This window comes from Pseudomonas orientalis, assembly GCF_001439815.1.
In the GTDB taxonomy this organism is placed as follows: domain Bacteria; phylum Pseudomonadota; class Gammaproteobacteria; order Pseudomonadales; family Pseudomonadaceae; genus Aquipseudomonas; species Aquipseudomonas orientalis.
The window spans coordinates 1-57,519 of the sequence record NZ_JYLM01000004.1; the positions used below are offsets into that span (position 1 = coordinate 1).

Annotated in this window: 47 protein-coding genes and 1 pseudogene; 18 read left to right on the top strand and 30 right to left on the bottom strand. The window is 62.8% G+C overall.

Annotation, left to right across the window (positions count from 1 at the left end; all coding sequences use genetic code 11):
- The 11 genes from TU82_RS11250 to tssA form a co-directional block, all read right to left on the bottom strand.
- The coding region (locus TU82_RS11250; protein WP_211269734.1) for a DUF6531 domain-containing protein at positions 1-2,727 on the bottom strand (2,727 nt) is incomplete at its 3' end.
- Between the two features lie 12 nt (positions 2,728-2,739).
- Entirely contained in the window at positions 2,740-3,174 is a 435-nt protein-coding gene (locus tag TU82_RS11255; RefSeq protein ID WP_057723285.1) for a DcrB-related protein, read from the bottom strand.
- 15 nt (positions 3,175-3,189) lie between these two features.
- Positions 3,190-5,130 (bottom strand): type VI secretion system Vgr family protein, encoded by a 1,941-nt coding sequence (locus TU82_RS11260; protein ID WP_057723286.1) that lies wholly within the window; start codon positions 5,128-5,130, stop codon positions 3,190-3,192.
- 147 nt (positions 5,131-5,277) lie between these two features.
- The gene (gene tssH, locus TU82_RS11265) at positions 5,278-7,935 is read right to left on the bottom strand and encodes a type VI secretion system ATPase TssH (RefSeq protein WP_057723287.1); all 2,658 of its coding nucleotides are present in this window, start codon (positions 7,933-7,935) and stop codon (positions 5,278-5,280) included.
- Positions 7,928-8,971: a type VI secretion system baseplate subunit TssG gene (gene tssG, locus TU82_RS11270; RefSeq protein WP_057723288.1), complete on the bottom strand. Its 1,044-nt coding sequence runs from the start codon at positions 8,969-8,971 to the stop codon at positions 7,928-7,930. Before tssG ends, tssH begins: the two co-directional genes overlap by 8 nt.
- Positions 8,935-10,794, bottom strand: a complete 1,860-nt coding sequence (tssF, locus tag TU82_RS11275; RefSeq protein WP_057723289.1) for a type VI secretion system baseplate subunit TssF — start codon at positions 10,792-10,794, stop codon at positions 8,935-8,937. The genes tssG and tssF overlap by 37 nt, the downstream gene beginning before the upstream one ends.
- Positions 10,791-11,306: a type VI secretion system baseplate subunit TssE gene (tssE, locus tag TU82_RS11280; RefSeq protein ID WP_057723694.1), complete on the bottom strand. Its 516-nt coding sequence runs from the start codon at positions 11,304-11,306 to the stop codon at positions 10,791-10,793. The genes tssF and tssE overlap by 4 nt, the downstream gene beginning before the upstream one ends.
- Before the next feature lie 78 nt (positions 11,307-11,384).
- Positions 11,385-11,873, bottom strand: a complete 489-nt coding sequence (locus TU82_RS11285; protein WP_005792512.1) for an Hcp family type VI secretion system effector — start codon at positions 11,871-11,873, stop codon at positions 11,385-11,387.
- 175 nt (positions 11,874-12,048) lie between these two features.
- Entirely contained in the window at positions 12,049-13,545 is a 1,497-nt protein-coding gene (tssC, locus tag TU82_RS11290; RefSeq protein WP_057723290.1) for a type VI secretion system contractile sheath large subunit, read from the bottom strand.
- Positions 13,546-13,547: 2 nt separating this feature from the next.
- Positions 13,548-14,054, bottom strand: a complete 507-nt coding sequence (gene tssB, locus TU82_RS11295) for a type VI secretion system contractile sheath small subunit (protein ID WP_010207547.1) — start codon at positions 14,052-14,054, stop codon at positions 13,548-13,550.
- A gap of 54 nt (positions 14,055-14,108) precedes the next feature.
- On the bottom strand, positions 14,109-15,128 hold the full coding sequence (tssA, locus tag TU82_RS11300) for a type VI secretion system protein TssA (protein ID WP_057723291.1): 1,020 nt from the start codon (positions 15,126-15,128) through the stop codon (positions 14,109-14,111).
- Positions 15,129-15,521: 393 nt separating this feature from the next.
- On the opposite strand from tssA, the gene tagH reads away from it, so the two are divergent.
- From tagH to TU82_RS11365, 13 genes are all read left to right on the top strand, one after another.
- Positions 15,522-16,862, top strand: coding sequence for a type VI secretion system-associated FHA domain protein TagH (gene tagH / locus TU82_RS11305; RefSeq protein WP_057723292.1), 1,341 nt, complete (start codon positions 15,522-15,524; stop codon positions 16,860-16,862).
- Between the two features lie 56 nt (positions 16,863-16,918).
- Positions 16,919-17,428 carry a type VI secretion system lipoprotein TssJ gene (gene tssJ / locus TU82_RS11310; protein WP_057723293.1) on the top strand — a complete coding sequence of 170 codons (510 nt, stop codon included), beginning with the start codon at positions 16,919-16,921 and terminating at the stop codon, positions 17,426-17,428.
- A gap of 18 nt (positions 17,429-17,446) precedes the next feature.
- Positions 17,447-18,781, top strand: a complete 1,335-nt coding sequence (tssK, locus tag TU82_RS11315) for a type VI secretion system baseplate subunit TssK (RefSeq protein WP_057723294.1) — start codon at positions 17,447-17,449, stop codon at positions 18,779-18,781.
- Between the two features lie 6 nt (positions 18,782-18,787).
- Positions 18,788-20,077 (top strand): DotU family type VI secretion system protein, encoded by a 1,290-nt coding sequence (locus tag TU82_RS11320; RefSeq protein WP_057723295.1) that lies wholly within the window; start codon positions 18,788-18,790, stop codon positions 20,075-20,077.
- Positions 20,074-23,574 (top strand): type VI secretion system membrane subunit TssM, encoded by a 3,501-nt coding sequence (gene tssM / locus TU82_RS11325; protein WP_057723296.1) that lies wholly within the window; start codon positions 20,074-20,076, stop codon positions 23,572-23,574. Before TU82_RS11320 ends, tssM begins: the two co-directional genes overlap by 4 nt.
- Positions 23,571-24,224 (top strand): type VI secretion system-associated protein TagF, encoded by a 654-nt coding sequence (gene tagF, locus TU82_RS11330; protein ID WP_057723297.1) that lies wholly within the window; start codon positions 23,571-23,573, stop codon positions 24,222-24,224. Before tssM ends, tagF begins: the two co-directional genes overlap by 4 nt.
- Complete coding sequence (locus TU82_RS11335; protein WP_057723298.1) at positions 24,225-24,944, top strand: PP2C family protein-serine/threonine phosphatase; 720 nt, start codon at positions 24,225-24,227, stop codon at positions 24,942-24,944.
- Positions 24,941-27,919 carry a serine/threonine-protein kinase gene (locus TU82_RS11340; RefSeq protein WP_057723299.1) on the top strand — a complete coding sequence of 993 codons (2,979 nt, stop codon included), beginning with the start codon at positions 24,941-24,943 and terminating at the stop codon, positions 27,917-27,919. Before TU82_RS11335 ends, TU82_RS11340 begins: the two co-directional genes overlap by 4 nt.
- Entirely contained in the window at positions 27,919-28,623 is a 705-nt protein-coding gene (locus TU82_RS11345) for an ABC transporter ATP-binding protein (RefSeq protein WP_057723300.1), read from the top strand. Before TU82_RS11340 ends, TU82_RS11345 begins: the two co-directional genes overlap by 1 nt.
- Entirely contained in the window at positions 28,623-29,807 is a 1,185-nt protein-coding gene (locus TU82_RS11350) for an ABC transporter permease (protein ID WP_057723301.1), read from the top strand. Before TU82_RS11345 ends, TU82_RS11350 begins: the two co-directional genes overlap by 1 nt.
- Positions 29,800-31,512, top strand: coding sequence for a formylglycine-generating enzyme family protein (locus TU82_RS11355; protein ID WP_057723302.1), 1,713 nt, complete (start codon positions 29,800-29,802; stop codon positions 31,510-31,512). Before TU82_RS11350 ends, TU82_RS11355 begins: the two co-directional genes overlap by 8 nt.
- 85 nt (positions 31,513-31,597) lie before the next feature.
- The gene (tagQ, locus tag TU82_RS11360) at positions 31,598-32,521 is read left to right on the top strand and encodes a type VI secretion system-associated lipoprotein TagQ (RefSeq protein ID WP_057723303.1); all 924 of its coding nucleotides are present in this window, start codon (positions 31,598-31,600) and stop codon (positions 32,519-32,521) included.
- A gap of 124 nt (positions 32,522-32,645) precedes the next feature.
- Complete coding sequence (locus tag TU82_RS11365; protein WP_057723695.1) at positions 32,646-33,020, top strand: hypothetical protein; 375 nt, start codon at positions 32,646-32,648, stop codon at positions 33,018-33,020.
- Positions 33,021-33,066: 46 nt separating this feature from the next.
- Here TU82_RS11365 and TU82_RS11370 read toward each other — a convergent pair whose 3' ends face one another.
- The 7 genes from TU82_RS11370 to exbB all read right to left on the bottom strand — a co-directional run bounded on the left by TU82_RS11370 (position 33,067) and on the right by exbB (position 40,718).
- Positions 33,067-33,312, bottom strand: a complete 246-nt coding sequence (locus TU82_RS11370; RefSeq protein ID WP_057723304.1) for a DUF6124 family protein — start codon at positions 33,310-33,312, stop codon at positions 33,067-33,069.
- A gap of 489 nt (positions 33,313-33,801) precedes the next feature.
- On the bottom strand, positions 33,802-35,202 hold the full coding sequence (locus TU82_RS11375) for an aminoacyl-tRNA deacylase and HDOD domain-containing protein (protein WP_057723696.1): 1,401 nt from the start codon (positions 35,200-35,202) through the stop codon (positions 33,802-33,804).
- A 206-nt stretch (positions 35,203-35,408) separates the two neighbouring features.
- Positions 35,409-37,484: an ATP-dependent DNA helicase RecG gene (gene recG / locus TU82_RS11380; RefSeq protein WP_057723305.1), complete on the bottom strand. Its 2,076-nt coding sequence runs from the start codon at positions 37,482-37,484 to the stop codon at positions 35,409-35,411.
- An 8-nt stretch (positions 37,485-37,492) separates the two neighbouring features.
- On the bottom strand, positions 37,493-38,413 hold the full coding sequence (locus TU82_RS11385; RefSeq protein ID WP_057723306.1) for a hydrogen peroxide-inducible genes activator: 921 nt from the start codon (positions 38,411-38,413) through the stop codon (positions 37,493-37,495).
- A 155-nt stretch (positions 38,414-38,568) separates the two neighbouring features.
- The gene (locus TU82_RS11390) at positions 38,569-39,315 is read right to left on the bottom strand and encodes an energy transducer TonB family protein (protein WP_057723307.1); all 747 of its coding nucleotides are present in this window, start codon (positions 39,313-39,315) and stop codon (positions 38,569-38,571) included.
- Positions 39,312-39,737: a TonB system transport protein ExbD gene (gene exbD / locus TU82_RS11395; protein WP_003195519.1), complete on the bottom strand. Its 426-nt coding sequence runs from the start codon at positions 39,735-39,737 to the stop codon at positions 39,312-39,314. Before exbD ends, TU82_RS11390 begins: the two co-directional genes overlap by 4 nt.
- Positions 39,738-39,743: 6 nt before the next feature.
- Positions 39,744-40,718 carry a tonB-system energizer ExbB gene (gene exbB / locus TU82_RS11400; protein ID WP_057723308.1) on the bottom strand — a complete coding sequence of 325 codons (975 nt, stop codon included), beginning with the start codon at positions 40,716-40,718 and terminating at the stop codon, positions 39,744-39,746.
- Between the two features lie 189 nt (positions 40,719-40,907).
- On the opposite strand from exbB, the gene TU82_RS11405 reads away from it, so the two are divergent.
- Positions 40,908-41,759 carry an SDR family oxidoreductase gene (locus tag TU82_RS11405; protein ID WP_057723309.1) on the top strand — a complete coding sequence of 284 codons (852 nt, stop codon included), beginning with the start codon at positions 40,908-40,910 and terminating at the stop codon, positions 41,757-41,759.
- Between the two features lie 218 nt (positions 41,760-41,977).
- Here TU82_RS11405 and TU82_RS11410 read toward each other — a convergent pair whose 3' ends face one another.
- The 6 genes from TU82_RS11410 to TU82_RS11435 form a co-directional block, all read right to left on the bottom strand.
- Positions 41,978-42,718 carry a hypothetical protein gene (locus tag TU82_RS11410; protein ID WP_057723310.1) on the bottom strand — a complete coding sequence of 247 codons (741 nt, stop codon included), beginning with the start codon at positions 42,716-42,718 and terminating at the stop codon, positions 41,978-41,980.
- A gap of 56 nt (positions 42,719-42,774) precedes the next feature.
- A complete protein-coding gene (locus tag TU82_RS11415; RefSeq protein WP_003176922.1) occupies positions 42,775-43,155 on the bottom strand; it encodes a RidA family protein in 381 nt (126 codons plus the stop codon).
- A gap of 24 nt (positions 43,156-43,179) precedes the next feature.
- Positions 43,180-45,285: a bifunctional GTP diphosphokinase/guanosine-3',5'-bis pyrophosphate 3'-pyrophosphohydrolase gene (gene spoT, locus TU82_RS11420; RefSeq protein WP_015886535.1), complete on the bottom strand. Its 2,106-nt coding sequence runs from the start codon at positions 45,283-45,285 to the stop codon at positions 43,180-43,182.
- 60 nt (positions 45,286-45,345) lie between these two features.
- Positions 45,346-45,609, bottom strand: coding sequence for a DNA-directed RNA polymerase subunit omega (gene rpoZ, locus TU82_RS11425; RefSeq protein ID WP_003176920.1), 264 nt, complete (start codon positions 45,607-45,609; stop codon positions 45,346-45,348).
- Positions 45,610-45,776: 167 nt separating this feature from the next.
- Positions 45,777-46,397, bottom strand: a complete 621-nt coding sequence (gmk, locus tag TU82_RS11430; RefSeq protein WP_003213284.1) for a guanylate kinase — start codon at positions 46,395-46,397, stop codon at positions 45,777-45,779.
- A gap of 10 nt (positions 46,398-46,407) precedes the next feature.
- Positions 46,408-47,271, bottom strand: a complete 864-nt coding sequence (locus TU82_RS11435) for a YicC/YloC family endoribonuclease (RefSeq protein ID WP_057723311.1) — start codon at positions 47,269-47,271, stop codon at positions 46,408-46,410.
- A gap of 286 nt (positions 47,272-47,557) precedes the next feature.
- Between TU82_RS11435 and rph the strand changes: the two genes are divergently transcribed.
- Positions 47,558-48,280, top strand: a complete 723-nt coding sequence (gene rph / locus TU82_RS11440) for a ribonuclease PH (protein ID WP_016975928.1) — start codon at positions 47,558-47,560, stop codon at positions 48,278-48,280.
- Between the two features lie 22 nt (positions 48,281-48,302).
- Positions 48,303-48,671, top strand: a complete 369-nt coding sequence (locus TU82_RS11445; RefSeq protein ID WP_057723312.1) for a DUF4870 domain-containing protein — start codon at positions 48,303-48,305, stop codon at positions 48,669-48,671.
- Positions 48,672-48,731: 60 nt separating this feature from the next.
- On the opposite strand, the gene TU82_RS11450 is transcribed toward TU82_RS11445, so the two are convergent.
- Positions 48,732-49,511: a catabolite repression control protein Crc gene (locus TU82_RS11450; RefSeq protein ID WP_003195493.1), complete on the bottom strand. Its 780-nt coding sequence runs from the start codon at positions 49,509-49,511 to the stop codon at positions 48,732-48,734.
- Between the two features lie 82 nt (positions 49,512-49,593).
- Between TU82_RS11450 and pyrE the strand changes: the two genes are divergently transcribed.
- Positions 49,594-50,238, top strand: a complete 645-nt coding sequence (gene pyrE / locus TU82_RS11455) for an orotate phosphoribosyltransferase (protein WP_057723313.1) — start codon at positions 49,594-49,596, stop codon at positions 50,236-50,238.
- A gap of 117 nt (positions 50,239-50,355) precedes the next feature.
- Here pyrE and argB read toward each other — a convergent pair whose 3' ends face one another.
- The 4 genes and pseudogenes from argB to coaBC form a co-directional block, all read right to left on the bottom strand.
- On the bottom strand, positions 50,356-51,261 hold the full coding sequence (gene argB, locus TU82_RS11460) for an acetylglutamate kinase (protein ID WP_015886532.1): 906 nt from the start codon (positions 51,259-51,261) through the stop codon (positions 50,356-50,358).
- Between the two features lie 19 nt (positions 51,262-51,280).
- A pseudogene (locus TU82_RS11465) lies at positions 51,281-52,696 on the bottom strand (phosphomannomutase/phosphoglucomutase); the annotation flags it as partial.
- Positions 52,697-52,942: 246 nt separating this feature from the next.
- Positions 52,943-53,398: a dUTP diphosphatase gene (dut, locus tag TU82_RS11470; protein ID WP_057723697.1), complete on the bottom strand. Its 456-nt coding sequence runs from the start codon at positions 53,396-53,398 to the stop codon at positions 52,943-52,945.
- A gap of 5 nt (positions 53,399-53,403) precedes the next feature.
- A complete protein-coding gene (coaBC, locus tag TU82_RS11475) occupies positions 53,404-54,612 on the bottom strand; it encodes a bifunctional phosphopantothenoylcysteine decarboxylase/phosphopantothenate--cysteine ligase CoaBC (protein WP_048723622.1) in 1,209 nt (402 codons plus the stop codon).
- Positions 54,613-54,766: 154 nt separating this feature from the next.
- Here coaBC and radC point away from each other — a divergent pair, with 154 nt between their 5' ends.
- On the top strand, positions 54,767-55,441 hold the full coding sequence (radC, locus tag TU82_RS11480) for a RadC family protein (RefSeq protein WP_057723315.1): 675 nt from the start codon (positions 54,767-54,769) through the stop codon (positions 55,439-55,441).
- Between the two features lie 53 nt (positions 55,442-55,494).
- On the opposite strand, the gene TU82_RS11485 is transcribed toward radC, so the two are convergent.
- The gene (locus TU82_RS11485; protein WP_057723316.1) at positions 55,495-57,087 is read right to left on the bottom strand and encodes an ABC transporter substrate-binding protein; all 1,593 of its coding nucleotides are present in this window, start codon (positions 57,085-57,087) and stop codon (positions 55,495-55,497) included.
- Positions 57,088-57,519: the final 432 nt, after the last annotated feature.

Consider the following 57,519-nt stretch of genomic DNA (forward strand, 5'->3'; position numbering starts at 1 on the left):
GTCGTAGCTGTACTCGGTGCGGCCATCGTCGGTGGTTTTGGCAACCAGCCGACCGACCGCATCGCGCTCCAGCCGATGAATGATGGGCGCGGGTGGTGCCTCGGGGACCACCGCCAGGCCGTTGCCATAAGGCGCCGCAATGGCGGTTACCGTAGTGATGTTGTCCAGCAGGTCGTACTCGTAACGCTTGGCGCTGCCGTCCAGGTCCTGCTGCTCGGCCAGGCGGTCGGCAGCGTCCCAGGTAAAGCGATAGCGTTCACCGTTCTCGTTGATCAGCGCTTGCAGGCGCCCGTAGCTGTCGTAGCCGAACTTCACCTGCCGGCCATGGGCGTCGGTGCGCTGGCTGACTTGGCCGCGGCGGTTGTGCTGGTAGAGCGTGGTGTGCCCGGCCGGGTCGGTATACCCCAGCAGTTGACCGCTGATGTCGCGCTGGTACTGCTCGATACGGCCATCCGGCAATTGAGTGCTTAGCAAGCGCCCCTGAGCGTTGTAGCTGAATTGCGTGCGCTCACCCAGTGCATCGGTGATGACTTGCAGATAACCGCGCTCGTCGTAGCTCAAGCGCGTCGGGTAACCCGAACAATCGATGTGCTCGACCAATTGTCCGAACGGGTTCCAGCGCAGTTTCTTGCTTTTGCCGGTGGCGTCGATGATTTCCACGACCTGGCCATGGGCGTCATAGCGGTACCGGGTGACGTAGCCCAGCGGATCGGTTTCGGCGATGCAGTTACCGCGCGGATCGTAGCGATACTGCCAGCTGTTGTCGGCGGCGTCGGTCTCTACCAGCGGCAGTGCCCAATGCTCCAGCCACAAGGTCGAATCGCTGCGGCCCAGTGGGTCGGTTTCGCCGATCAGGTTGCCGGACTCGTCGTAGCTGTATTCGTAGCGCCCGCCCTGCGGGTCGGTGGCGCTGAGCAATTGGCGCTCATCGTTCCATTCGAACAGCCAGGTCTGGCGGAGGTTGTCGCTGTAGCGAATGATCTGGTGCTGCGTGTTCCAGTGCCGGGTGCTGACGCGCTGCAATCCGTCGGTGATACGGGTAAGGCCGGCGTTCAAGTCATAGTCGAATTGATACGCGTCGCCTTCATCCGTCCAGTGCCGCACCACGCGCCACTCCAGGCCTTCAACCAAAGCCCACTCATAGAAACAACGCAACCCGGTCGGCAACTGATGCTCCACCATGCGCCGGTCGCTGTCGTAGGCGAAGCGCCGCCGCACCTGCCCGGTGGCATCACGCACCTCGGCCAGATTGCCGGCGGTGTCGTAGCCATACCCAACAAGCGCCTCACGGCGTTGATCGGGATACACCCGTTCGATGCGACTGACCTGTTCGCCGTCGCGAATCAGCTCAACCTGCACCAGGTCGAAGGTATCGCGCAGCCGTACCAGGCGTCCGGCCTCGTCATAATCAATATGGATGCGGTTGTCGTTGCGGTCCCCCAACTGAGCCAGGCGCAGTCGTGACGGGTTGGTCGTAAGTTCAAAAAGACGGTACAGGCCATCATCGCTCTCAATCAGCAACTGCCCATTGAGGTGCCGCCGCACAGCGAGCCCTTCACCGGCGCTGAACACCGCGCCGCCCAAGGGAATCGAACCCATGTCGATAGGGCGCCCTTGCTCGTCGGTGTAGACCAGCGTCTCGCCGCCGTCGGGATGAGGCCGGACTTCGACGCAGACCTCATACGGCACGCTCCAGCCCGCGCCAAACAGACTGCCGGTGCGTTCGTCGCGGCTGTTATAGAAACGTTGCCAGTCAATCGGCAAGATGCCGGGCAGCACGAAGTCCAGCTCATCGACATCGCCCAATACCTTCGCGCCCGTCGCCGCATGCACCGGATTCGACGAGCCCATGGCAGCATTCGCCATCGCGCCCATCGCACTGCTGACGGCCATCGAAGTGGCGCCGCCGATCAGCATGCAGGGCAGCTTGCTGAAGAACTTGCCCTTGCCACCCTTGAGCATCAACAACGCGGTGACCGCCAGCCCCACGCCTGGCGTCTTGCCGCTGCGAATCTCGCGCACCACCACGGAGCCACCGCCGATGGTCACGTTGGAGGAAATCAACCCGGACGACACCACCGTCGCATCACAGGTGCTGCGATCACCGCTGCGTACCGCCGGCTGGCCGTTGATCGTGACCTTGTCCGAGCCTTCGGCCAGAAACTGCGGTGGCATCGGCGGGTGCTTCATGCACACCACCAGGTCCAGCGGCTTGGGCACGGCGCCTGGCGCAGGCGTGGCGACGGTCGGACGCCACATTTGCGAGAAAAAGCTCTCGGCCATGTCCAGGTAGCTGGCCTCAGGCGTAGGCGCCGGCTCTTCCAGTTCGGTGCCCGCTGGCGCAACGTGAGAGCTGATTGCCCCGGCAGCGCGGGCGGCGGGGATGTTATTGGTGAGCGTGTTGGTGGAACCGGTGAGAATATTGGCCTGCACCGTGGGCGGAAACAGCGCATTGCTGAAGCTGTCGCATAAATTGGTCAGGCCTTTGTCTGCGCCCGTCTTGCTCATGGCCAGGCCGACAATCGTGCCCACCACCGCGCCCAACAGGAAGCAGCCCAGCCCTCCGGTGGCGACGGTAATACCGGTAGCCGCAACCACGGCAGCTGTTGCCACGGCAGTGATCGCGATATTGGCAGCCACCTCCAGCACACCGCCGAGGATGTCGGCCATCATCGAAGTGTGGGAAAGCGCATCGCCCATCCGGGCCGCCCATAACGCGTCAGACATGCAGGCAGCTCATCAAGAAATAGCGTCGAACGACAGTGAGTTTTTTATCAAGGCCCAATGCGCCGCCTCGGCGTCACCCAGCGCATCCGCCTTCACGTAGCTGAGGGCAAGCATCTTGCGCGTGCCTGGAATCACCAGTGCCAGTTGATACTGGAACACCTTGTCATTGCCCTTGTTGAACTGGCTGCGCAACTCGATGCCTTCGACTTCCTGCGCTGCGCCCAAACGCACATCGACGCCCGGTTGATAACGTAAGTCCTGCACCTGTTTTTCCAGGCGCTGGAGTTGGTCATTGAAGTTGCTGTGCAGGGTTTCACCCTCAGCGAGCAAGCTGCGGCTGACGATCAGGGAGGTGCCCAGTTCGGGGAACTTGAGAATGTTGATCGTCGCATCCTGCAATTGGCCGGCAGGCAGTTGAAACTGGAATTCATTGATTCGATACGTCATGGCAAACAGGTCTCGTCAGGAGCTTTTAGGCGTGGGGAACGCGGCTTTGATATTGGCGTCGATGCTGGCTTTCACGCCCTGGCCATCCGGTGTGGCGCCCGCGCCGCCACCATTGTTCAAGTGCAGCAGGCCGCCGGTATTGAACTCGGCATCGCCGCTGGCGTAGAAGCTGATCTGCACACCCGTGAGGTTGATCTGCCCGCTGGCATTCAACTCCAGAATGCTTTCGCCACAGACCAGGCGCAGGTTTTCGCCCACTTCAATGACGTAGCTCTGGCTGATGCTGTCGGTCTTGCGCTGGCCCACCGAGAGGATGTCTTCCTGCTTGACGATGCGCAGACGGTTATTGCCGATGGTCACTGTCTCATTGTGGCCGATGCTTTTGTTACGGTCATGCCCGACAGAGTGGCTCTCATCGACCTCCACCACGATGTCCTGATTACGTTCGGCATGGATATACAGCTGCTCCAGCCCCTTCTTGTCCTCCATGCGGATTTCATTGAAGTTGGCCGGTGTGCCGCCTTTGCTGGATCGGCTCTTCATGCCGCTTTGAGTCGCGTTTTCCGGCAGATCGTAAGGCACGGTCTGCTCGGCGTTGTACACCCGCCCGGTGATGATCGGTCGGTCGGGGTCGCCTTCGAGGAAGCTCACGATCACTTCCTGACCGATCCTTGGAATCTGCATCGAGCCCCAGTTCTTGCCGGCCCAGGACTGCGACACACGAATCCAGCAAGAGCTGTTTTCGTTGGACTGGTCGTGACGGTCCCAGTAGAAATGCACCTTCACGCGGCCGTATTGGTCGGTCCAGATTTCCTCGCCCTTGGGTCCCACCACCAGCGCGGTTTGCGGGCCTTTGACCACGGGCCGATGGGTGGTGGGCAGGGTGCGGTAGCTCTGTTGCGCGGGGATGCAGGTCAGGCTGCTTTCGAACTGCGCCGAGCCCGAACCGCCGCCGCTTTCCAGGCTTTCCTGGACGATGTAGTAGCGACAGCCGACGATCAGGTATTCGCGGTTCTGGTCCTGGCGGCTGAAGCCGGTGAGGCTGAACAAGTGGCCCGAACCCAGGCCGCGGGCATTGCCGGCGAACTCGATCTGTTCATGCAGGGTTTGCAGGGCCTCGATGCGGGTGCGCGCATAGTGTTCGCCGTCGGCGCTCTGCACGTAGGTGCCGGGATAGTCGTACAGCGGATAGTCGCCGGCGGTGTGCGGACGCGGCATGGCCGAGCGCACGTCGATGCTCGCGCTGGGGCGCTGGAAATCGTAGTCGTTGAGCTCCAGCGAGCCGGGCTGCACCTCCTGCGCCAGGTGCCAGTTATGCATATGGTCGCGTTCGCGCTGCTGCTCGTCCTTGGGGTAATACGGAATCGAGGCGTAGCCGGGCACCGTCGAGTGGGCGCCATAGGCGTCGGCCAGCACCAATACATGCCGGTCCTGCTCGTGACGGAAGAAGTAGTAGATGCCTTCCTGTTCCATCAGGCGGCTGACGAAATCGAAGCTGGTCTCGCGGTACTGCACGCAGTATTCCCACTCGCGGTACGGCCGGCTCAGGGCGTCTTCGAAGTCGGAAAAGCCCAGGTCGCGAAACACCTGCTTGATGATCTGCGGGATGCTCAGGTTCTGGAAAATCCGGCAATCGGAGGTGCGGCTGAGCAGCCACAGCCATGGGCGCAGCGTCACCTGGTAGCTGGCGAACTGGCCCTGGTCGATGTTCTGGCTGCAACGCGCGACGAGGCCGTGAAAATGCCGTTCGCCACCGTCCGCCAGTTGCAGGCCCACGCTCATCGGCTTGCCCAGCAACTGGTTGAGGTCGATGTTGGCGTCCAGGGACGTCAGTTGCAGCTCGTAGTTGAACAACCGGCCCAGCTCTTCACCGCCGCCCATTTCATTGAGCAGCAGCACATCCGGCCCTAGGGGGCTGGTGATCCGGGCCAGGCGTGAGGCTTGGTTGAATAGCATCGAATTACCCTAATAACTGAAGGAACTCAATCCAAATGTGGGAGGGGGTTTGCCCCCGATAGCGGTGTATCAGGTTAGAAATTCCTGGCTGACCCACCGCCATCGGGGGCAAGCCCCCTCCCACATTTTGAGCTGTATTCCGTCAGGTCAATCGTTGAACTGGTAGTGCAGCTCATTATCCCGGCTGCTGATCCGCACCCCCGCCAGCGCCTTGCCTTCCAGCATGCGCGTGAGGAATTCACGGCTCATGTCCGGCAGCAGGCTGTTGGTGAGGAGGGTGTCGATCATGCGCCCGCCGCTTTCGGTTTCGGTGCAGCGCGAGACGATCAGGTCGACCACCGCGTCGTCGTAGTCGAAGGCGACCTTGTGGGTGTTTTCCACGCGCTTTTTGATGCGGTTCAGTTGCAGGCGAGTGATCGCCTTGAGCATCTCGTCGCTCAGCGGGTAATACGGAATCGTCACCAGACGACCGAGCAACGCCGGCGGGAAAATTTCCAGCAGCGGCTGGCGCAGGGCCTTGGCGATCTCCTCGGGCGCGGGGATGTTCGCCGGGTCCTTGCACACGTGGGAGATCAGCTCGGTGCCGGCGTTGGTGGTCAGCAGGATCAACGTGTTCTTGAAGTCGATCACCCGGCCTTCGCCGTCTTCCATCACGCCCTTGTCGAACACCTGGAAGAAGATCTCATGCACGTCCGGGTGGGCTTTTTCCACCTCGTCCAGCAGCACCACGCTGTAAGGCTTGCGCCGCACCGCTTCGGTCAGCACGCCGCCTTCGCCGTAACCGATATAGCCCGGTGGCGCACCCTTGAGGGTCGACACCGTGTGGGCTTCCTGGAACTCGCTCATGTTGATGGTGATCACGTTCTGCTCGCCGCCATACATGGCTTCGGCCAGCGCCAGGGCGGTTTCGGTCTTGCCCACGCCCGAGGTGCCGGCGAGCATGAACACGCCAATCGGCTTGCTTGGGTTATCGAGGCCGGCGCGGGAGGTCTGGATGCGCTTGGCGATCATCTGCAGGGCGTGGTCCTGGCCGATGATGCGTTTCTTCAAATGCTGGTCGAGGTTGAGCACCGTCTCCAGTTCATTGCGCGCCATGCGGCCGACCGGGATGCCGGTCCAGTCGGCGACCACCGAGGCCACGGCCTGGTAATCCACGGTCGGCAGGATCAACGGGGTTTCGCCTTGCAGTGCAGTGAGGCGTTGTTGCAGGTCGATCAGTTGCGTGCGCAATTCGTCGCTGCCGCTGTCCACCACGCCGGCTTTTTCGCGCAAGGTCGCACGGGTGGCGAGCAGCTCATCCACCAAGGCTTTTTCCTCAGCCCAACGGCTTTCCAAGGTGGCCAGACGCTCACGTTCGGCCGTAAGCAATGCTTCGGTGTTGGTTTGGCGCGCGCCAATCGCAATGCCGATCGCATGCTCGCGGGCGATAATTTGCAGCTCGGTCTCCAGCGCTTCGATACGACGGCGGCTGTCATCCACTTCTGCCGGTACCGCATGCAGGCTGATGGCAACGCGGGCGCAGGCGGTGTCCAGCAGGCTCACGGATTTGTCCGGCAGCTGGCGCGCCGGAATATAGCGGTGCGACAGCTTGACCGAGGCTTCCAGGGCTTCATCGAGGATCTGCACCTGGTGGTGCTTTTCCATGGTCGAGGCCACACCGCGCATCATCAGCAGCGCCTTGTCCTCCGACGGCTCGGCAACCTGTACTACCTGGAAGCGGCGGGTCAGGGCCGGGTCTTTTTCGATGTGCTTCTTGTACTCGGCCCAGGTGGTGGCGGCCACGGTACGCAAGGTGCCACGGGCCAGCGCAGGCTTGAGCAGGTTGGCCGCGTCACCCGTGCCGGCAGCGCCACCGGCACCGACCAGGGTGTGGGCTTCGTCGATAAACAGGATGATCGGCTTGGGCGAGGCCTGCACGTCTTCGATGACCTGGCGCAGACGCTGTTCGAACTCGCCCTTCATGCTGGCGCCGGCTTGCAGCAGGCCCACGTCGAGGCTGCGCAGTTCCACGTCTTTGAGCGCAGGTGGTACGTCGCCGGCGACGATGCGCAGGGCGAAACCTTCGACCACGGCGGTCTTGCCCACCCCGGCTTCACCGGTGAGGATCGGGTTGTTCTGGCGGCGCCGCATGAGGATGTCCACCAGCTGGCGAATCTCTTCGTCACGACCGACGATAGGGTCGAGCTTGCCGCTGCGGGCTTGCTCGGTCAGGTCGACGGTAAAACGCTTGAGCGCCTCCTGCTTGCCCATCGCGCTGGGGGCCATGGCACCGCTGGCTTCACCCGGCACCGCAGCGGCATTGAAACCATCGCTGGCGCTCAGGGCATTTTCCGGCGAGTCGCCGACGTACTCGTCAAAGCGCTCGCTCAAGGCTTCGGGTTTGATCTTGTCGAACTCGGCAGACAGGCCCAGCAGCGCATGGCGCAGGCTCGGCGTTTTCAGAATGCCCAGCACCAGGTAACCGGTGCGCACCTGGCTCTCACCGAACATCAGGCTGCCGTACACCCAACCGCGCTCCACCGCTTCTTCCACATGGGACGACAGGTCGGTGATCGAGGTCGAGCCGCGCGGCAGGCGGTCCAGGGCTTCGGTCAAGTCGCGGGCCAGGCGTGCCGGCTCCAGGTTGAACTGGCGGATGATGCGGTGCAGGTCCGAGTCCTGCAGTTGCAGCAACTGATGAAACCAGTGGGCCAGTTCCACGTACGGGTTGCCCCGCAGTTTGCAGAACACGGTGGCGGCTTCGATGGCCTTGTAGGCCACGCTGTTGAGTTTGCCGAACAGTGCGGCGCGACTGATTTCACCCATGCTCTGGATTCCTTGAGGTGGTGGCGTGATCGGCGTAATGCCGCGCCAGGATTAGGTCGTTGGCGTCATGCGCAGGTTGGCCGAGCCAGGTATTGAAACCCAGGCGAAACTGGCCGTTGAGCTGCAGCGCCGGGACTTCAGGTTGTTGCAGGACCAGATTCAAGTCCCAGTCCAGTTCATGGCCCAGGTACTCGGCCACCCAGGCCACCAGCTCGTCGAACGGCTGATGGCCGGGCAGCATGCCCATGTAATCGGCGAGCTTGAGCGGCCCGAGGCGAATACGGAATTTGTGCTGGCGGTCCCACACATGGCTGCCCAGGCAGAAATCCACGCCCAGCCGGTTGGCGCTCACGCCGACGCGGCTGCGTTCGGGCAGTTCCAGCCATTGGCCGACATATTCCTCGATCGCCACCGGCACGCCGAAGTACTCGCTGAGAATGGCCTTCAAACCGTCCGGATAGCGGGTTTGTGCCGACAAGTGCCCGCTGTAATGCAGCTTCGCCGTGTCGGGGATCAAGCCCTGGTTGAGCAGACTCGGCATGCCGCGGCCACTCAGGGCGGCAAGACGCGCGGACCAATAGTCATCGTCCGGTCGGTCATGGCTGACCGTCGGCCGTGCTTCGGCCCAGGCCCGGTAGAACAAGGTCAGCAAGCGATGGTGGAACACATCCAGGAACTGCTTGCTGGTGCTGTCGGCGTTGTTGCGCTGGCGCTCGCGCACGTACTCGGTGATATGCAGCGGCAGCGGACCGTTGGGGCCGCCGAGGCCGAAGAAGAATTGCTCCAGCCGCGCCGGCTTGCCGTCGCCGCCGGGGTCGACCGACGCCAGGGTGGCCGGGGCGAAGGTGCAATCGGCCTGTTGTCCCAGGCGCAGCGGGTCGTCGGCCAGGCGCAGGGAATGGCCCAGGCGCGGCAGGTCCGGCGATTCGCACTCGATACGCCGCAGCGCCTGGAAAAAGTCATATTCCCAGGGCTCCTGGTGCATCGCGTCCAGGGTACTCACAGGGTCGGACGCCGTCCGGGCGTGGCTTTCCATCGCATGATCTCGCCGCGTTCGGTGGTACGGATCACCGTTTCGGTAAAACTATTGATCGACACGTAGCGTGCCAGGAAGCGTTCCAGTACGGCACCGAGCAGGAACACCCCGGTGCCGCGAAACGCGTTTTCATCGAATTCCAGGGTGATTTCCAGGCCACGGCCAAACACGATCGGGCCGGGCATTGGCAGGCGGCGGGTCACGGCTTCGCTGCTGACTTCGCGCAGGCCTTCAATCTGCAGTTGCAGGGCGGCGTCGTTGCTGTCGCCGTACAGGCGCAGCAGTTCGCGCAAGGCGCCGGCACCCTGGCCCTGTTCGCTCAAGGACAGGTAATTGAGCGACAACTGGCTGATCAGGCGCCAGGCCTTGGCATCGTGGGCATGGCTGGCGCGTGGACGGCTGGGGCCTGCGACGCAACGCACCGAGAGCACCGGCGCGCTGTCGGCCAGGGTGAAGTCGGTCTTGCCGTTGCCCACGCTCATGAACAAGGGCAAGTCGCGGTTGGTGCACAGCGCGGTCACGCCGAGCTGGCGCAAGTCATGCCGATACGGCGCCTGGCGGCTGTCCACCAGGCTGACGAAGGTTTCGCTGCCCACATACGTGGAACGCGGGCCGTTGCGGCGCTGGTCACTGGACAGCACGCGGGGTTCGCGGCGCACGGTGTAATAGGCGCGATCGCGGCCATAGCGCGACGGATCGCGCACCGCATAGAACGGCAAAAACGCCTGTTCCGGCCCGGTGCCGTGACCGGTGAGGCTGGTCAGGGAGTGGATCTCGAAATCCATCGGCCGTGTGCGGTCGGCGATCACATGGTGTTCGTTGACCCGGTCGGACAAATGGATACGGTCCACGCGCTTGGGGAACAGGTTGATCGCCGGCGTGCAGAACGGCAGGAACTGCGCCGCGCCGACGCTGCCTTCCAGGCTGGGTTCGTGACGGTCGAACAGCACGATCAGCTCCAGCTCCTGGCCGTCGCAGCGTTTGACCGCTCGGCTCAGCTCGGCGAATTCGACAAACAGGAAGCGGTGGGGCAGGGCGAAATATTCCTGCAGCAACCGATAGCCCTGGAACGCCCGCGCCACCACCGGCATGGCCGCGTCGGCATCGTCGAAACCGCGCGAACGTAGCGCATCCGGAGGCAGGCGCTCAACCCAGTCGCCCCCGGGCTTGCGCGCGAACACCGCGCAGGCGTTGCCCAGCAGTTGTTCGTAGAGGCGAAACGGCTGCTCATCGGCGCCGCTGAGGTACAACGGCAGGTTATCCAGATCGAGGCTGTTGAACGGCAATTCGGCGCCGGTGCGCAGGGTCAGGCGCAGACCGGCCTTGGCTTTCGGTTCGCTGGCGGCCAGGCGGCCGAGCACGGCGGCCGGGTTGCCGAAGTATTCGGCGTTGCTCACCTGCAGCGGCCACAGCGTCACCGGGTGCGCGGTGCGGTACTCGCAGCAGGTCTGGGTTTCACGGCCCAGGGCGGCGCGCAATACCGTGTCGCGGGGCAGCGGGAAACCGCTGGCCAGCGAGCCTTCATCCGGGTCGGTCTGCAATTGCACCACGGTCATCGACGGCGTCGGCGCCAGGTAGTGCGGGTAAGCGATTTCCAGCAGGTTGTGGGTGAAGGTCGGGTACTCGGCGTCGAGCTTGAGTTGCACGCGGGCCGTGAGGTAGGCAAAGCCTTCGAGCAAGCGTTCGACGTACGGGTCGGCGCAGTCCATACCGGACAGGGTCAGCCGACTGGCGATCTTCGGGTATTCCTTGGCGAACTCGGCGGCGCTTTCGCGCACATGGTGCAGTTCCTGGTTGTACAGCTCCAGCAGGCGCGGGTTCATGGGCGCCTCCGCTGGTCGGCATTGACCACGCGTACGTGGCCGGACTCCAGGTCCAGGTCGGTTTGCAGCAACAGGCGCAACGGCACCGGCTGGGCCCACAGGTCGCCTTCGATCTCGAAACTCAGGGCGTTGTGGTTCATCTCGCCCTGGCCGACACGGGCTTTGACCCGCAGGGTATGGCGCAGGATGCGCGGTTCGAACGTGGCGATAGCCTGGTAGATCAGGGCTTCAAGCGCCTTGATATCCACGCTGGAAACGCTTTTGCCCGCCAGCGCCGGCAGGCCGTAATTGACCACCGACGTACCGGCCGGGGTGTGCAGCGTGGCATCGGCATCGAGCAACGACGTGGTGTTGAGCAGCCACGCCAGGTCGCGCAGGACCGAGGCTTTCAATTGGGTCAGGGACAGCACGCGTTTGTCGGCGCTTTCCTTGGGATTGGTTGGGTCGTCGTCGGTCAGCCGGTCCAGCAGGGACGGTTGCAGACGGTCGCGGGAAGCGATTTCAGTTACCACCAAAGCAGCTCCACGGACGGGTTGCAAGAGGGACAAAATGTCTGCAGCCGTGGCGCAAGGCCACGGCTGCAGGGGCTATCAGCGCTTGGTGTTGGACCGGATGTTCCAGCCAAACTTGATCGCGCCGCCGTCTTTGGTGCCGTCGGCTTTCTGCGGCTGGTAGTCGACCATCACCTGGGCAAAGTTCAGGGTGACGTTTTCGGTCAGGCGGTCATCGGTGCCCGAACCGCCGGTGCTCAGCGAGGTGACCAGCACTTCTTCCAGGTTGATCACCATGTACTCGACCTGGCTTTCGCCACCGGCCTTGCGCACGGTCAGCTTGACCTTGTCGATGTGCTTGCCGCTGGCGCAGTGCATCATCAGGTTCGGCGAAGCCTTGTCGACGTATTTGGTCAGCGACAGGTCCTGGATATTCACTTTGCCCGCACCGCCGCCACCGCCCACATGCATGTTGCCGGACTGGGCCATGCCCCAGCTCCAGTTCAGCACGTCGATTTCGTCCTTGTGGGCCTTGTCCATGGACTCGCCCTTGATGTCGCCGATCTTGATGAAAATATCAACAGCCATGTTTTCTCCCTGTGTGGCACGGGCCACGAAATTTATTGACGCCGCCGACCTCTGTAGGAGCGAGCTTGCTCGCGAAGGTCGTCAACGATGACGCGGGCGTCCTGAATGAACGCGGCGCCTTTAAGTTTTTCGCGAGCAAGCTCGCTCCTACAGGGAGCGAGCCGGTCCCGATTTCTTAAGCGCTTTTGGCCGAAGGCAGCTTGGATACCAGGCGCAACGACACCGTCAGCCCTTCAAGCTGGTAGTGCGGGCGCAGGTAGAACTTGGAGTTGTAATACCCCGGGTTGCCTTCGACTTCTTCCACGATCACTTCGGCCGCCGCCAACGGATGCTGGGCCTTGGTGGTCTCGGTGGAGTGCGCAGGGTCGCCATCGACGTAGTTGAGGATCCAGTCCTGCAACCAGCGCTGCATTTCGTCCTTCTCTTTGAACGAGCCGACCTTGTCGCGCACGATGCACTTCAAGTAATGCGCGAAACGGCAGGTGGCGAACAGGTACGGCAGGCGCGCGGCCAGGTTGGCGTTGGCGGTGGCGTCCGGGTCGTCGTATTCGGCCGGTTTCTGCAACGACTGGGCGCCAATGAACGCGGCGAAGTCGGTGTTTTTCTTGTGCAGCAGCGGCATGAAACCGTTCTTCGCCAGCTCCGCTTCACGGCGGTCGCTGATGGCGATTTCGGTCGGGCACTTCATGTCCACGCCACCGTCATCGGTAGGGAACGTGTGCGCCGGCAGGTTTTCCACTTCGCCGCCGGACTCGATGCCACGGATGCGTGAGCACCAGCCGTAGTGCTTGAACGAACGGTTGATGTTCACCGCCATCGCGTACGCGGCGTTGGCCCAGGTGTACTTGGAGCTGTCGGCGCCGTCGGTGTTTTCTTCGAAGGCGAAGGCTTCCACCGGGTCGGTCTTGGCGCCATACGGCAGGCGCGCCAGGAAGCGCGGCATGGTCAGGCCGATGTAGCGTGAGTCTTCCGATTCACGCAGCGAACGCCAGCCGGCGTATTCCGGGGTGGTGAAGATCTTGGTCAGGTCGCGCGGGTTCGACAGTTCCTGCCACGAGCCCATGCCCATCACGGTCGGCGACGCCGCGGCGATGAACGGCGAGTGCATGGCGGCGCAGACTTTCGACAGCTCGCCCAGCAGTTCCACGTCGGGCGGCGACTGGTCGAAGTAGTAGTCGCCTACCAGGCAGCCGTAGGGTTCGCCGCCGAACTGGCCGTATTCTTCTTCGTACATCTTCTTGAAGATCGGGCTCTGGTCCCACGCGGTGCCCTTGAATTTCTTCAGGGTCTTGTGCAGTTCCGGCTTGGCGATGTTGAGCACGCGAATCTTCAGCTGCTCATCGCTCTCGGTGTTGTTGACCAGGTAATGCAGGCCACGCCAGGCGCTTTCCAGCTGCTGGAAGTCCGGGTGGTGAATGATCTGGTTGACCTGGGCGGTCAGCTTGGCGTCGATGGCGGCGATGATCGATTCAATCGACTTGATCGCGTCGTTGGACACCAGGTCGGTCTGTGCCAGGGCCTGTTCGGCGAGGGTGCGCACGGCGGTTTCCACGGCTTCGCGGGCGCGCTCGGTCTTGGGCTTGAATTCCTGCATCAACAGCGAGGCGAACTCGCTGGTTTCTTCGGTGGCGCCCAGGTTCAGCGCGCCTTCGCGAACGGTATTGTCGGTCATGATTACTGGTCCCCTGCAGGCTTGGGCGCGCTGGCAAGTGCCTGAAGCAGTGCCGGGTCCTTGATCGCCTTCATGATGATTTCTTCAGCGCCAGTCTTGCCGTCCATGTAGGTCAGCAGGTTGGCCAGCTGGGTGCGGGCTTCGAGCAGCTGGTTCAACGAGTCGACCTTGCGCGCCACGGCGGCAGGGCTGAAGTCGTCCATGCTTTCGAAGGTGATGTCCAGGCTCAGGTTGCCTTCGCCGGTCAGCTCGTTGGGGACGTGGAACGCCACGCGCGGCTGCATGGCCTTGAGGCGGGAGTCGAAGTTGTCGACGTCCACTTCAAGGAACTTGCGGTCGGCCACGGGTGCCAGCGGCTCGGCTGGTTTGCCGGCGAGGTCGGCCATCACGCCCATGACGAAGGGCAGCTGGACCTTTTTCTCGGCGCCGTAAAGCTCGACGTCGTACTCGATCTGCACTCGAGGCGCACGGTTGCGCGCGATGAATTTCTGAGAACTTTGCTTCGCCACGTTGCTGCTCCTGGTCGCTTGAGCGACGGTGTTGTTACTGCACGGTCCGGCGGCTTATTCGCTGTCCGGGCCGCGCAGGTTTTCAAATTGGGACATGCCGTCGGGAATCAGATTGCGCACGATGGCCGCGAAATCGGCATGCACCAGATTCTTGGCACGGTTCAACAGCACCGGCAGCGGGCTTGAAGGCTCGTGCCGGGTGTAATACGCAAGGATTTTGTCGAGGCTGCGCAGCACGTCGTCACGGCTGGCGATATCGCCGACCGGACGCGGCGCTGCGGGCGCAGCGGCGTAGTCCGCCGAGGGGGCATGGTCTTCATTGACGGCCTCGGGTTCGCTGCTGCTGTCGGCGCCGGGCACCGCTTGATTGAGCAATTGCAGGGCCTGCTTGAGCGGTTGCTTCAAGGCGCTGAGGTCCACGCCCTGGGCGGAACCGACCTGCTCGTTGACCTGTTGTTCGATGGCTTCGCAGGCGGCGCGCGCGGCAATGAGCGCATCGCGGGTGGCCTGCAGTTGCTGCGGATCGCTGTCGAGGAAGGCGGCGTTGAGTTGCTGGGCACCGAGCTGTTCATCGGGGAAGCTCAACAGGCCGCTGGCGTTGAGCGCCGCGCGCAGGGTCACGGGGCCGAAGGTGCGCGAGCGCGTGAGGATGCTTTCGCGCAGCAGGCGAATATTGGTGTCGCAGGTCAGGCCGGTGAGGGCGTTGACGCGCACGGTAGGATCGTTATCGTCGTCGGCATCCAGGCGCGGGTGCAGGTCGGCCCAGTAGTCGCGCAGCAGCGCGTCGATCAGCGTCAGCGCTTCGGCCAGGCCGGCCACGCCCTGGAGGGCGAGGGTGCTTTGCAGCAGGAAATGAGTGATGCGCAGGTCTTTGCTGCGCTGCAACAGGTCGAGGCTCTGCTGCTGGATGCTGCGCCATTCGGGCGGCTCGGCGGGCAGGATCGAATCGCCCATGCTGCGCTCGGGCTGGCCCCTGGCATCACGTTCCAATTGCAGAAATTGCGCGTCATATTCCATGTCTTCGCCACAGGGCGAAGTCGCAGATACGGCGGTGAGCAGCAACGGCACATCCACTGAATTCGATCTCCCTATCAGCCCGTTAGATGCCGGGCATTGCATGCATTAGTTGCGCGGTGAACGTTGCATGTTTTTCTTGGCCATAGTTTCAAGATGCCACTATCGTGCCATCACTGATGTTCAAGAAGTTGTGCATTTTTGGTGTAGTACTTATGCCTTGTCAAGGTAAGCTATTCGCCCTCTGTGACAGATGTGCGGTGTTTAACAACCTGCGCGACTGACGGGTCGAACGGTGCGCCCCCAGAGGATTTTTGTCATGCAAGCCGGATAAGATCAGCGATCATGCTGGCAAATGCGAATTTGGACGGTCGGTCCCACGACTTGGCCGCGATATTCAGGCACGCGTAGGCCTGGTCTCGACCGCGCGCGATGTATCAGCAAGGAGGCAAGATGTCGCTGTGTTTGACTATCACTAGTTATCACAAGATTACCCCAGGGCAGTGCGCCGAAAAGTCCATGAATCAGGGCTCGATGGCGATCGGCCGCAGTTCGGAAAATGACTGGGTATTGCCCGACCCCGAACGCCTGGTCTCCTCGCAGCATTGCGTTATCCAGTACAAGGATGGTCGTTACTACTTAACTGATAACAGCACCAATGGTGTGGAGTTGGTCAACGCCGGCATCCGCTTGCGCCGTGGAAACAGCGAGCCGCTGCAAAATGGCGAGTTGATCCGCATCGGCGATTACGAAATCCAGGCGCGCATCGACTTCAACGTGCAGGCCGTCGACAGCCAGCCGTTCGCCGGTGATTCGCCGAACAGTTTTGAGGCGTTGATGGGCGCGGTGGCGAGCCCGCCCGCGCCGACACCGATGATCGCGCCGCAGTTTCATGGCGCCTCGTCGATGGAGACCCTGCCGGATCTGTTCGATTTCCTCAGCCCCACTGCCGTGCCACCGGCTACCGTGGCGGACCACGTGCCGTCCGAACAGCACGACTTCCGTCCGCCGGCGCCGGTTGCCGTGCCGGTGGCCGCCCCCCCGGCGGTGCCAGGGTCGGTCATTCCCGAAGACTGGGACCTGCTTGGCGACGCGCCCGCGCCGCTCGCCCCTGTTGCGCCACCCCCCGCGCCACCTCCCGCACCGGTCAGTGCGCCGCCTCCCGTGGTCGAGCCGGTTGCGCTCCCCGTCGGCGACGCCCAGCCACAAGCCGACCTCTTGCAAGCTTTCCTGCGCGGTGCCGGCCTCGATCAGTTGCGTCTGGACCAGGCCGATGCAAGCGCCCAGATGGAAAGCATCGGCCGCAGCTACCGGCTGATGGTCGAAGGCCTGATCGACGTGTTGCGGGCCCGCGCCAGCCTCAAGGGCGAATTTCGCATGCAGCAGACCATGATCCGCCCCGCCGAAAACAATCCATTGAAATTCGCCCCGAATGCCGACGAAGCGTTACTGCTGCTGCTTCGTCACGGCAACCAGGCGTTCATGGCGCCGGACGCCGCCGTGCGTGACAGCTTCGACGACCTGCGCGCTCACCAATTGGCGGTGATGGCGGGTGTGGAAGCGGCGCTCAAGCACCTGCTGCTGCGCTTTGAGCCGGCGCAGTTGGAAGAACGCATGGGCAAGCCCGGTGGCCTCTCAAGTATTTTCAACGGATCGCGCCAGGCCCAGTACTGGCAGCAATTCACCGAGCTCTACAGCAATATTTCCCGCGAGGCCCAGGAAGATTTCCAGGACCTGTTCGGCCGCGAATTCAGCCGGGCCTACGAAGCGCACAGTGCACGACAGCGACGCTGAACCGCGTCGCACTGATGGATAGAACGGATAGCTAAACACGTCATTGAGGACGCAGGATGATTCCCAGGTTTTTACTTGCAGCCGCCACCGCGCTGCTGCTGACGGCGTGTGCCAAGGACGCGGTCAAGCCCGAAGCCGCCGCCGAAGCTGAAGCGGACACGGCCGCCGTCGAGCTGCATTTTCACGCAATCGCCGGGCTCAACCCCGGCGCCAACGGCCAGGCCGCCCCGGTGCGGGTGCGTATTTTCGAGCTGAAAAACGCCGCGACGTTCGCGCGCTCCGATTACTTTGCCCTGGCTGACCGTGCGCAATCCACCCTTGGCCTGGACCTGCTGGACCAGGACGAAGTGGTGATTCAGCCCGGCCAACAACTGAGCATTCAGCGCGATCTGGATCCGGCCACCCGGCAGATCGGCCTGCTGGTGGGCTATCGCGAGCTGGACCGCGCGCAGTGGCGCACCGTTATCAACGTGCCGCCACGCCAATACACCGAATATCAGATCAGCCTCGATGTGCGTGCCGTGCGCGCCGACGTCGTGGCTACCCCCTCCAGCCCAGCCCAATAACAAGCAATCGGAGCCCCCATGTCCTGGAACAATCGCGTGGTCTGGTCGGAAGGCATGTTCATCGGAACGCAGCACTTCCAGCAGCATGACCGTTACCTGGAAAACCTGATCGACGCCCGCAGCCGCCCGCTGTCCGCGGGCGCCTGGGGCTTTTCCGAGGTGCTGATCGACCAGGGCCTGCTCGCCCAGGGCAAGCTGGCAATCGTGTCGGCCCGTGGCCTGCTGCCGGACGGCACGCCGTTCAACATCCCCCAGGACGACCTGGCGCCGAGTCCGCTGAATATCGACGACAACCTGCGCGATGGCCTGGTGTACCTGGCCCTGCCGCTCAAGCGTGCCGGTGCACGTGACACGGTGGATGAAGGCGAGGCGCTGGAAGCCGCGCGTTATGTGAGCCAGGTGCGCGAAGTGCGCGACGACAACGCGCCCTTCGAAAACCGCGCGCCGGTGGCCGTGGGCTCCAGGGCATTGCGTTTGCTGACCGCCCAGGATGGCATCAGCGATTACGCCGCCATCGGGCTGGTGCGCATCAAGGAAAAGCGCGCCGACCGCGCACTGGTGCTCGACGACAGCTACATCCCGCCGATATTGGACGTGGCCGCGAGCAAGCCGCTGACGGCGTTTCGCAGCGAACTGCTCGGCTTGCTGCACCAGCGTGGCGAAGCCCTGGCTGGCCGCGTGGTGGCGTCGGGCGCTGGGGGCGCTTCGGAGATCGCCGACTTCATGCTGCTGCAACTGGTCAACCGTGCCCAGCCGCTGATCCAGCATCTGAGCCAGTTGAGCCCGTTGCACCCGGAGCGTTTCTTCAGCGAGCTGGTGAGCCTGGCCGGTGAGTTTTCGACATTCTCCACCTCTGGCCGACGCCCCCAGGAATACCCGCAGTACCAGCATGACGATTTGGTGTTGAGCTTTACTCCGGTGATGGCGGCCCTGCGTGAAGCGCTGTCGATGCTGATCGACAGCAAGGCCACGCCAATCCCGATTGTGGAGAAAGCCTACGGTATCCACGTGGCGATGCTGGCCGACAAGACCCTGCTCGACAATGCCAGTTTCATCCTCGTGGTACGCGCCGATGTGCCCGGCGAAACCCTGCGCGCACGCTTTGGCCAGCAGAGCAAAGTCGGCTCGGTGGAGCACATCCGCGACATGGTCAACCTGCAATTGCCGGGCATTGGCCTGCTGCCATTGCCGGTGGCGCCACGCCAATTGCCCTATCACGCGGGCAGCACCTATTACGAGCTGGACCGGGGCAGCGAACATTGGCAGCAGTTGAGCAATTCCGGCGGTTTCGCCTTCCACATCGCCGGGCAGTTCCCGGGCTTGAACCTGGCCTTCTGGGCGATCCGAGGATAATCCGCGATGCATCCCAATGATGATGACCGCACTCAGTTCATGCCGCGCCCGGGCGGCCGAGCGCCGGAACCTGCGCGCGCGGAGCCTGCGCCTTTGTCGATGCCGGCCGCGCCGATGCTCACCGGCAAAAGCCAGGGCCTCAACCCGCTGGAAAGCGCCGCCGGCCCGTTGCTGGCCTTGCTGACGCGCCTGCGTAACACCATCGCGCACCCGGCGCCGGCCAGCCTGCGTGCGCAATTGTTGGCCTATCTGCGCCAATTCGAAGAGCGCGCCGAAGCCGCCGGCGTGGCGCGCAACGAAGTGCTGCTGGCCCGTTACGCGCTGTGCACAGCGCTTGACGAAGCCGTGCTGAGTACGCCCTGGGGCAGTACCAGCGACTGGGGCAAACAGAGCTTGCTGATCACCGTGCACAACGAAGCCTGGGGCGGTGAAAAGGTCTTTCAGCTGCTCGACCATTGCCTGCAAAGCCCACGGGAACGCCTGTACCTGCTGGAGCTGCTGTACCTGTGCATGTGCCTGGGTTTTGAGGGCCGCTACCGCGTGATGACTGACGGGCGCAGCCAGTTGGAAGCCTTGCGCGAGCGCACCGCTGCGGCGATTCGCAGTGCCCGTGGCGAACACGAGCGTGAGCTGTCGCCGCACTGGCGCGGCGTGAGCGTGGCGCGGGATCGCCTGGCGCAATTCATGCCGCCGTGGATCGCCGTGGCGATCGGCCTGGCGTTGCTGCTGGCGTTGCTGTTTGGCCTGCGCATGAAGCTGGCGTCGGATGCGGAGCCGGTGTTCAAGAATATCCATGCCCTGGGCGAGATCCCGGTGCAGGCCATCGACCGTCCGGTGGCGCAACCGAAAGTGATCGAGCGCCCGCGCCTGGCCGGCTTTCTGGCCGAAGACATCAAGGCCGGGCGCGTGGCCGTGGAAGACAAGGTGGACCGCTCTGTGGTGACGATTCGTGGCGATGAACTGTTTGCGTCCGCCAGTTCCAGCATCGTCGATGACTACCAGCCGCTGATGCTGCGCATTGCCGACGCCATCCGCAAGGTCAAGGGCCAGGTGCGGGTCACCGGCCACAGCGACAACCGCCCGATTGCGACGTTGCGCTTCCCGTCCAACTGGGCGCTGTCCGAAGCGCGGGCCAAGTCGGTGCTGGAGATCCTCGCGGCCAAGACCGGCCAGGCCGAGCGCTTCAGCGCCGAAGGCCGCAGCGACACCGAGCCGTTGGCGACCAACAGTACTGCCGAAGGCCGTGCCCGCAATCGTCGGGTTGAAATCACCGTATTGGCGGAGGGCGTCGAGTGAAGGCGTTTTTCAGTTTCATGATTCGCTGGGTGATTCCCGTACTGGGGTTGATCGCCCTGGGCCTGATCATCTGGTTTGTCGGGCCGTTGCTCGACGTGCTGGTGCCCGAGGGACGCCGCTGGGCGCTGATCATCCTGGTGTTTGCGCTGTGGATTGCCTACCGCGTATTGCGCATCATCCAGGCTCGCCGCCAGGCCGCTGAAGTGATGCGCAGCCTGGCCGCCGAAACCCCGGCCGACCCCAATAGCGTCGCCACCGCCGAAGAGCTGTCGACCCTGCGCCAGCGCATGGACGAAGCCCTCACGCTGCTCAAGAAAGCCAAGCTCGGCGGCGATGAGCGCCGCAATCTGTATGAGCTGCCGTGGTACGTGATCATCGGCCCGCCGGGTTCGGGCAAGACCACCGCACTGGTCAATTCCGGGCTGCACTTTCCCCTGGCTGCGCAGCTGGGCGCGGGGGCGGTGCGCGGCGTCGGCGGCACGCGCAACTGCGACTGGTGGTTTACCGACCAGGCCGTCCTGCTCGACACCGCCGGCCGCTACACCACCCAGGACAGCAACTCCACGGTGGATAAGGCCGCGTGGCTGGGCTTTCTCGACCTGCTGAAAAAGCAGCGCTCGCGTCGGCCCATCGACGGCGCCTTCATCGCCATCAGCCTGTCGGACCTGCTACTGGGCACCGACGCCGAGCGCGCCGCCCATGCCGCCGCGATTCGCCTGCGCATCCAGGAGCTGTACACCCAATTGGGCGTGCGTTTCCCCATCTACCTGATGCTGACCAAACTCGACCTGGTGCCGGGCTTCATGGAGTTCTTCGACAACCTGAGCAAGGAAGAGCGCGCCCAGGTGTGGGGCATGACCTTTGCCCTCGATGACGGCAAGCACGGCGACAGCCCGCTGGCGCACTTGCAAAGCGAGTTCGCCGGCCTGGAGCAGCGCCTCAACGAACGTCTGGTGGAACGTCTGCAACAGGAACGCGACCCGGCGCGCCGCGATCTGATCTACGGTTTTCCGCAACAGTTCGGCGCTTTGAAAGACTGCCTGCAGAGCTTCCTTGAAGGTGTATTCAAACCCAATGCCTTTGAAGAGCGCGTGCTGCTGCGCGGCGTTTACTTCACCAGCGGCACCCAGGAAGGCAGCCCGATTGACCGCCTGATCGGCACCATGGCCCAGAGCATGAACCTGGATCGCCAGCACCTGGCGCGCCAGAGCGGCACCGGGCGCAGTTACTTCATCGAAAAACTCTTCACCGCCGTGGCGTTTGCCGAACGTGGCCTGGTGGGGGTGAATCCGAAAGTCGAGCGCCGCCGCAAGTGGATCGCCCGGGGTGTGCTCGCGGCGACGGTGGCCTTGGTGGTGGTGGTCAGCAGCCTGTGGTGGGTGAGTTATCGCGCCAATCAGGCGTATATCGCCCAGGTCGATCAGAAGGTCGCCCCCCTGGGCCAGACCGTGCAGAACCTGAGTCCGGCGCAACGTGACGTATTGGCCGTGCTGCCCTTGCTCAACGCGGTCAAGCACCTGGCCGGGGATTCGCCAAACTGGTCCGAAGGGCTGGGACTCTATCAGGGCGACATGCTCGAAGCCGAGTCCGCGAGCGTCTATCGCAAGCTGCTGATCGCGGTCTTCGCCCCGCGCCTGGTCACGCGCATCGAAGAACAACTGCACGGCGGCGGCAACTCGGACTTCCTTTATGAAGGCCTCAAGGCCTACCTGATGCTGGCCGACAACGAGCATTACGACCCGGACTTCATCAAGGCCTGGATCGCCCTCGACTGGGACCGCAACCTGCCGCGCGATCTGCCGGCCGATCAGCGCCAGGCCTTGACCGGGCATTTGCAGGCACTGTTTGACCGCCATCCACCGAATGCGCGTCTTGACCCACGGCTGATCGACGACCTGCGCCGCCAGCTGCAGCAACTGCCGGTGGCCCAGCGAGTCTACGACAGGGTCAAGCGCCAGAAGCTGCCCGAAGGTATTGCGGACTTTCGCCTCAACGAAGCGGCCGGCCGTGATGCCGCGCTGGTGTTCAGCCGCAAGAGCGGCAAGCCGTTGGGCGAGCCGTTGAGCGGGTTTTTCACCGCCAAGGGCTACCGCCAGGCGTTTTTGTTGAGCAGCCTGAACCAGACCGGCACCCTGGCTGAAGAGCAGTGGGTACTGGGCCAGGAACAGGCCGATCAGCAAAATGTGGTGAGCCTGGCCGCCGATGTGCGCCGCCTGTATTTCCAGGACTATCAGCGCCAGTGGGACGCGTTGCTCGCCGATATCGACTTTGTGCCGATCACCAGCGTGGCCCAGGCGGCCGATGTACTGCGGGTGATTTCCGGGCCCACCTCGCCGCTGAAAAAGCTGCTGGTGGCGGTGGCCAGGGAAACCGACCTGCAAGCCGAAGAGCGTCAATTGGCCGCCAAGGGCGTGCCGGTGGAGGGCGGCGTCGACAAGCTCAAGGAGCGCCTGGGCAGCCTGCTGGGCCAGGAGCAACCGAGCGCCAGCGCGCCCGCAGCGGCGGATGATCCGGTCACCGCACACTTTGCCGAACTCAACAGCATCGTCAGCAAAAACGAAGGCGAACCGGCGGCCATCGACGGCCTGCTGTCGGACATGAATGCGCTGTATGTGCAGGTCAGCGCCATGGTTGGGGCCAGCGGCGATGCGCTGCTCGGCGAGGCGAAGAACCAGGCGGCGGCTGCGGCCACGCGGGTCAGCCTGAATGCCGAGCGCCAGCCGCCGCTGGTGCAGGGCATGGTCAAGTCAGTGGTCAATTCCACCACCAACAGCATGATGGGCGGGGTGCGTAACCAGCTGAACGCGGCCTGGGTCAGCGAAGTGGTCAACGTGTACCGCCAGTCCCTGGCCGGGCGCTACCCGATGTCGCCCGGCAGTGCGCGGGACGCGACCCTGGATGACTTCGGCCAGTTCTTCGGCGTCGGCGGGGTGATGGACAACTATTTCCGCAAGTACCTGCAGCCCTACGTGGATACCTCGGCGCAGACCTGGCGCTGGCAACCGGGCGCGGCGCAGAAGCTGGGGATTGCACCCGGTGTGCTGCAAACCTTCCAGCGTGCCGCGACGATTCGTGACGCGTTCTTCCGGTCGGGGGGCACCCAACCCATCGTGCGTTTCGAACTCAAGCCCGTGTCGATGGACCCGACCATCACCCAGTTCCTGCTGGACCTCGACGGCCAGCAACTGAGCTACGACCACGGCCCGAGCCGCCCGGTGGCGATGCAATGGCCGAACCCCGGCAGCATTGGCGTGGTGCGTATTTCCATCATGCCGCCGGCGGCCAGCGGGCGTTCCGGTGTGACGCTGGACGGGCCGTGGGCCTGGTTCCGCCTGCTGGAGCAATCGGACCTCACCCCCGGCAACTCGCCGGACCGCTTCAACCTGCGCCTGCGGGTCGACGGTGCGAGCATTGCCTACGAGCTGCGCGCCAACAGTGCCTTCAACCCGTTCAAGAGCCGCGTGCTCAGCGGCTTCAGCCTGCCGGAGCGTCTATGACGACACTGGGTTTCTACGGCAAGTTGGCCAGTCGCGGGGATTTTGTCAGTCGCGCCTTGCCCCAGAGTTTTGTTGGCCCGTGGGACAGCTGGCTGGCGGCGGGGTTGCTCGCCAGCCAGAACAGCTTGGGCGGTGACTGGCTCAACGCCTACCTGGTCAGCCCGCTGTGGCGCTTTGTGTTGGCGCCCGGGGTGTGCGGGCCGGACGCGGCGGCGGGTGTGGTGATGCCGAGTATCGACCGGGTCGGGCGGTATTTTCCCCTGGCCGTGGTGGCGTTGCTTGATTACGACACCAACCCCGCCTCCCTGGTGGGCGGGCCGGATGGGTGGTTCGAGCAGGCCGAGGAGCTGCTGCTCGGCACCCTGGACAGCGGTGCGACCTTTGAAGGTTTCAGCGCCGGCCTCGACCGCCTTGGCGTGCCGGCGACCGAGCCGCGCGCACTCGACAGCCGCTTCGCCGGCCTGCAACGCGTGGCCGCCACCGTGCCCCATGGGCGCATGGCGGCGCTGGCCGAACAGGCCTGCGAAGGTGCCAGCCTGTGGTGGGGCCGGGGTTCGCAGCGAATTTCTCCCGGTTTATTACGGTGTCAGGGCTTGCCTGCCGCCAACGATTTTGCGCAGTTTCTGCTCGGACAAGAAGGTGTGGTGTAGATGGGGGCGACGTACAAATCCGCGAGCAAAAGCCATGTGGGCATGGTGCGCCAGGTCAACGAAGACGCGTGCCTGGACCTGCCGGAGAACCGCCTGTGGGTGGTGGCCGATGGCATGGGCGGGCACGCGGCGGGTGATTATGTCAGCAGCCTGATCGTCGACAGTCTGCGTGCGGTGCCGGTGGGGCGTTCCCTTGAGGAGTACGCGGCGGCCCTGCGCAACGACCTGATCCGCATCAACGCGGCGGTACGCGAAGAAACCGCCAACCGTGGCGTGACCATGATGGGCAGCACCGTGGTGGTGCTGGCTGCGCGCGGCTTGCGCGGGGTGTGCCTGTGGGCCGGCGACAGTCGCCTGTATCGCCTGCGCGACGGTGAGCTGGAAAGCCTCTCGCGCGACCACAGCTATGTGCAGGACCTGCAGGACAGCGGCCTGCTCAGCGAAGCCGATGCCCGCGTGCACCCACGGGCCAATATCGTCACCCGCGCGGTGGGCGTGGAAGCGCAACTGAACGTGGCGTCGGTGGAGCTGTTGATCGCCCCCGGCGACAGCTACCTGCTGTGCAGCGACGGCCTGACCAAGACCGTCGAGGACCATGAGATTGGCGAAGTGCTCGGCCATGACGCGCCGGATGAAATCGTGCGCAGCCTGGTGCACCTGGGGCTCAATCGCGGCGCGCCGGACAACATCACCACGATCGTCGTGAAGGTCTCGCCATGAAGATCGAGATCCCGGGCTATGCCATCGAGGGCGAAATCGGCGAAGGCGCCATGGCCAACGTCTACCTGGCGACCCAGCGCTCGCTGGAACGCAAGGTGGCGTTGAAGGTGATGGCGGCGGCCCTGGCGGCCGACCCGACGTTCTGCGAACGCTTCCTGCGCGAGGGCAAGACCCTGGCGCGCCTGTCGCACCCGCACACGGTGACCATCCATGACATCGGCAATGTCGGTGAGCTGTATTACATGGCCATGGAATACTTGCCCAACGGTACGCTCAAAGAACGCATCGCCGCCGGGTTGACTCCGGAGCAGGGCGTGACGCTGATCCGCCAGATCGCCTCGGCGCTCGGTTATGCCCATGCCCAGGGGCTGGTGCACCGCGACGTGAAGCCGGCGAACATCCTGTTCCGCGCCGATGGCACGGCGGTGTTGTCGGACTTCGGTATCGCCAAGTCCCTGGACGACCGCACCCAATTCACCCAGGCCGGCTTCGCCGTGGGCACGCCGAGCTACATGAGCCCGGAACAGGCACGCGGCCAGGAGATCGACGGGCGCGCCGACCTGTATGCGCTGGGGGTGGTGCTGTACGAGATTCTGGTCGGCGAGTTGCCCTACCGTGGAACCGATGCGCTTTCCACGGCACTCGCGCACCTGACTGAGCCGTTGCCGGAATTGCCGGTGCACCACGGCCGTTACCAGCAAGTGCTGCGCAAGTTGCTGGCCAAGGACCCGGCGGAGCGTTTCGCCGATGCCGACGCATTAGTGCGGGCCCTGGACAACCTGCCGGCGGACTCGCCGGAGGCCACCTTGGTGCGGCCGCTGCCGATTCCACTGAGTTTTGACCTGGCCGGCATCACGCCTGTCACCGTCGACATACCCACCGACAAACCGCAGCCGCAGCCGATAGTGCGCCAACCGGTCGTGACGCCAACGCAGCACAACGCCCCGTCCGAACAGCGCCGTGGGCCGGTGTTGGCACTGGCCGCCGTGGCTGTTGCGGTGGCATTGGCCATTGGTGGTGCCAGCTATTGGTGGTTGAGCGGCAGCGATGAGCCTGCCCAACCACCGGCTGCCGTAGTTCCCAAGGTGACGCCGCCCGTGGCCGTCGCTGAAGTGGACGGTGGTCAACGACCGTTGCTGATGGCAGGCAAGAAAACCCTGTTCCAGCGCGTGCTCAGCAAGCCCGGCGCCAAGCTTTCCAACGAGGCGGGCAGCGCGCCGGGCAAAGCCTTGCCAGCGTTTTCGGTGCTTTATGTGTACCAGCGCAAGGATATCGACGGCAGCCCTTGGGTGCGTGTCGGCGCCGCCACCGATGGGCGCAGCGACGGTTGGTTGCCGGCCTCCCAAGTCAGCGACTGGAAACAAAGCCTGGTGCTCAAGTTCACCGAACGCTCGGGGCGTGCGCCAGTGATGTTCCTGCGTCAGTCCGGCGAGGTGGAAAAACTGCTGGCCGATCCGGCTGCGGCGAAAAGCGCGTTGGCCAAGGCGCAGAACAACCGTGAGGACAACCAGCAAGTCCTGGCCCTGGAACCCACCGCCAGCGCGGTGCCGCAAAACCAGTTCTACCTGTTGCCGATCTTTGATTCCAAAGAGAGCTTCGACGAAAACGGCCAGCCGGTGCAGTTGCTCAATGTCGCCTCCATCGACCCTGGCAGCAGCGCAGTCGCCAAGCCTTCGACGCCCGCAATCAGTGCCCATGCCGACGCTTTCCGTACCGCCGTGGTGCTGGTGGTCGACACCACCGTGTCGATGCAGCCCTATATCGACCAGGTGCGTGACGTGGTGCACGAACTGCAAACGCGCATTGCCGAGCGCGGTGAGTTGGACAGCGTCAGTTTCGGCCTGGTGGGCTTTCGCAACAGCATCAAGAAAACCCCCGGCCTGGAATACGTGGCCAAGACCCTGATCACCCTCGACCAGGGCCGCGACCCGCAGCGCTTCCTCGACCTGGCGCGGCAGGTCAAGGCCTCGACCGTGTCCAGCCACTCGTTCAACGAAGACGCGTTCGCCGGAGTGATGCAGGCGGTGGACGGCATGGACTGGTCCGGCTACGGCGGGCGCATCATCCTGCTGGTCTCCGATGCCGGTGCATTGCGTAAGAACGACCCGTTCGCGGCCACCCAGATGAACGAAGCCGAAGTGCGCCAGGCGGCGCTGGGCAAGCAGATCAAGATCTACGCGCTGCACCTGCGCACCGATGCCGGCAAGAAAACCCACGCTGGCGCCGAAAGCCAGTATCGCGTCCTGACCGCCGACGCCAACCCGCAGATCGGCGACCTGTACACGCCGGTGCCGGGTGGCGATGTGCGCAAGCTGGGCGAGCGCGTCGATGAGATCGGCACGGTGTTCGCCAACCTCGTGCACCAAGTGCGCAGCAACACGCCGCAGCCGGTGCCGTTGCTCAGTGCCGCGCCGAGCCTGGCGGACAAGTCCGCAGCGGTCGGCTATGCGATGCACATGGACTTCCTCGGTCGCAAGACCGCGAGCCAGGCCCCGCAACTGGTCAGCGCCTGGACCGCCGACCGCGACCTGACCAACCCGGCGCTGCCGGCGTTCCAGGTGTGCGTGATGCTGACCAAACTGCAGCTGAACGATTTGCAGCAGTCGCTGAAATTGATTGTCGATGCGGCGCGCAAGACCCAAAGCTCGCCCAAGGACTTCTTCCAGGAAATCGCCAGCGCCTCGGCCTATATGAGCCGTGACCCGCAAGCGCTGCGCAAGGGCGGCAACCTGGCCGACGGCGGCCTGTTGGGCGAGTACCTGGAGGGGCTGCCGTATCGCAGCAAATCGCTGAACATGACCCAGGACCTGTGGTTGTCGTTGAGCGTGGCCGAGCAGGAAGATTTTATCGACGAGCTGGATTCGAAAATCCGCCTCTACGAAACCTTCCACAATGACCTGGCCAACTGGGTGCGGTTCGGTGATGCGGAACCTGGCGATGCGTTGTACCGCGTACCGTTGTCGACGCTGCCGTGATGCTGAGCCTGAACGCGGTGCACAAGAGCCGGGGCGTCGGCAGCCAGCGCTATAGCCTGGTGATTCCGGCGCTGCACTTGCGCTCGGGTGAGCAACTGGCGATTGTCGGGCCCAGCGGCTGCGGCAAGAGCACCTTGCTGGACATGCTGGCGCTGGTGCTGGCGCCGGACCGGATCGGGCAGTTCGAATTCAACCAAGTCGACATTGATGGGCTGTGGCGCGCCGACCGGCAAACCGATCTCGCCCGGTTGCGCAGCCGGCATCTGGGCTATGTGCTGCAAACCGGCGGGCTGCTGGCGTTTCTCGATGTGCGCGGCAATATCGCCTTGTCCCGGCAGTTGCTGGGTTTGAAGGACGACGGCAGCGTGACGCGCCTGGCCGAGCAGCTGCAAATCGGCGATCAACTGGACAAGCGCCCGGCGGCGCTGTCGGTGGGCCAGCGCCAACGCGTGAGCTGCGCCCGCGCCCTGGCCCATGCGCCGCAGCTGGTGCTGGCCGATGAGCCGACGGCGTCCCTCGACCCGCTCAATGCCGAGCGCGTGATGCAGGCGCTGCTGGCCCAGGCCCGTGAACACCGCGCCGCCTGTGTGATCGCCACCCATGACGAACCCTTGGCCCGCGCCAGTGGCTTGCAGGTGCGCCGCATCGGTTGCCGTCGCGATGCCGACGGCGGTGTCACGGCGACGCTCGGGGAGGCCTGCTGATGCGCATCGGCCTGGTTGCGTCGCTCGCCTGGCAGGACTACCGCAACGATGCGTGGCTGTCGGCCTGTTCGGTGCTGGCGCTGGTGGCGGTCATCGCGCCGTTGCTGGTGTTATTTGGCCTGAAATTTGGACTGGTTGGCAGTTTGACCCAACGCCTGGAGACCGACCCCGCAACCCGTGAAATTATTCCGTTGGGCGGCGGTCGATTCAGCAGCGCTTTCGTCGAGCAGCTAGGGCAGCGCAGCGAAGTGGCATTTGCCATACCGCGTACGCGGCAGATTGCGGCGACCGCGCAGGTGGGCGCCCTGGTCCTGGAAATGCTGCCGACCGCGTCGGGCGACCCGCTGCTGGCCGGCTTGCCGATACCTGAGGGCCTGGACCAGATTGTGCTCAGCCATACCGCCGCCGAGAAGCTCGCGGCGCGGCCCGGCGATTGGCTGGAGGTGCGCTTTACGCGGCAACTGGCGGGGCGCGTCGAGGCCCAGCGAGTGCGGGTGCTGGTACGGGCGGTATTGCCGTTGGAAGCCTTCGCCCGTGACGGGCTGTTTGCGGACCTGGCGTTGCTGGAGGCGGTGGAAGATTATCGCGATGGTCGCGCAGTGCCGGCGTTGGGATGGGAGGGTGACGCCGTGGCGGTGGGTGAGCAGCGGGTGTACCCGGCGTTTCGCTTGTATGCGCGCGCGCTCACTGACGTTGAACCGCTGCGCCTCTACTTCGCCGGGCAGAATCTGCTGGTGTCGACCCAGGCGCAGACCATCGCCCAGGTGCAGTCGTTGAGTCGCAACCTGTCGATCGTCTTTTGGATCATTTGCGGGTTGGCCCTGGCCGGTGCGTTTGCGGCGATCTTCGCCGGCGCGTTGGCGGCGGTGGCGCGCAAGCGTCGGGAATTGTCAGTGTTGCGCCTGTTGGGATTTTCCACCGCCGCGCTGTTGTTGTTCGTGATGCTGCAGGCGCTCTACAGCGCGAGTGTTGCCGCCGTGCTCAGTGCCGGGCTGTATGGCCTGGCCGAAGCGGGTTTGAACCGATTATTCGTGCAGGTGCCGGGCGAGTACGCCAGTCATCTGTTGGCGCGTCACTACGGCCTGGCCCTGCTTGCCGTGCTCGGCGTCAGCGCCTTGGCGGCGGCCTGTGGGGGTTGGCGAGTGGCGCGTATCCAGGCTTCTGAAGGAATCAGAGATGTTTAAGTTACTGGGCGCCTGTGTGGCGCTGAGCCTGGCCTCGCTGGCCTGGGCCGATGAGGCAAGCGACAAGCTCGACAACCCCAAGCCGTTGCCGGACGACGTGAGCCTGCCGTTGCCGTGCGAAGGCCAGATGGTGTTTCGCTACGCCTATGTATTGGCCCAGGGCACCCTGGACGACCGCGAGGTCAGCCTCGGCTATCCCTTTGCCGAAGGCGAGGCGGGCTACCAGCAGTCGTTTATTTCCGGTTACCGGCGCGACTTCATCAACGGCCAGTTCACCCTCAAGGATCTGCCCAAGGACTGGAGCAAGGTCATCGCGCCGCTGATGCCGAAGACCGACGCCAAGACCCCGCTCAAGCCCATGCTGTACTTCATCGGCAAGTACGAGGTGACGGCCCGCCAGTACGCCCAGGTGATGTCCCAGGCGCAGTCCCTGGCCAGCGGCGAGCCGGTCCCGGCCTGTGATGCGCCTGAGGGCATGGCCGGGCGTTTGCCCAAAGTGAAATTGTCGCGTTTCGAGGCCGAGCGGTTCTCGGCGGTGTACAGCGCCTGGCTGATGAAATACCACCGCGAGCTGCTGCCGGTGAGCGGTCGCGGTGACTCGGCCGAAGACGGCGGCCTGGGCTTTGTGCGCCTGCCCACCGAAGTGGAATGGGAGTTCGCCGCGCGCGGTGGCCAGGCAGTGAGTCGCCAGGATTTGGAAGGGCGTCTGTTCCCACGCCGCGTCGAGGGCAGTGAAAGCGACGGGCCACTGGGCGATTACGCCGTGTTCAACCAGGTCGCCGGTGGCACCGGGCAGGCAGCGCGGTTGATGCCCATCGGCACCAAACTGCCCAACCCGATCGGTATGTTCGACGTGATCGGCAATGCGGCGGAAATGGTCCAAGAGTCCTTCCAGTTGGTGCACGCCGGGCGCCGCCAGGGCACCTATGGCGGCTTCGTGGTCAAGGGCGGCAATTACCTGGAGGGTGAAGGCACGTTATTCACCGGCATGCGCCGCGAGTACCCGCTGTTTGCCGCCGACGGCACCGAGCAGAGCAACGAGACCACCGGGTTTCGCGTGGCGATTGGCGCGCTGTCGGCGCCGCGTTCGCGCTACAAGGAGCTGTTCGCGCAGTGGCAGAAAGAAGGCCGCCTCGCCTCGCTGACCGACGCTATCGACGACGCCCAGGACCCGACCAAGCGCCTGGACAGCATCATTGCCGCCAGCGTCGACCCCAAGCTGCAGGCTGAACTGGGGCTGGTCAACGAAGAACTCAAGCGCAACGTTTCGCTGATCGCCCAGCAGCGCGAAGAAGCGGCGGGCAACCTGATCCAGTCTGCGGCATTGGTGGCCGAGACCATCAGCAACTACAACATCCGCCTGGCCAACCTGCAGAAAAGTCGCCAGCAGGCTGTGGATAACAAGGACACGGCCAGCGCGCAATTATTCGACATGGCCATTGCCAACGGGCGCAGCGCGCTGGAGGGCGCGGTGGCGATTTATATCGACAACCTGGCCACCGGCACGCGCTACACCGATGCGGTGATCCAGGCCCAGTTTCAACGGATCAAGGAAGAGTTGGATCGCAAGCCGGTGCTCGGCAAGAGCCTGGTGACGCGCGCAACACTGTTCGTTCGCCATGTCGGCAACTACCGCAAGCAACAGCGGGCCGACCCGGCAACGATCTTGAAGGAATTGCTCGCAGCGAGCGGTCAGCGGTCTTGATCGTTGGCTGTCCGGCGAGCTTGGAAGGGACTCAGACGGCGGTGGGCCGTGCTGGGCAAGTCAACACTTAATAGAGATCACACCTATGCTTTTTTCCCGTAAGTCGGTTTCCAAGCGTCACCTGCTGCTGATCGCGGCCGGTTTCAGCACCGTGTTGACCGGTTGCGCTACGTCGCCTTCGTCCAAGGTCGCGTCGAGCACCAAGGTTGAGTACTACCCGAACTGCTACGAGCCGGTGCAGCACCTGCGCGCTACCGATTCGAACATGACCAAGTCGGTCGTGACCGGCGCCGCTATCGGTGCGGCCGGCGGTGCATTGCTCGGCGCCCTGACCGGCGACAAGGAAAAGCGCGGCCGCAACGCGGCTATCGGCGCAGCGGGCGGTGCCCTGGCGGGTGGCGCGGCGGGCTACTACACCGAGCGTCAGAAGCAGATCGCCGATGACAATCAGCGCATTGCATCCTACTCCACCGACTTTAACAAAAGCGCCTCTGACATCGACCGCAGCACCGCCTATGCCAAGGCTTCGCAGCAGTGCTACCAGAGCGCGTTCACCAAGCTGGTGACAGACCGCAAGGCCAAGACCGTCAACGACACCGAAGGCCGCAAGCGCCTGGCGGAAATCGTGGCCGGCCTGAAGGAATCCAACGACCTGATTGTTGCAGTCAACGGCAAAGCCAGCGAAGACCTGAACAACTACACCCAGGCCTACGAGAAAGACCTGCAGCAGGTTGGCGTGCAGCGTAATGACGTAGTCACCGTCGCCACTGCCGACACCACATCGGTCGCGCCGCCGGCCAAAGGCAAGAAAGTCGTCAAGCCGGCGAAAAAGAAAGTGCTGCCAGTGGTGCCACAAGAAGCGGTGACCACCGAGAAGAGCATCCAGACCGTGCAGGCCAAGCAAGCTGAAAGCAAGCAGGTCGCCAGCGCCGGCAAGGCTCAACTCGAAGGCAGCTGCCGCGATCCGAACCTGGCCGACTGGGCACCGGTGCCTTGCCCTAACGTTTAAGTAACATGTTGCTATAAGCGTTAAACGCCAACCGATCTCCCGCTAAAGCGCGAGATCGGTGGCGTTCCTCCTGCAAATCGTTACACTGCTGCGGCCACTTAATAATTACACCGAGGCCGTGTGCATGAAATTTCGTCTTCTCCTGTGGGTGCTGGGCCTGATGATGGGCAAAGCCAGCCGCACCAATCCCGCCTTCCAGCAACAGCTGGGTGACAAAGACCTGGCCTTCCAGTTGCAGACCCTCGACGGCAAGGTTGCCCGTCACTTCATCGTCAAGGACCAGCGCATCACCAGCCACTCGGGCGTACACCCGACGCCGGCGTTTGCGATTGCGTTCAAGGATGCCGCCTACGGCTTCGCCACGATGCAGGCGAAGAACAAGCAACTGGCGTTCATGACGGGGATTCAGGACAAGTCGATCCAGATCAAGGGCAACCCGGCGCTGGTGATCTGGTTCCAGGGGCTGACCAAGTATTTGAAGCCGAAGAAAAAGAAGTAGGCCTGATCGTTCCCACTCTGCGTGGGAACGATCAGAACTTGATCAATTAGCCCAGTTCAGCTTGCCCCGAGACCGTGAGTACTCGATCAGCCAGCAACTGTGCCAGTTCGATTAACTGCGTGACGCCCAGCAGTTCCTCTCGTTTCGGTCCTTCAAGGTCAAAGGCCAGGTCGCAACTCAGCGCATTGGCCGAGGCGAGTGTTTCGCTGAGGTTGACCAACAGATCTTCAGTGCTGATTCCATCGGCCACGGTAAATAGCCGCATGGGGGGATTTGGGGTGGGTTTGATCATTGTGAAGTTCCTTAATCTAGGTGGAGCTGCCACTGATCGCCGCGATGCGATGGAGGGTGGCAGCTGTGCGCAGGTTCGCGGACCGGAGATTAAGGAAGCCGGCATACCAGAAGGTATCCCGCGCACAGCCACCATAGCGCCGCACAGTAGACGATAAAAAAGCGTCAACTGAAAAGAGGCAATGCTTAATCAATCCGGGCCGCGACGCCCGACCGCTGCGTGTGCAGCGATGTACGGAGACTAGAGATTGAGTGTCCTAGGGGCAACCTCAGCGCCTTGTAAGACGTTTCTGTTTTCCCAGTACCTGGCCGAACGGACAGTTGTTTGGCTTTGCGCCAGCCAAGCCGAAGAAAAAAGTAGGCTTTCAGGGAACCGAGTTGGATTTATCGGGGGCAAGCCCCCTCCCACATTTGACCGGGTTCCAACTGTGGAATACAGGCGAATGTGGGAGGGGGCTTGCCCCCGATAGCGGTTTTACAGGCTACCGATTCAGCCCTGGCTGAACTGGGAGGCCAGTTCGCGCAGCAGCACTTCCGCATCGAGTACTTTGCCCACCACTTCCTCAGCCTTTTCCCGGCTCAAGCCCAGACGCGCCAGTAGCGCATCCGGAATCGCCTCATCCGGCCCGGAACCAATCCCCCGGCTGCGCAACAGGCGCACGGCCAGGCACACCAGGTTCGGGTATTCAGCGTGCTGCCCGTCATAGGTGGGGTCATGCTGGAAACGCAGGGCCGTGGACAGCTCGTCCGGCATGTCCCAGTAGCGCATCAACCACGCACCAATCTGCTCGCGGCTGATACCCAGCAAATGTTGCTCGACATAGCTGTGGCACAGGTGCGGGTTGACCTCCAGGTGCCGGCAGATCAGCGAGAAGTGCGGCGGGAAAACATGGGCCAGCAGCAGGTAGCCGAAGTTATGCAGCAGGCCGGCGAGGTAGGTCAGGCCGGCTTCCGGGCGCTGGGCGCGGGGCATGGCGCGGGTCAGGCCTTCGATCACGGCGGCGGTGTAGATCGACTGGTGCCAGTACGGCGTGGACGGGTGCGGGCGGTCCTTGGGCAGGCTCAGGGTTTTGCCCAGGGCCAGGCCCAGCGCCAGGTTGATCACCAGATCGAAGCCCAGTACGCGCACGATGGCGTCTTCCACCGAGCGGATCTTGCCCGGCGAGGCGTAGTAGGGCGACGCCGCCCAGCTCACCACCTGGGCGGCCAGGGCCGGGTCGGTTTCCACCACGCCGGTGATGTCATCGATGGTGGCGTTGGGGTCGACGCGCAGTTTGATGATCTTCTGCGCGGTATCGGCCAGCGGCGGAATCTCGATGGTCGCTTCCAGGCGTTGCTGAATACGGCGGGCAGTGAAGGCCTGCATCGCCTGGGTGATTTCCTCACGGTCATCATTGGGGCGATCGAGGTTGGGGCGAATCTTGCTCAGCGGCTCGCCGAACTGCGCGGCGCTGGCCTTGGTCAGCATGCTCTTGAAGTGCTCGCTGGCAATTTCCAGCAGCAACCCGGCTTCGCCCGAATGCACCAATAGGCTTGGCTCGTTGAGCAGGCTGCCTTCATACAGGCAAGGCGAGCTGGTGAGCGGTGGCAGGCCCGGCAGCAGGCTCAGTTCATGCTTGCCCATTATTCGCTCGACGCGCTCCGGCGCCACGGCCGTGAGGCGGCGCCCGGTGAGTTCGGTAAGGCGGTTGAGGTCGAGCAACTGGCTCTGGGGAAACAGCACCATGAGCGCGCCGACGGCATCTTCGAGCAGTACCGCCTGGACCTTTCGCGCAGGGTTCAGGCCAGGCTGGTCGATGACTTCCGTGTAGGGAATGGCGAGCTTTGCGAGCAGCGCCCGAATGACCGGCGGGGCGGTCAGTGGGGCTGTAGCGAGGGCGACTTCTGACATGGCCTGATCCAATTTCATACAGTCACCGAAGTATAACCAGCTTGTTACACCTGTTGGTTGACTAACTTTGGTTTGTGATCGGGTGCGCGGCCCCTGTAGGAGCGAGCTTGCTCGCGAAAATCGTTAACGATAACGCTTGCATTCTGGATGACCGCGTCGTCAGGGTGGTTTTCGCGAGCAAGCTCGCTCCTACAGGGGGGAGGGCGTCAGACCTGGCCGTATTGCTGTCCATGCCGCAGCCAGCGGTTGAGCAGCGGGCTGACATGCTCCGGCCAGCGTTCCAGCAGGGCTTGCGCCGCATCGCGCACAGCGGGCAACAGGTCGGCATCGCGCATCAGGTCGGCGACCTTGAATTGCAGCAGGCCGGTCTGGCGGGTGCCAAGCATTTCGCCCGGGCCGCGCAGCTCGAGGTCTTTTTCGGCGATGACAAAACCGTCGTTGGTTTCGCGCATGATGCCCAGCCGTTGGCGGCCGATCTGCGACAGCGGCGGGTGATACAGCAGCACGCAATGGCTGGCGGCGCTGCCCCGGCCGACGCGGCCGCGCAGTTGGTGCAGTTGGGCCAGGCCCAGGCGTTCGGGGTTTTCAATGATCATCAGGCTGGCGTTGGGCACATCCACCCCCACTTCGATCACGGTGGTGGCCACCAGCAATTGCAGGTGGCCGGCCTTGAATTCGGCCATCACCGCAGCTTTTTCGACCGGTTTCATACGGCCGTGGATCAGCCCGACCTTGAGCTCGCCAAGGGCGCTGGTGAGGTCTTCATAGGTGGTTTCGGCGGCCTGGCAGGTCAGCTCTTCGGACTCTTCGATCAGCGTACACACCCAGTACGCCTGGCGGCCTTCGGCGCAGGCGCCGCGTACGCGTTCGATCACTTCGACGCGCCGCGTGTCGGTGACCAGCACGGTGTTGACCGGCGTGCGGCCGGGCGGCAGTTCGTCGAGGATCGAGGTGTCGAGGTCGGCGTAGGCACTCATGGCCAATGTGCGTGGGATCGGCGTGGCGGTCATGATCAACTGGTGCGGGTTCATGCGCCCACCCACGCCTTTCTGGCGCAGGGCCAGGCGCTGCTGCACGCCGAAGCGGTGCTGTTCGTCGATGATCACCAGCGCCAGGTTCTTGAACCGCACTTCGTCCTGGAACAGCGCATGGGTGCCCACCACCATGGGCGCGCCCGCGGCGATTTGCTCGAGGGCGGCCGCACGGTTCTTGCCCTTGAGCTTGCCGGCCAGCCACGCCACTTCCAGCCCCAGCGGCTCGAGCCAGCGTTTGAACGTGATGAAGTGTTGTTCAGCGAGAATCTCGGTCGGCGCCATCAGCGCGACCTGGTAACCGGCTTCCAGGGCCTGCAACGCGGCGAGCGCGGCGACCACGGTCTTGCCCGCGCCCACATCGCCCTGGATCAGCCGCAGCATGGGTTCCTGCTGGCTGAGGTCGTAGGCAATTTCGTTGCCGACCCGTTGCTGGGCGCCGGTGGGCGCAAAGCCCAGGTTGGCCAGGTATTGCGCGGGCAGGCGTGTGGCCTTGGGCATCGCCGGCGCGCGCAGCGAGCGCATGCTTTCGCGCAGGCGTTGCTGGGACAGTTGATGGGTCAGCAATTCTTCGAAGGCCAGGCGATGCTGCGCCCAGTGATGGCCGAGGGCGAGTTCGTCGACATCGGCGTCGGCCGGCGGGTGGTGCAGGTAGCGAATCGCATCGGCCAGCGGCGCCAGTTGGTAATCGCGCGCCAGCTCCAGCGGCAGCCAGTCGGGCAGGCTTTGCGGGCCGAGCATCGTCAGGGTCTGCATGCACAACTGACGCAGGCGTTGCTGGGTGAGGCCTTCGGTCAGCGGGTAGATAGGCGTGAGGGTGGTGTCCACCGGCGGTGGTTCGTCGCCGGTGATGGCGCGGTACTCCGGGTGATAGATCTCCAGGCCCGAGGCACCGGGCCGCGCCTCGCCGTAGCAGCGCACGCGGGTGCCACGTTTGAGGCCTTCCTTTTGCGCATTGCTGAAGTGATAGAAGCGCAGGCTCAGGCCACCGGTGCCGTCCTGCAGGCGCACCACCAGGCTGCGGCGCTTGCCCATCACCACGTCAGCGCCGCTGACGGTGCCTTCGATCACCGCGTCCTGGCCGGGACGCAAGTGGCCGATGGGCACGACGCGGGTGCGATCCTGGTAGCGCAGCGGCAGGTGGAACAGCACGTCCTGAAGGTTTTCCAGGCCGACCTTGGCCAGTTTCTCGGCCATGGCTTCACCGACACCCTTGAGTGCCGTCACCGGCACCTGCGACAGCTCTGTCATACCGTTACTTAGCTCGCAGCAGGCGGTTTGGCCACCGAGCACAGGCGGATCGAGTCGGCAAGGATCTCGATCGCTTTGGGCCGCGGGAAGCTGGCGCGCCAGGCGATGGCCACGGTGCGGAAGGGCACCGGTGGCGTGAGTGGGCGCACTTCGATCACGCCGGGGGCGTAGTGATGGCTGTCTACCGCCGACAACGGCAGGATCGAAATGCCCAGGCCGGACGCGACCATATGGCGAATGGTCTCCAGGGAGCTGGATTCCACCGTGGTGTGCTTGGCACCGTCGTTGCCCTTGGTCAGGGTCGGGCAGGCTTCCAGCACCTGGTCGCGGAAGCAGTGGCCTTCACCGAGCAGCAGCAGGCTCTTGTCGTTGAGCAGGCCGGCATCAATGCTGTCTTTCTTGGTCCACGGGTGGGAGGCCGGCATCAATACGTAGAACGGCTCGTCGTAGAGCGGCAGTGTCAGCACGTCCGCTTCGTTGAACGGCAGGGCGATGATGATCGCGTCCAGCTCGCCGTTGCGCAGTTTGTCACGCAGCACGTGGGTGAAGTTTTCTTCGATATACAGCGGCATCTGCGGCGCGACGCGGTGCAGTTGCGGGATCAGGTGCGGGAACAGGTAGGGGCCGACCGTGTAGATGGCGCCGACCTTGAGCGGTGCAGTCAGCTGGTTCTTGCCGGCCTGAGCCAGTTCGCGAATGCTTTGTGCCTGTTCCAGTACCTTCTGGGCCTGGGCGACGATGCCTTCACCCACGGGGGTCAGGCGCACGGCGCTCTTGCTGCGCTCGAAAATCAGCACACCGAGTTCGTCTTCAAGCTTTTTCACGCCCACCGACAGCGTCGGCTGACTGACGTGGCAACGCTCGGCCGCGTGGCCGAAGTGCTGTTCCTGGGCGAGGGTCACGATGTAGCGTAATTCTGTAAGAGTCATAGCGGGCGTCCATGAGGTGCAGGCCAAGCATACCGGCTGCAATCGATAGACGCACGTTATCAGAACTTTGCTGGGGATTGAGCGGGGAATGCCGGGAATTTTGCTGAAGCAAGAAAGCGATGTGGGAGGAAACTGGCCCCTCCCACAGTGCCCGGCTAGCGGCGACGCTTGTCGATGTTGTAAACGAACGGTGCGACGAGTTCCACGCTGCCGTTTTTCAACAGGTCGGCGGGCGGCTTGGGCAAGGGTTGAGCCTTGCGGATCATGTCCAGCGTCGCGCGGTCCAGGTCGGCGTTGCCGGAGCGGCCCTCCAACTCATAGGACAGCACGTTGCCTTCGCCATCCACCACGAAGCGCAGGCGGTTCATGCCTTCCTTGCCACGCTGCTGCGCGCCCGGCGGATACTTCTTGTACTTCTGCAGGTGTGCCAGCAGGGTACTTTGCCAGGATGCCTGAGCGGCCAGCTGTTGTGCCGATGGGCCGGGAGCAGGCTGCGCAGATTTTTGCGCGGGTGCATTGCTCGGCGGCGTATCGCTCGGTGGCTCCTCGGACGGTTTCTCCTTGGGCGGCTCGGGCTTCTTCTCCACCGGCTTGGGCGGCTGTGGCTTGGGTTTGGGCTTGACCGGCTTGGGCACCTGGATCGTTGGCTTGGGCGCCTCGGCCAGTTTCGGCAGAGGCAGCTCTTCGACCGGTGGTGGCGGAGGCGCTACGACCTTGGGCGGTGCCGGCGGCGGCGGTGGCGCCGGCAGGGGCGCCAGATCAATGACCATCGCGGCCGGCGGCAACTGGATCGCCTGCGGCGCGGACCATTGGAGCGCGATGATAATCGCGACGGCATGCACGCCCAGCACGACTGCGAGGCTGGTGCCATAACGCGTCAGTTTGTGGCGCGTCGTGATCATTTCTTGGCTGCCGTCTCAAGTCCGACCAGGCCTACCTTGAGGTAGCCGGCTGCCCGCAGGGCATCCATCACGCTCATCAGGTCGCCGTAGTCCACGCCCTTGTCGGCCTGGAAGAAGATCGTCGTGTCTTTCTTGCCCTGGGTCTTGGCGTCGAGCACCGGCCCCAGGGTTTCAGCCTTGACTTCTTCTTCACCCAGGAACAGGCGTTGGTCCGCCTTCACGCTGAGGAAAATCGGCTTCTCCGGCCGTGGCGCCGGCTTGGCGCTGGAGGCGGGGAGGTCAACCTTGATATCCACGGTGGCCAACGGTGCGGCCACCATGAAGATGATCAGCAGCACCAGCATCACATCGATAAACGGCGTGACGTTGATTTCGTGGTTCTCGACGAGTTCGTCGTCGCCTTGATTCAAATGCAGGCCCATGGCCGATTACCCCACTTTCACCATATGCGGTTGCGAGCTGCGCTCGGGAGGCAGGTGATCGAGGTCGCGGCTGACCAGCAGCAGCACTTCTGCCGAGGCATCCGACACCTGGGCTTTGTAGCCGGCAATCGAACGGGCGAAGACGTTGTAGATCACCACCGCTGGAATCGCGGCAACCAGGCCCAGGGCGGTAGCCAGCAGGGCTTCGGCGATGCCGGGGGCGACCACGGCGAGGTTGGTGGTCTGGGTCTTGGCGATGCCGATGAAGCTGTTCATGATGCCCCACACGGTACCGAACAGACCGACGAAGGGGGCGGTGGAGCCGATGGTCGCCAGCACGCCGGTGCCGCTGCTCATGTTGCGACCGCAAGCCGCCACCAGACGCTCCAGGCGGAAGCTGACACGTTCCTTGATGCCTTCTTTTTCGCGGGTGTTGGCCGACAGTCGCATTTCTTCCAGCGCGTCGTGCACCAGGGTGTTGGCCAGGGTGCCCTTTTTGGTCGCGGTTTCGCTCGCTTCCTTGAGGGTGGTGGCTTTTTTCAGGTGGACGATTTCAGTGCGCAGGCGACGCTTGGCGCCCAGCAGCTCGAAGCCTTTGGCGATCCAGATGGTCCAGGTGATGATCGAGGCGATGGCCAGGCCGATCATCACGGCTTTCACCACCACGTCGGCATTCTGGTACATGCCCCACGGGGACAGGTCGTGTGCCATGCCCAGGGTGTTGTCTTCTTCCAGCACGACGCCGGTTTCGCTGGCAGGCGCTGCAGCCTGGGCCGGGTCGGTAGCGGTTGGCGCGGCGGCAGGCGCAGCCGGGGTGGTGGCATTCTGCTCGGCAGCGGCTGGAGCGGCAGGTGCGGTGGCATCAGCGAAAGCGGCGGTCGGCGCCAGCAGCACGCTGAACAGCATCGCAGCGATCGCACGCCAGGCGCGGGATGGGCTGTGAGGCATGGTTGGCGAAGCGGGGTTTGTATTACGTGTCATGCTGGCCGGACCTGAGTGAAAATAATGAGTGATCGTCCTGCCAGACCCCTGCGGGTCGAGGACAAATGGGCGGTTATTATTGCAAGTAATTCTTGTTAACTAAAGTGGCAGTGTTACTTTATTTCGCTTTTTACTGGCCGTTGATCCTCTCGCGCGGCTAATCTGCGCCTTTGAGAATGGAGTTTTAAGATGTCTGCGCCTTCTGTTGTGATTGCCGGTTGCGGCGATGTGGGTGGTCGGCTGGCTAGCCAATTGCTGGCCGGAGGATGGGAGGTCCATGGCCTGCGCCGCGATATTTCACGCCTTCCCGACGGCGTGATCGGCATCGCTGGCGACCTGTTCAATAAAGACTGCCCTGAGACCTGGCCGATCGGCGGGGTGGATTACCTGGTGTACTGCGCGGCGGCCACGGACCACGATGAGGCCGGCTATCGCGCAGCCTATGTGCAGGGTTTGAAGCATGTGCTGGAGTGGCTGACGGATTACGGTCAGGAGCCCAGGCATTTGTTGTTCGTGTCCAGCAGTAGTGTGTATGGACAGCAGAATGGCGAATGGGTCGACGAAACCTCTGAAACCCAGGCGAAAGGTTATTCCGGCCAGGTCATGCTCGAAGCCGAGCAGGTTGCGCTCAACAGCGGCATCCCGGCGAGCGTGGTGCGATTGACCGGCATTTACGGCCCGGGCCGTGAGTGGCTGTTGACCCAGGTTCGCCAGGGTTACCGCGTGGCGATTGATCCGCCTTTATATGGCAACCGGATTCACGCGGATGACGCGGCGGGCTTGCTGGCGTTTTTGTTGCGTCATGTGGAGCAGGGCGGTTCGCTGGACAAGGTGTATATCGGTGTCGACGACGCTCCGGCGCCATTGGCCGAGGTGGTGGGCTGGTTGCGTGAGTATCTGGGTGTGACAGAGTGGTCCGAGGACGCCAGTGTGCGGCGGGCGGGCAGTAAACAATGCAGTAATGCACGGGCCAAGGCGCTGGGTTGGGCGCCGACATACCCGACTTACCGGGAAGGCTATGCAGCTATTTTAAAAGGCTGAATACGATTAAAGGGTGGGAGGGGGCAAGCCCTAATGCCAGTCAGTTAAGCGTACACCGCCGTCTGTAGGAGCGAGCTTGCTCGCGAAAAACTCACAGGCACCGCGTTCATTCAGAAAGCACGCGTTATCGTTGACGTTTTTCGCGAGCAAGCTCGCTCCTACAGACTGGCATTAGGGCAAGCCCCCTCCCACATTTTTAACCTGCGCTGGGGCTGCGATTATCTCTCAAGCAACCACTGGCGAGGGCCTTGGGTGAACTGAGGCACGTCATCCGCTTGCGCCGTGTTGATCGCCTGGAAAATCTCCAGTTGCTTGCCCTTGCGCGCAAAGATCCACGGGTTGCCCACGCCGTTCAGTTGCAGCCAGATGCTGTCATAACCGCCGCTCATCGAGGCGCAATCGCCCGCCAGGCACAGGGAGTAGCGGTCCACCCCAGGCAGGCCGACAATCTTGCCGTCAGCCTGGAACTGTACCGTGGCGCCATTGCCGACTCCGTCGGTGATCTTCCAGTCTCCGCCCATGTAGGCCGCATAGAGCGCCCGCTCGAAGTTGGCGCCCAGTGGCGCACCGTCCGGAGCCGGATCCTTGGGGCGCATGAACAGTTGCTCGGGCTCATTGTCGTTGGCCACTTGCAGCAGCTTTTTGCCTTTGCGCTTGAGCTCGGTGGCCGAGCTGCCGTAGAAGTCCACGCTCCAGGCGCCGGGCTTGTCGGTCTGCAACTTGCCTTCGGCTACTTCAAAACCGTTGTAGTAGCGTGCCTGCAAGGCCTTGGTGTTGACCTCCCATTCGAGGTTCGGGCCAAAGGTCTGCAGGGCTTCGCGCAAAGGGCCGCCCTTGGCTGCCGCATCGATGGCGGCCTGGTTGATCCAGGTCCCGCTGACATCCAGATTGGCAGGGTTGCTGGCACAGCCGCCGAGCAGCAGGGCGAGCAACGACGAGGCTACAAGCGCTTTGCGCATGACTAAATCCTTCTGAAACGAAGTCGGCGCAGCTGTTGAAGCTACGCCGGGTGTCTTTATTCGATGACCAGAATCGCGTCCATTTCAACCTGCGCGCCCTTTGGCAGGGCAGCCACGCCGATGGCGGCGCGGGCCGGGTACGGCTGTTCGAAGTATTTGCCCATGATCTCGTTGACCTTGGCGAAATGGCTCAGGTCGGTCAGGAAGATGTTCAGCTTGACGATGTCCTTGAACGAACCGCCAGCCGCTTCAGCCACGGACTTGAGGTTTTCGAAGACCTGTACGGTCTGTGCTTCGAAGCCTTCCACCAGTTCCATGGTCTTGGGGTCCAGCGGGATCTGGCCGGACATGTAGACGGTGTTGCCCGCCTTGATCGCCTGGGAATAAGTACCGATGGCGGCCGGGGCTTTGTCGCTGGTGATTACTGTCTTGGTCATGAATGACTCCTTGTAATGGATCGGTTATGCACGCATGCGGGTGATGCGGATCACACCGGTCAAGGCGCGCAGTTTCTTGATCACGCGGGCCAGGTGCACGCGGTCGTGGACGCTGACCACCAGCTGGACCACGCTGATGCGCCCATCGCGCTCGTCCATGCTGATTTTCTCGATATTGCCGTCGGCCGCGTTGACGCTGCTGGCCAGCAGGGCGATCAGGCCGCGCTGGTGTTCCAGCTCCACCCGCAGCTCGACATTGAATTCGCCGGTGACATCCTTGGCCCATGAAAGCTGGATGCATTTTTCCGGGTTGTGACGGATTTCGGTGATGTTGCGGCAGTTGTCCAGGTGCACCACCATGCCTTTGCCCGCCGACAAGTGGCCGACAATCGGGTCGCCCGGGATCGGTGTGCAGCATTTGGCGTAGCTGAGCACCAGGCCCTCGGTGCCGCGAATCGCCAGCGGGCCTTCCGGGCTTGGCAACTGTTCGCCTTCGCCCAACAGGCGGCGGGCGACCACGTAGGCCATGCGGTTACCCAGGCCGATATCTTCCAGCAGGTCTTCGATGGTTTCCTGACGATATTCGTGGAGCATCGCTTGCACCCGCTCCTGCGGGATCTTGTCCAGGGCGCTGTCGAAACCGTTGAGCACCTTGTTCAGCAAGCGTTCGCCGAGGCTGATGGACTCGGAGCGGCGCTGCAATTTCAGGGCATGACGAATGTGCGTGCGCGCTTTGCCGGTGACCACGAAGTTGAGCCAGGCCGGGTTGGGGCGCGCGCCCGGAGCGCTGACGATCTCGACCGTGGAGCCGCTCTGCAGCGGTTCGGACAGCGGTGCGAGACGACGATTGATCCGACAGGCAATGCAGCTGTTGCCCACGTCGGTATGCACCGCGTAGGCAAAGTCGACCGCCGTGGAGCCTTTGGGCAGCTCCATGATCCGGCCCTTGGGTGTGAACACGTAGACCTCGTCCGGGAACAGGTCGATCTTCACGCTTTCGATGAACTCCAGGGAGTTGCCCGCACGTTGCTGCATTTCCAGCACGCCCTTGACCCACTGGCGGGCACGGGCATGGGTGCCCTTGGGCTGCTCGTCGCCGCTGGACTTGTACAGCCAGTGGGCGGCGATGCCGTTGTTGGCCATCTCTTCCATTTCGCGGGTGCGGATCTGGATCTCGATCGGCACGCCGTGCATACCGAACAGCGTGGTATGCAGCGACTGGTAGCCGTTGGCCTTGGGAATCGCGATGTAATCCTTGAAGCGGCCCGGCAGGGGTTTGTACAAATTATGCACAGCGCCCAGCACGCGGTAGCAGGTGTCGACCTTGTCGACGATGATCCGAAACGCATACACGTCCATGATCTCGTTGAAGGCCCGGCGCTTGCCGCGCATCTTCTTGTAGATGCCGTAGATGTGTTTCTGCCGCCCGCTGACTTCGCCTTCGATCTCATCGATCGCCAGGCAATGGCTCAGGGACTCTTCGATCTTGTTGACGATTTCCTTGCGGTTGCCCCGGGCGCGCTTGACCGCCTGGTAGATGCGCGCCGAGCGCATCGGGTGCATGGCCTTGAAACCGAGGTCTTCGAATTCGATACGAATGGCATGCATGCCCAGCCGGTTGGCGATGGGCGCGTAGATTTCCAGGGTTTCCTTGGCGATGCGCCGGCGTTTTTCGCCGGAGAGCACTTCCAGCGTGCGCATGTTGTGCAGCCGGTCGGCCAGCTTGACCAGGATCACGCGGATATCGCGGGCCATGGCCATGGCCATCTTCTGGAAGTTTTCCGCCTGGGCCTCGGCCTTGGTCTCGAAGTTCATCTGGGTCAGTTTGCTGACCCCGTCGACCAGTTCGGCCACGGTTTCGCCAAATTGCGCGCTGAGCGCTTCCTTGGCGATGCCGGTGTCTTCGATCACGTCATGCAGCATCGCGGCCATCAGGCTCTGATGGTCCATGTGCATGTCGGCAAGAATGTTTGCCACCGCAAGCGGATGGGTGACATACGCCTCGCCGCTACGGCGGCGTTGGCCGTCGTGGGCTTGTTCGGCGTAGAAATACGCTCGGCGGACCAGGTTGACCTGGTCGGGACCGAGGTAGGTCGATAAGCGATCGGCGAGGGCGTCTATGCTCGGCAAAGTGTGAACTCCTGCCGAAGGCTGTGACCCCGCGCCGTGCTACGTCGACCTGGCATAGGCTTAGACGGCCTCGTTGGACTCGTCCTCGAACGCTGCAAACAGCGGTTCGTCTTCAACGATTTCAGCGTTGGCGATGAACTCGTAGCTCATCAGGCCTTCAGCGATTTCACGCAGGGCCACAACGGTAGGCTTGTCGTTTTCCCACTGGACCAGGGGCTCTTTGCCGCCAGTGGCCAGTTGACGGGCACGCTTGGTAGAGAGCATGACCAGCTCAAAGCGGTTATCCACGTGTTCTAGGCAGTCTTCAACGGTTACGCGGGCCATGGTATTCCTCGGAGCGAATGCAAGATGCGCGCTGCCCGGTTGGGCGAGCGGACTGAGCAGTTTAAAAAATCACCAGCGTTTAGGGAAGCGCTGATTTTTCTCAGGCCCTCGCAAAACCGCTACAAGTGCCAATGTAAAGCCCTTGCAGCGGTTTTGGGAAGGGCCAATCAGCCGAGCAGTTCGGCCAGTAATTTGCCGAAACGCTGCTGTTGGCGCTTTTGCTGCAGCTGGTTGGCGCGGAAAATCGCCTTTAAATCATCCAGTGCGTGGGCAAAATCGTCATTGATGATCAGGTAGTCGTAGTCGACGTAGTGGCTCATTTCGCTGACGGCTTCACGCATGCGGCCTTCGATGATCTCGTCACTGTCCTGGCCGCGGTTGGTCAGGCGCTGGTGCAAGGCTTCAAGCGAAGGCGGCAGGATGAAGATCGAGCGCGCCTTGGGCATCAGCTGGCGTACCTGTTCGGCGCCCTGCCAGTCGATTTCCAGGATCAGGTCATGGCCTTCATCCAGTGTCTGCTGCAGGTGGCTTTGCGAGGTGCCGTAGAGGTTGCCGAACACTTCGGCGCGCTCCAGGAAGTCACCGTGTTCGATCATCTTGACGAACTCGGTACGCTCGACGAAGTGATAGTGCACGCCGTTCACTTCACCCGGGCGCATGGCGCGGGTGGTGTGGGACACCGAGATGCGGATCTGCTCGTCAGCGTCGGTCAGGGCCTTGACCAGGCTGCTCTTGCCCGCGCCCGAAGGGGCGGAAATGATGTAAAGGGTGCCGGTGCTATGGGTCATGGAGGTTGCCTTACTCAATATTCTGTACTTGTTCGCGCATCTGCTCGATCAACACTTTGAGGTTGACCGCCGCCGTGGTGCTGCGCGGATCGAACGCTTTGGAGCCCAGTGTATTGGCTTCGCGGTTGAGTTCCTGCATCAGGAAGTCCAGGCGCCGACCGGCGGCACCGCCCGACTTGAGCACGCGGCGTACTTCAAGGATGTGCGTGCTCAGGCGGTCGAGCTCTTCGGCAACGTCGCTTTTTTGGGCCAGCAGCACCATTTCCTGTTCCAGGCGTGTGGGGTCGAGGTCGGCTTTCATGTCGGTGAAGCGGTCGAGCACCTTCTGGCGCTGGGTGGCGAGCATCTGCGGCACCAGCTCGCGCAGGGTGACCACGTCTTCTTCAATGGAGGTCAGGCGCTCGCTGATCAGGCGCGCCAGTTCGGCGCCTTCGCGCTCGCGGCCGGCCTTGAGTTCCTTCAAGCCCTGGTTGAACAAGGCGAGGGCTTGCGCGTTGAGGGCCTGCGGGTCGGTGGCGTCGGCCACCAGCACACCGGGCCAGGCCAGCACTTCCAGCGGATTTAGCGCGGCAGGCTGCTTGATCAGGCCGGCGATGGTCTCGGCGGCGGCGACCAGTTGCGCCGCACGGTCGCGGTCGACCTGCAGCGGTTTGCCGGTGGTTTCTTCGGTAAAGCGCAGGGTGCATTCCAGCTTGCCGCGGGAAATGCCCTGGCGCAGCGCTTCACGTACGGCGCCTTCGAGGTCGCGGAAAGACTCGGGCAGGCGCAGGTGCGGCTCCAGGTAACGGCTGTTGACCGAGCGCAATTCCCAGCTGAGGGTGCCTTGGGCGCCGGCTTTTTCGACACGGGCGAAGGCGGTCATGCTGTGCACCATGGAGGTACCTCGCGTTGGATAAATAGAAAGTGGTCAGGCTGACCTATAGGAGCGAGCTTGCTCGCGAAGAACGCAAGGGCACCGCGCTGAATCAGGAAGGCCCCGTATTCGTTGACGTTTTTCGCGAGCAAGCTCGCTCCTACAATCTGAAGGCGCAGGATTGTAGCGCAGTGGGAGGGGGGCGCCCAAACGCGCGCATTCGTAACCGGATTTTTAGAAGTGCCGCGAATCCGCTGGCGGCTCTATAATGCTCGGCAGTTTTTCGTCCCCCGTACAGGAATTCCCTATGAAACGTCCAAGTGGTCGCGCTGCCGATCAGCTCCGCTCGATCCGCATCACCCGCAACTACACCAAACACGCCGAGGGGTCTGTACTGGTCGAGTTTGGTGATACCAAGGTGATCTGCACCGTCAGCGTCGAGAACGGCGTGCCGCGTTTCCTCAAGGGCCAGGGCCAGGGTTGGTTGACCGCTGAGTACGGCATGCTGCCGCGTGCCACCGGCGAGCGTAACCAGCGTGAAGCCAGCCGTGGCAAGCAGGGCGGGCGTACCCTGGAAATCCAGCGCCTGATCGGTCGCTCCCTGCGCGCAGCCCTGGACATGTCCAAGCTGGGCGACGTGACCCTGTACGTCGATTGCGACGTGATCCAGGCCGACGGCGGCACCCGTACCGCGTCGATCACCGGCGCCATGGTGGCTTTGGTCGACGCATTGAAAGTGATCAAGAAGCGCGGTGGCCTCAAGGGCGGTGACCCGCTCAAGCAAATGATCGCCGCCGTTTCGGTCGGCATGTACCAGGGCGAGCCTGTGCTGGACCTGGACTACCTGGAGGACTCGGCTGCCGAGACCGACCTGAACGTGGTCATGACCAGCACCGGTGGTTTTATCGAAGTGCAGGGCACCGCCGAAGGCGCGCCATTCCAGCCGGCCGAGCTGAACGCCATGCTGGCCCTGGCGCAGAAAGGCATGACCGAAATCTTTGAACTGCAAAACGCCGCACTGGCTGACTAAGCCGGTCCAGAGGAGAAGCGCCATGAATGACAGCCAGTTGCCGGTTCCGGCACCGTCCAGGGAAGTGCGCCAGTTGGCGATGTTGTGTCATTTCGCGGCGTTTGCAGGGTTGGTATTCCCCTTCGGCAGTTTGTTGGGGCCGCTGATCCTGTGGCAGTTCAAGAAGGACGTGGACCCGCTGATCGATGATCAGGGCAAGGAAGCCCTGAACTTCCAGATTACGGTGGCGATCGCCTGGCTGGTATGCCTGTTGCTGGGTTTCGTGGTCATCGGCTTTTTGTTGATGACCGTGCTGGTGATTGGCGCACTGATACTGACGATCATTGCCGGTATCAAGGCGAATAAGGGTATTGCCTACCGTTATCCGTGGACTTGGCGCCTGATCAAGTAAGCGGGTTGCCCACAAAAAAACCGACATCACTGTCGGTTTTTTTGTGCCTGGAGAAAGACCTCAGATGGTCAAGGTCCAGTCGTAGTCCACGATCAGCGGCGCGTGCTGAGAGAAGCGCGGCTGGCGCGGCAAGCGCGCACTGCGCACGAACCGGCGCAGGCCCGGGGTCAGCAGCTGGTAGTCGAAACGCCAGCCCAGATTGAGCATTTCGGCCTGCTCGTTATCCGGCCACCAGCTGTACTGGTCGCCTTCACGGCTGACTTCGCGCAGGGCGTCGACATAGCCCATGTTGCCGACAATCTCGTCCATCCAGGCCCGTTCCGGCGCCAGGAAGCCCGGGGATTGCTGGCTGTCGCGCCAGTTCTTGATATCCAGCTTCTGTTGCGCCACGTACAGCGAGCCACAGTAAATGTACTCGCGACGTTTGCGTCGCTGTTTATCCAGATAACGGGCGAAATCGTCCATTAGCTTGAATTTCTGGTTCAAGTCTTCATCGCCGTTCTGCCCCGAAGGAAGCAGCAAGGTCGCGATGCTGACCTTGTCGAAATCTGCTTGCAGGTAGCGCCCGTAGCGGTCGGCTGTCTCGAAGCCGAGGCCGCTGATGACCGCCTTGGGTTGCAACCGCGAGTACAAAGCCACGCCACCTTGGGTGGGCACTTCGGCATCGCAGGCATAAAGGAAGTAGCCATCCAGTTGGAAGGCTGGGTCGTCCAGTTCAAAGGCGGAGGCGCGGGTGTCCTGCAGGCAGATGACGTCGGCATTCTGTGCTTGCAGCCAACTGAGCAAACCACGCTCGACTGCAGCCTGAATACCATTAACGTTCACACTGATGATCCGCATAAATGGCCCCAAAAATCGCGTGCGTGTATGATACACGCCGTCTACCTAATTAGCTAAATCCGTGGTATCTGAGGCTTTTTTCATGCAGGCGTATCAACGCGATTTCATTCGTTTTGCCATCGATCGCGGGGTTTTGCGCTTCGGTGAGTTCACCCTCAAGTCCGGGCGCACCAGTCCGTATTTCTTCAATGCCGGCTTGTTCAACTCGGGCTCGGCCCTGGCTCAACTGGGTCGTTTCTACGCGGCAGCTATCGTTGAGAGCGGTATTTCCTTCGACGTGCTCTTTGGTCCGGCCTACAAGGGCATTCCACTGGCGGCTGCGACAGCGGTGGCCCTGGCGGAACATCACGGGCAGGACCTGCCGTGGTGCTTCAACCGCAAGGAAGCCAAGGCCCATGGCGAAGGTGGCAGCCTGGTCGGCGCGCCGTTGACTGGCGATGTGCTGATCATCGACGACGTGATCACCGCCGGCACCGCGATCCGTGAAGTGATGCAGATCATCGCGTCCCAGGACGGCGCCAAGGCGGCGGGCGTTCTGATCGCCTTGAACCGTCAGGAGCGTGGCAACGGCGAGTTGTCGGCGATCCAGGAAGTGGAGCGTGACTTCGGTATTCCGGTGGTGAGCATCGTGTCGTTGAACCAGGTGTTGCAGTTCCTTGAGGATGATCCGCAGCTCAAGCAGCACTTGCCGGCGGTCAAGGCATACCGCGAGCAGTTCGGCGTCTGATATAGCAAGTAATGTGGGAGGGGGCTTGCCCCCGATAGCGATGGATCAGTGCTGGATACTCCAACTGATACGCCGCCATCGGGGGCAAGCCCCCTCCCACATTTGTTTTCAGCGTTTTTAAGGACGCTTGCGATTACTGATCAGCGTGCCTACACCCGTATCGGTGAAGATTTCCAGCAGGATCGCGTTCGGCACCCGGCCATCGAGAATCAGCGAGCTGCCGACGCCGCCTTGCACGGCTTCCAGCGCGCAACGGATTTTCGGCAGCATGCCGCCGTAGATGGTGCCATCGGCGATCAGTTCGTCGACTTGTTGCGTAGTCAGGCCGGTCAGCACCTTGCCTTCCTTGTCCATCAGGCCGGCGATGTTGGTCAGCAGCATCAGCTTTTCAGCCTTCAGCGCCTCGGCCACCTTGCCCGCAACCAGGTCGGCATTGATGTTGTACGACTCGCCATTGGCGCCCACACCGATGGGGGCGATCACCGGGATGAAGTCACCCTTGACCAGCAGGTTGAGCAGATCGGTGTTGATGCCGATCACTTCGCCCACCTGGCCGATGTCGATGATTTCCGGTTGGGTCATCTCCGGCGTCTGGCGCGTCACGGTCAGTTTTTTCGCGCGGATCAGTTCCGCGTCCTTGCCGGTCAGGCCGATGGCGCTGCCGCCGTGGCGGTTGATCAGGTTGACGATGTCCTTGTTGACCTGGCCACCGAGCACCATCTCCACCACATCCATGGTCTGCGCGTCAGTGACGCGCATGCCATCGATGAAGTGACTCTCGATCGACAAACGCTTGAGCAGATCGCCGATTTGCGGCCCACCGCCGTGGACGACAACCGGGTTGATCCCCACGGCCTTCATCAGCACGATGTCGCGGGCAAAGCCGGTTTTCAGCTCGTCGCTTTCCATGGCATTGCCGCCGTACTTGATCACCAGCGTCTTGCCGACATAGCGTCGAATGTAGGGCAACGCTTCGGACAGGACCTTGGCGGTGTTGGCAGCGGCTTCGCGTTCGAGGGTCATTCAGGGCTCCGGTAAAAAATCAGAACGGTAATTGGAGATCAGGGGCAACACGTTTCAACTGGACGTGGAACACGTCCTTGATGCGCTGCAACTCGGCCTCGGTATCCGCCTCGAAACGCAGGACCAGCACCGGTGTGGTGTTGGACGCGCGAACCAGGCCCCAGCCTTTGGCGTAATCGACTCGCACACCATCAATGGTGGTCAGGTTGGCGCCTTCACCCCATTGCGCATCGTGCAATGCGTCAATGATGCTGAATTTGCTCTCTTCGGTCACATGTATATTGATCTCTGGTGTAGAAATGTCATTCGGGAAGGTCTGGAACAGCTCCTCAGCGGTGGATTTTTCCTTACTGAGGATCTCCAGCAGACGCGCGGCGCTGTAAATGCCGTCGTCAAACCCGAACCAGCGTTCTTTGAAGAACACGTGACCGCTCATTTCGCCAGCGAGCAAGGCGCCGGTTTCCTTCATTTTCTTTTTGATCAACGAGTGACCGGTCTTCCACATTAGCGGGCGACCGCCGTATTCCTTGATCAGGGGTGTGAGGCGACGGGTGCACTTCACGTCGAAGATGATTTCGGCGTTGGCGTTGCGCGCCACCACGTCACGGGCGAACAGCATCAACAGGCGGTCCGGGAACACGATCTCGCCTGTCTCGGTCACCACGCCCACGCGGTCGCCGTCGCCGTCGAAAGCCAGGCCGACGTCGGCGCCCACTTCCTTGACCTTGGCGATCAGGTCCACCAGGTTTTCCGGTTTGCCCGGGTCCGGGTGATGGTTGGGGAAGTTGCCGTCGACATCGCAGAACAGCGGGATGACTTCGCAGTTCAGGGCTTCGAGCAATTGCGGAGCGATCACGCCGGCCGCGCCGTTGCCGCAATCCACCACCACTTTGAGGCGGCGGGCGAGCTTGACGTCGCGGGTGATCTCATCCGAATAGCGCTGCAGGATGTCGACCTGGGTGATGCTGCCGGTGCCGCTGGTCAGGTCGTTGGTTTTCAGCCGAGTGTGCAGGGCCTGGATCTGTTCGTTGGCGAGGGTGTCGCCGGCGATGACGATTTTGAAGCCGTTGTAGTCCGACGGATTGTGGCTGCCGGTCAGCATGACGCCGGACTTGCCGGCCAGAACGTTGGCGGCGTAATACAGCGCAGGCGTGGGTACCAGGCCGACGTCGCTGACGTGGCAACCGCTGTCGGCCAGGCCCTGGATCAGTTGTTCCACCAGTTCCGGGCCGGACAGGCGGCCGTCACGACCTACCGAGACATTCGGCTCGCCCTGGGCCAGGCTCTGCGAACCGATGGCGCGGCCGATCCAATAGGCAGTTTCGGCGGTCAGGGTCTTGGGCACCACGCCACGAATGTCATAGGCACGGAAGATGCTGTCGGGAAAGCTCGGGGCTACGCGGGCTGCGGTACTCATCGCGGGGGGAAACTCCATCTGAAAGGGGGCAAGGCTGGCCTGATGTGGCTGGCCGGCAGGCTCAAACTGAAGGGTATGACGACGTTTTCGGCAGAGAGTTCGTGGTGTAAAAGTGCCATCGGCGCCTCGGTCCTGCGCGCATATCTGCGTAACTTGTTGATTTTATTTAATAAAATCCGCTGATAATTTTCGCGCATTCTTCATCCTGAAAAACCTGGCGGTGGCGTCTGGCCGGGCAATTGCACCCGGCCCTGTTCAGCTTAGTCAGTGACTGCCGGAATGCCCGAAACCACCTGCGCCGCGCTGGGTTTCGTCGAATTCCTGCACCAGTTCGAACTGCGCCTGGACCACCGGCACCAGCACCAGTTGGGCGATGCGCTCGCCAACCGCGATGTTGAACGCGGTCTGGCCGCGGTTCCAGCACGACACCATCAATTCGCCCTGGTAGTCGGAGTCGATCAGGCCCACCAGATTACCCAGCACGATGCCGTGTTTGTGGCCCAGGCCGGAGCGCGGCAGGATCAGGGCTGCCAGCCCCGGGTCGCCGACGTAGATCGACAGGCCGGTGGGAATCAGGAGCGTCTGGCCCGGCTCGAGGACTGTGTCCTGCTGGAGCATGGCGCGCAGATCCAGGCCGGCGGAACCTGGGGTGGCGTAGGCCGGAAGTGGGAATTGGCTACCAATGCGTGGGTCGAGGATCTTGGCTTGCAAAGCGTGCATGGACATTAAACCTGGTTCAGCCGTTGGGCGATAAAAGAGATCAGTTGGCGGGCAATCTTGCCTTTGCTGGTCTGGGCGAAAACGGTGGCGTGCAACTCACGGTCGATCACGCTGATGGCATTTTCCTCACTGTTGAAGCCGATGCTCGGGTTGGCGACATCATTGGCAACGATCAGGTCGAGATTTTTGTCTTTCAACTTGCGTGCGGCGTAGTCCAGCAAATGTTCGGTCTCGGCAGCGAAACCGACGCTGAACGGACGATCCGGACGTGTGGCGATGGTGGCCAGGATATCCGGGTTGCGCACCATTTGCAGGAGCAGACCATCACCGCTTGTAGGGTCTTTCTTGAGCTTTTGCGGCGCAACCACTTCCGGCCGGTAGTCCGCAACCGCTGCCGAGGCGATGAACAGGTCGCACGGAATGGCCGCCTCACAGGCCGCCAGCATGTCCCGGGCGCTGACTACGTCGATTCGGGTAACACGATCGGGCGTCGGCAAATGCACCGGGCCGGTGATCAGGGTGACACGTGCGCCTGCCTCAACCGCAGCTTCAGCCAGGGCAAAGCCCATTTTTCCTGAGCTATGGTTGGTGATGTAGCGCACAGGGTCGATGTTTTCCTGGGTCGGGCCAGCGGTGATCAGTACGTGTTTGCCGGTCAAGGCCAGGTGCTGGAAGCACTCGGCGGCACACAGCGCCAGGTCGGTGGCTTCGAGCATGCGGCCCATGCCGACGTCGCCGCAGGCCTGGCTGCCGGACGCCGGGCCGAAAACCTTGAGGCCACGGCTTTGCAGGAGCTGGGTGTTGGCCTGGGTGGCCGGGTCGCGCCACATGGCCTGGTTCATCGCCGGGGCGATGGCGACGGTGGCGTCGGTGGCCAGTACCAGGGTGGTCAGCAGGTCATCGGCGATGCCCTGGGCGAGGCGCGCGATCAGGTCGGCGGTGGCCGGCGCGATGAGCACCAGGTCGGCCCATTTGGCCAGTTCGATATGGCCCATGGCAGCTTCGGCTGCCGGGTCCAGCAGGTCCAGGTGAACCGGGTGGCCGGACAAGGCCTGCATGGTCAGCGGGGTGATGAACTCACTGCCACCACGGGTCATGACCACGCGCACTTCGGCGCCCTGGTCCAGGAGCCTGCGAACCAGCTCTGCGCTCTTGTAGGCGGCAATGCCGCCGCCGACGCCGAGAACGATGCGTTTCCGATACAGACGCTGCATTGGTTTGCCTTTCCAGTTCAGTGAAGCCAGTTCAGTGACGCTTGCGATGACCCCTCCCCAGGTGAAATCGCAGGCAAAAAAGAGGGCCTACGATAACACAGCGTCCGTCCGGCAACAGCGGCGCATATGGCGTACATCATGGAAGGGAGGTGGGATGAGTATTCGCAATTGGCCTGCTGCCGAGCGGCCGCGAGAGAAGTTGTTGGAATGGGGCGCGGCCAGTCTGTCCGATGCCGAATTGCTGGCGATCTTCCTGCGCACCGGGGTATCCGGCAGGAGCGCCGTGGACCTGGCGCGCCACCTGTTGACGCAATTCGGTGGCCTGCGCCCGCTGCTGGAGGCCAGCCAGGCGTTGTTCAATCAGCAGTTGGGCCTGGGGCCGGCAAAATTTGCCCAATTGCAGGCGGTGCTGGAAATGTCGAGGCGCCATATGGCCGAGCGCCTGCGCAACGATTCGGTGCTGGAAAGTCCGCTGGCCGTGCGCGAATACCTCAAGGCGCTGCTGCGTCATGAGTCCCACGAGGTGTTTGGCTGCCTGTTTCTCGACTCCAAGCATCGGGTGCTGGGTTTCGAGGCGCTCTGCGAAGGCACCATCGATACCGCCCTGGTCTATCCCCGGCAAGTGGTCAAGCGCGCGCTGGCGTACAACGCGGCGGCGTTGATCCTGTGCCACAACCATCCCTCGGGAAGCGTGGATCCAAGCCCCGCTGATCGAAAACTGACCAAAATTCTACAAAAGGCCCTGGAAATGGTGGACGTGCGGGTGCTGGATCACATCATCGTGGGCGATGGTGATCCATTGTCGATGGCGGAATACGGATGGATGTGAGGGCAGCTGCAAGTTTAAAGCTGCAAGCCACAAGTCGGCTTGCAGCTTGCGGCTTAAGGCTTGAGGCTGACTCTGGAATAATCCTGCCGGCCAAACGGGCTCACCTGGTAGCCTTCGACATTCTTGCGCGTCAGGGCAAATGCTGTGGGGTGCGCCAGGGGCAGCCATAGGGCCTGCTGCTGGATCTGCGCCTGGGCCTGCTGGTAAAGCTTGCTGCGCACGCCCTGTTCGCTGGTGGTCTTGCCGGCGCTGATCAGCTTGTCCAGCGCGGGGTCGCAGTAGCGGGCGAAATTGGTACCTGACTTGACGGCAGCGCAGGAAAATTGCGGGGTAAGGAAGTTATCCGGATCGCCATTGTCACCGGCCCAGCCCATGAAGAGCAGGTCGTGCTCGCCGGCCTTGGCGCGGCGAATCAACTCGCCCCATTCGATCACGCGGATGTCGGCCTGGATGCCGACCTTGGCCAGGTCGGCCTGCAGCAGTTGCGCGCCAAGATTCGGATTGGGGTTCAGCAGGCTTCCGGTAGGACGGGTCCAGATGGTGGTTTTGAAGCCGTCCTTGAGGCCGGCGCGGTTCAGCAGTGCCTTGGCTTTGGCAAGGTCTTGTGGATAACCTGGCAAATCCTTGGCGTAGCTCCAGGTATTGGGTGGGTAAACACCATTGGCCGCTTCGGCGGTGCCTTCGAATACGGCCTTGAGGTAGCTGCCTTTGTCAAAGGCCAGGTTGATCGCCTGGCGTACTTCGGGCTTGTCCAGCGGCGGATGCTGGCTGTTGATGGCGACGAAGGCGGTCATGAAGGCAGCGGTTTTTTCCACCTTCAGGGCCGGGTCTTTTTCCGCCTCGCCCACATCCAAGGGCTTGGGCGAAAGGGCGATCTGGCATTCATCGCGATGCAATTTCTGCAGGCGCACATTGGCATCCGGCGTGATGGCGAAGATCAGGTTATCCACGGTCGGTTTGCCGGCGAAGTAGTCCGGGTTGGCCTTGTAGCGCACCACCGCATCCTTCTGGAAGCGCACAAAAACGAACGGGCCGGTACCCACGGGCTGGCTGTTGAGTTTTTCCGGAGTGCCGGCCTTGAGCAGTTTGTCGGCATATTCGGCCGGGTAGATCGAGGCAAAGCCCATGCTCAATGCTGCAAGAAAGGTGGAATCGGCGTGATCCAGTGTGAAGCGCACCGTCAGCGGGTCGAGGGCATCGATCTTCTTGATCAGCGCCGGCAGTTGCAAAGATTGCGCGTGGGGGAAGCCGCTCTGGGCGATCTTGTGCCACGGGTTGGCCGGGTCGAGCATGCGTTCGAAGCTGAAGCGCACGTCTTCGGCCGTCAGGGTGCGGCTCGGGGTGAAATACTCGGTGCGATGGAATTTCACGTTCGGGTGCAATTTGAAGGTGTAAGTCAGGCCATCCGGGGAGACGTCCCAGCTGTCCGCCAGGCTCGGCACCAGCTTGCCGGCGGTTGCGTCGTAGTCCACCAGGCGGTTCATCAGCACGTCCGCCGAGGCGTTTGTGGTGGTCAGCGAGTTGTATTGCACCACGTCGAACCCTTCGGGGCTGGCCTCGGTGCAGACGCTCAAATGGGTGGCGGCAACGGCCATTGGCGCGATAAATAAGGGGGCTAGCAATAGCGGTAGGGCAGCGAGGCGCATATTCGGTTTCCTGTGCAGATCGAAGGCCCATCTGCGAGTGCAGTCTGGAAAAGGCCTACCGTAGTGGCCTGTTGATTAAATGACTAGCCTATTTTTGCCTGTGCTTTTGCTCAAAATGCTGTTTTGATGGCGCCTCAGCGCGTTTCAACGTGCAGGTTCGAGTACCTGCAGGCGCTGAAAATCATTCTGTGCGACGAGCGGTCGGCTGTTACGGCGGCCCCTCCTGGCAACGGTTCAGGCGGCAATAGCCGAGATTTGCCCAGGTAAAAACACACTCGCTGTTGTTGCACCTGGGTCTTTCTGGTATAAAGCAGCGCTCTTTTCTAGGGGCCCGGTTCCTTCGCTTGTAGGTGTAGCCGGTAAGACCCTAAAGAAACGCGGCGCCTGGCGCCAAATGACTGAGAGATTAAGCGGCCAACCCATGCCGGGTTG

What these genes read in the sequence shown, in the direction of transcription:
- TU82_RS11445 (WP_057723312.1), top strand. Translation starts at nt 48,303, where the DNA reads ATGAATGACAGCCAGTTGCCGGTTCCGGCACCGTCCAGGGAAGTGCGC.
- tagF (WP_057723297.1), top strand. Translation starts at nt 23,571, where the DNA reads ATGACGACACTGGGTTTCTACGGCAAGTTGGCCAGTCGCGGGGATTTT.
- dut (WP_057723697.1), bottom strand. Translation starts at nt 53,398, where the DNA reads ATGCACGCTTTGCAAGCCAAGATCCTCGACCCACGCATTGGTAGCCAA.
- TU82_RS11405 (WP_057723309.1), top strand. Translation starts at nt 40,908, where the DNA reads ATGTCTGCGCCTTCTGTTGTGATTGCCGGTTGCGGCGATGTGGGTGGT.
- argB (WP_015886532.1), bottom strand. Translation starts at nt 51,261, where the DNA reads ATGACCCTCGAACGCGAAGCCGCTGCCAACACCGCCAAGGTCCTGTCC.
- tssH (WP_057723287.1), bottom strand. Translation starts at nt 7,935, where the DNA reads ATGGGTGAAATCAGTCGCGCCGCACTGTTCGGCAAACTCAACAGCGTG.
- tssJ (WP_057723293.1), top strand. Translation starts at nt 16,919, where the DNA reads ATGATTCCCAGGTTTTTACTTGCAGCCGCCACCGCGCTGCTGCTGACG.
- rpoZ (WP_003176920.1), bottom strand. Translation starts at nt 45,609, where the DNA reads ATGGCCCGCGTAACCGTTGAAGACTGCCTAGAACACGTGGATAACCGC.
- pyrE (WP_057723313.1), top strand. Translation starts at nt 49,594, where the DNA reads ATGCAGGCGTATCAACGCGATTTCATTCGTTTTGCCATCGATCGCGGG.
- TU82_RS11410 (WP_057723310.1), bottom strand. Translation starts at nt 42,718, where the DNA reads ATGCGCAAAGCGCTTGTAGCCTCGTCGTTGCTCGCCCTGCTGCTCGGC.
- TU82_RS11385 (WP_057723306.1), bottom strand. Translation starts at nt 38,413, where the DNA reads ATGACTCTTACAGAATTACGCTACATCGTGACCCTCGCCCAGGAACAG.
- exbB (WP_057723308.1), bottom strand. Translation starts at nt 40,718, where the DNA reads ATGACACGTAATACAAACCCCGCTTCGCCAACCATGCCTCACAGCCCA.
- TU82_RS11350 (WP_057723301.1), top strand. Translation starts at nt 28,623, where the DNA reads ATGCGCATCGGCCTGGTTGCGTCGCTCGCCTGGCAGGACTACCGCAAC.
- TU82_RS11390 (WP_057723307.1), bottom strand. Translation starts at nt 39,315, where the DNA reads ATGATCACGACGCGCCACAAACTGACGCGTTATGGCACCAGCCTCGCA.
- tssK (WP_057723294.1), top strand. Translation starts at nt 17,447, where the DNA reads ATGTCCTGGAACAATCGCGTGGTCTGGTCGGAAGGCATGTTCATCGGA.
- TU82_RS11370 (WP_057723304.1), bottom strand. Translation starts at nt 33,312, where the DNA reads ATGATCAAACCCACCCCAAATCCCCCCATGCGGCTATTTACCGTGGCC.
- recG (WP_057723305.1), bottom strand. Translation starts at nt 37,484, where the DNA reads ATGACAGAGCTGTCGCAGGTGCCGGTGACGGCACTCAAGGGTGTCGGT.
- radC (WP_057723315.1), top strand. Translation starts at nt 54,767, where the DNA reads ATGAGTATTCGCAATTGGCCTGCTGCCGAGCGGCCGCGAGAGAAGTTG.
- tagH (WP_057723292.1), top strand. Translation starts at nt 15,522, where the DNA reads ATGTCGCTGTGTTTGACTATCACTAGTTATCACAAGATTACCCCAGGG.
- TU82_RS11260 (WP_057723286.1), bottom strand. Translation starts at nt 5,130, where the DNA reads ATGCTATTCAACCAAGCCTCACGCCTGGCCCGGATCACCAGCCCCCTA.
- TU82_RS11435 (WP_057723311.1), bottom strand. Translation starts at nt 47,271, where the DNA reads ATGGTGCACAGCATGACCGCCTTCGCCCGTGTCGAAAAAGCCGGCGCC.
- TU82_RS11285 (WP_005792512.1), bottom strand. Translation starts at nt 11,873, where the DNA reads ATGGCTGTTGATATTTTCATCAAGATCGGCGACATCAAGGGCGAGTCC.
- TU82_RS11255 (WP_057723285.1), bottom strand. Translation starts at nt 3,174, where the DNA reads ATGACGTATCGAATCAATGAATTCCAGTTTCAACTGCCTGCCGGCCAA.
- coaBC (WP_048723622.1), bottom strand. Translation starts at nt 54,612, where the DNA reads ATGCAGCGTCTGTATCGGAAACGCATCGTTCTCGGCGTCGGCGGCGGC.
- TU82_RS11345 (WP_057723300.1), top strand. Translation starts at nt 27,919, where the DNA reads ATGCTGAGCCTGAACGCGGTGCACAAGAGCCGGGGCGTCGGCAGCCAG.
- tssG (WP_057723288.1), bottom strand. Translation starts at nt 8,971, where the DNA reads ATGGAAAGCCACGCCCGGACGGCGTCCGACCCTGTGAGTACCCTGGAC.
- gmk (WP_003213284.1), bottom strand. Translation starts at nt 46,397, where the DNA reads ATGACCCATAGCACCGGCACCCTTTACATCATTTCCGCCCCTTCGGGC.
- TU82_RS11485 (WP_057723316.1), bottom strand. Translation starts at nt 57,087, where the DNA reads ATGCGCCTCGCTGCCCTACCGCTATTGCTAGCCCCCTTATTTATCGCG.
- TU82_RS11355 (WP_057723302.1), top strand. Translation starts at nt 29,800, where the DNA reads ATGTTTAAGTTACTGGGCGCCTGTGTGGCGCTGAGCCTGGCCTCGCTG.
- TU82_RS11335 (WP_057723298.1), top strand. Translation starts at nt 24,225, where the DNA reads ATGGGGGCGACGTACAAATCCGCGAGCAAAAGCCATGTGGGCATGGTG.
- tssF (WP_057723289.1), bottom strand. Translation starts at nt 10,794, where the DNA reads ATGAACCCGCGCCTGCTGGAGCTGTACAACCAGGAACTGCACCATGTG.
- TU82_RS11320 (WP_057723295.1), top strand. Translation starts at nt 18,788, where the DNA reads ATGCATCCCAATGATGATGACCGCACTCAGTTCATGCCGCGCCCGGGC.
- TU82_RS11450 (WP_003195493.1), bottom strand. Translation starts at nt 49,511, where the DNA reads ATGCGGATCATCAGTGTGAACGTTAATGGTATTCAGGCTGCAGTCGAG.
- TU82_RS11365 (WP_057723695.1), top strand. Translation starts at nt 32,646, where the DNA reads ATGAAATTTCGTCTTCTCCTGTGGGTGCTGGGCCTGATGATGGGCAAA.
- tagQ (WP_057723303.1), top strand. Translation starts at nt 31,598, where the DNA reads ATGCTTTTTTCCCGTAAGTCGGTTTCCAAGCGTCACCTGCTGCTGATC.
- rph (WP_016975928.1), top strand. Translation starts at nt 47,558, where the DNA reads ATGAAACGTCCAAGTGGTCGCGCTGCCGATCAGCTCCGCTCGATCCGC.
- exbD (WP_003195519.1), bottom strand. Translation starts at nt 39,737, where the DNA reads ATGGGCCTGCATTTGAATCAAGGCGACGACGAACTCGTCGAGAACCAC.
- tssC (WP_057723290.1), bottom strand. Translation starts at nt 13,545, where the DNA reads ATGACCGACAATACCGTTCGCGAAGGCGCGCTGAACCTGGGCGCCACC.
- TU82_RS11340 (WP_057723299.1), top strand. Translation starts at nt 24,941, where the DNA reads ATGAAGATCGAGATCCCGGGCTATGCCATCGAGGGCGAAATCGGCGAA.
- TU82_RS11415 (WP_003176922.1), bottom strand. Translation starts at nt 43,155, where the DNA reads ATGACCAAGACAGTAATCACCAGCGACAAAGCCCCGGCCGCCATCGGT.
- TU82_RS11375 (WP_057723696.1), bottom strand. Translation starts at nt 35,202, where the DNA reads ATGTCAGAAGTCGCCCTCGCTACAGCCCCACTGACCGCCCCGCCGGTC.